The sequence below is a fragment of the Streptomyces sp. NPDC001770 genome (assembly GCF_053596135.1).
Genome location: NZ_JBSFFN010000011.1, coordinates 54,754 through 111,176, shown reverse-complemented (window position 1 = coordinate 111,176; position 56,423 = coordinate 54,754). Strand labels below are relative to the sequence as shown.

Here is a 56,423-nt window from a genome sequence, read left to right as displayed (position 1 = left end):
CGAAGGACCCTGGCGGGAGCACGGGGCCGCGCGGCACACTTGCGGCGACGGCCCCGCGCGACCGCCGGTGCCGCGGCGCCCGGCGCGCGCGGTCATCGAGCACCATCGATCGACGACAGAGGAGAACGACGTGGGGACCGTAACGCTCGGCGTTTCGATCGCGGTCCCGGAGCCCTTCGGCACCCTGCTCCAGCAGCGACGTGCCGGCTTCGGGGACCCGGCCGCGCACGGCATCCCCACGCACGTGACCCTGCTGCCGCCGACCGAGGCGAAAGCGGACGAGGTGCCGGCCGCCGAGGCGCACCTCGCCAGGATCGCCGCGGACTGCCGGCCCTTTCCGATGCGGCTGAGCGGCACCGGGACCTTCCGCCCGCTCTCGCCCGTCGTCTACGTCCGGGTCGTCGAAGGCGCCTCCTCCTGCGCCTGGCTCCAGAAGCGGGTCCGGGACGCCTCGGGTCCGCTGACCCGTGAGCTCCAGTTCCCGTACCACCCGCACGTCACCGTCGCGCACTCCATCCCCGAGGAGGCGATGGACCGGGCCTACGAGGAGCTCGCGGAGTACGAGGCGGCCTGGACCTGCACCTCCTTCGCGCTGTACGAACAGGGCACCGACAGCGTCTGGCGCAAGATCAACGAGTTCCCGTTCGGCGCGGGCGGCGGGACGCCCGCCGTACCCGTCCAGAGCGGCTTCTCCGCCGACGAGCCCTCGCTCCACGGCCTCGCCTGACCTCCACGGACCGGCCTGACCTGGGGCCTCCGGTGCCGGAGGGACAGTGGGCCGTTCGAGTGGGAAAATTTTTCCACAGGGAGGAGCGACGGCCCGGCCGTCGTCCCGTCATCCGTCACTGTCGCGGAGGTGGTCCGCGTGGTCCCGCTCTCCAGCCGTGAACGCCAGATCCTGGCGCAACTGGAAGCCTCGCTCGCGCGGGACTTCCCCGACGATCCCGCCGTCCAGTTCGGGCGCGACGTCGAGGGCGAGCGCGACGTGGGAGGCGAGCGCGGCCTCCTGGAGAGGCCACCGAGGAAGGGCTCCGGCACAGGGGCGCCCAGGGGCCACGGCGCGGACTCCCACCCGAAACCCCTGGCCGGAGCACCACCGGGGCCGCCGGCCGGGCCACCGGCCGCCCCGCACCGCCCCGCACCGGACCCGCGCGCCGAGATCCCGGGAACCCCGCACCGCCCCGGCCGTTTCGGCCGGCTGATCAGGTCCCGCCGCACGTTCGTGCTGCTGGCCGTCGTCTCGTTCGTCCTGCTGGGCGCCGGCATGATCACCGGGAACCTCTGGGTGGTGGTCGCCTTCGTGGTGACCTGGTCGGCGACCTTCGTCATCGGCGCGGCCCGGATGCTCTCCTGGTCCCGCAGACAGGGGTACTGACCACCGGCCGGCCCCTCGGAGCCGCAGCCCTTCAGAGCCGCAGCCCTTCAGAGCCCCGCGGGGAGCCTGCGGAAGAGCGGGCGCGGCACATGGCGCAGCGCCGCCATCACCACCCGCAGCCCGCCCGGCACCCAGACCGTCTCCGAGCCCCGCCGCACCCCCGTGACGATCGCCTCGGCGACCTCCTCCGGGGTGGTCGCCAGCGGCGGCTCCTGCTGCCCGGCCGTACGGGCGGTACGCACGAACCCGGGCCGCACCACCAGCACCTGGACCCCGCTGCCGTACAGCGCGTCACCGAGCCCCTGCGCGAAGACGTCCAGGCCCGCCTTGCTGGAGCCGTAGATGAAGTCCTCGCGCCGGGCGCGTTCGGCGGCGACCGAGGAGAGAACCACCAGCGACCCGTGGCCCTGCGCCTGGAGCGCGCCCGCGCAGACCAGACCGGCGGAGACCGCTCCCGCGTAGTTGGTACGCGCGACCAGCGCGGCGGCGGCCGGGTCCTCCTCGTCGCGCGCCTGGTCGCCCGCGATGCCGAAGGCCAGCAGCACCATGTCCACGTCCCCCTCCGCGAACACCTTGCCGAGCGCCGGGGCGTGCGACTCCGGGTCCAGCGCGTCGAACTCCACCGTGGAGACCTGGGCGCCCAGCCCGCGCAGCTCGTCCGCCGCCGCCTCCAGCGCGGCCGACGGGCGTCCGGCCAGCCGGACCGTACGGGTGCGCAGGGCGATCAGCCGGCGGGCGGTGGCCAGCCCGATCTCCGAGGTACCGCCGAGGACGAGCAGGGACTGCGGGGCACCGAAGGCGTCCTTCACGGGAACACTCCTGGCTGACGGGTCTGGAAGGGGCGGGGCGGGCGGGAAGTCTCAGAGCCCGAGCCGGCGCGCGAGGTCGGAGCGGAACGCGCCGGTCGGGTCGGTCTCGGCCCGCAGCGCGCGGAACTCCGCCACCCGCGGGTACATCGCGGCCAGCAGCTCCGGCCGCAGCCGGGAGTCCCGGGCCAGGCTGACCCGCCCCCCGGCGGCGGCGACCTCGTCGTCCAGCCCGTCCAGGAAGCGGCCGATGCCCGGCAGCCCGGCCGGTACGTCCACGGCGAGGGACCAGCCGGGTGCCGGGAACGACAGCCAGCCGGGGCCGCCCGCCCCGAACCGTTCCAGCACCGCGACCGAGGACGGGCAGGCCCGGGTGGACAGCCGGCGCACCACCCGGTGCAGGGTCTCCTCCCGGCCGGGGCCGACCGCGAACTGGTAGCGCACGAAGCCGCCCCGCCCGGCGGGCACGGGCGTCCGGGGCAGTGCCTCGGGGGAGCGGAAGAAGGCGTCGAAGCTCCGCAGCACCCCGGTGCGGGCGCGGGGCGCCGCGCGGTGGCGCACCTCGTTGACCAGACCCATCGCGGTGCGGCCGAGGAGACCGGTCGGCGCGAAGGCGGGCACGGGCGGCAGCGGCGGCAACAGCGCGGGCGCGCCGAGCGGGGCCCGCCGGTCGCGGGCCGGCAGCGCGGCGAGCGGGGCGTGCGCGCCCCTGACCAGTACCGAGCGTCCGGTGGCCCGCCCGCGCGCCATCAGGTCGATCCAGGCGCTCTCGTACGTCGGGCGGGTGGCGTTCCCCGCCATCCGGGCGAGCAGGTCGTCGAGGTCCGCCGCCCGCTCGGTGTCCACGGCCATCAGCGAGGTGGCGATCCGGCGGCAGCGCAGGGTGGCGGCGAGGACGATGCCGGTCAGCCCGAGGCCGCCCGCCGTCGCGTCGAAGAGAGGGGTGCCCGGGAGCAGCGTGACGACCGAGCCGTCCGCCGTCAGCAGCTCCATCGCGGTCACGTGCCGGGTGAAGGACCCGGCCGTGCGGTGGTCGTGACCGTGCACGTCGGAGCCGATGGCCCCGCCCACCGTGATCCGGCGGTCGCCGGGCACCACGGGGAGGTACCAGCCGGACGGCCGCAGCGTTTCGGCCAGCCGGTCCAGCCGCGTACCGGCGTCGCAGACCACGGTGCCGGTGGCCGCGTCGAAGGAGCGGACCCGGTCCAGCGCCCCCATGTCGAGGACGGAGCCGCCGGCGTTCTGCGCCGCGTCCCCCGGCGCACGCCCGAGCCCCCGGGCGATCGCACCCCGGGGCCCGCGCCCGCGCACGGCGTCGGCCGCTTCCTCGTACGTACGCGGAGAGAACCGTACGGCGGTGGTCGGGGCGGTGCGGCCGGAGCCGCTCAAGGACACCGTGTCGACGGACATGCGGATGACCGTATCGCCCGAGAAAACCTCTTTGGGGCATTTGTTACAGGACTCACCGGAACGGGTGGTGGAGCGAGTGTCAGCACCCGGGGCCCTCGAACTTCCGCCGCCGCACGGAAGTGTGCGTACCATCCACAGGTTTTCGGGGTCCCGGAGGGTACGCGTACGTCATGGACTGGCTGAAGAGACTCCCCGTGGTCGGCCCGCTGCTCGCCCGGCTCATGGAGACGCACGCCTGGCGCTCCTACGAGACCCTCGAACGGGTCCACTGGGCGAGGCTCGCGGCGGCCATCACCTTCATCAGCTTCCTCGCGCTCTTCCCGCTGATCGCCGTCGGCGCCGCCGTCGGCGCCGCGCTCCTGAGCGACGACCAGCTCGACACGATCGAGCGGAAGACCGCCGAGCAGGTACCCGGCATCTCCGACCAGCTCGGCATCGACAACCTCGTCGCGCACGCCGGGACGGTCGGGGTCGTCGCCGGTGCGCTGCTCCTCTTCACCGGCGTCGGCTGGGTCGGCTCGCTCCGCGACTGCCTGCGCGCGGTCTGGGGCATCGACGACCAGGACGACGGCAACCCGTTCGTCCGCAAGCTCAAGGACGCCGGACTGCTGGTGGGCCTCGGCGGCGCCGCGCTGGTGACCCTCGTCCTCTCCACCGTCGGCTCCACCGCGGTCGGCTGGACCGCCGACCGGATCGGCATCCCCGAGGACGGAGCGGGCGGCGTACTGCTCCAGGCCGCCGCCATCGCGGTCGCGGTGGTGGCCAACTTCCTGCTGCTGCTCTACCTGCTGACCCTGCTGCCCGGGGTGGAGCCGCCGAGGCGCCGGCTGGTGGTGGCCTGCCTGGTCGGCGCGGTCGGATTCGAACTCCTCAAACTGCTGCTCGGCAGCTACATGAGCGGCGTCGCGTCCAAGAGCATGTACGGCGCCTTCGGCGTGCCCATCGCCCTGCTCCTGTGGATCAACTTCACCGCCAAGCTGCTGCTGGTCTGCGCCGCCTGGACCGCCACCGGCAGCAAGGAGGAGGCCATCGGCAGCAGGGAGCAGAAGGAGGACGAGCAGGAGCCCGCTACGGACGGGGGCGACGCCGGACCAGGTCCGGCAGCGGCCAGCGCCGGTTGACCAGGAGCACGCCCGCCGCGAGCACCACCAGCACCCCGCCGGCCACGGCCAGCGCGATGCCGATGCCACCGGACGGCGCGTCGTCGGAGGCGGCCGTCTTCGCCGCCGTCTGCTGCGGCTTCGCCCCGGCGGCGGCCTGGGGCCCCTTGCCCGCACCGGTGCCGGTGTCCGAGCCGGAGTCCGTACCGCTGCCGGTGTCCGCCGACTTCGGCGCCACCAGCTCGCCGACCGGGGTCACCTTGCCGCTCGCCGAGAAGCCCCAGTCCAGCAGTGAGGCCGCCTCCTTGTAGACCGCGTGGCCCACGTCGGACGACGGGTTCATGACGGTCACCAGCAGTACCCGGCCGTCGCGCTCGGCGATTCCGGTGAAGGTGTTGCCCGCGTGGCTGGTGTAGCCGTTCTTGACCCCCGCGATGCCCTTGTACGGGTCGATGCCGACGTCCCCGGTGAGCAGCCGGTTGGTGTTCTGGATCTCGAAGGACTCGCGCTTGCCGTCCTTCTCCTCGCCCGGGAATTCGGCCGTGGCGGTCGCCGCGTACTCGCGGAAGTCCTTCTTCTGCATCCCGCTGCGGGCGAAGAGCGTGAGGTCGTACGCGCTGGACACCTGGTTCGGGGCGTCGTAGCCGTCCGGCGTGACCACGGTGGTGTCGAGGGCCTGGAGCTCGTCGGCGTGCTGCTGCATCGCGGCCACGGTCTTCGCGACGGCGGCCTCCTCGCCGCCGGGCTCCTCCGCGCCGCTCTCCCCGCCGGTCGTACCGCTGCCGTCCCGCAGGCCGCCGTACATCGAGGCGAGGACGTGCACCGCGTCGTTGCCCGACCGCAGGAATACGCCGAGCCAGAGGTCGTGGACCGTGTAGGTCTGGTCCTCCTTGACACCCACCAGGCTGCTGCCGTCGCCGAGGTCGGCCAGTTCGGCGTCGGTCACCTTGTGGGTCAGCGTCGAGGGCTGGAGTGCCGGGAGCACGGTGTCCGCGAAGAGCATCTTCAGCGTGGACGCGGGCGGCAGCCGCCAGTGGGCGTTGTGCGCGGCGAGGACGTCCCCGCTCTCGGCGTCCGCCACGATCCAGGAGCGCCCGGTCAGCTCCCCGGGCAGCGCCGGGGCGCCCGGCCCCAGGTTCACCTGGGTGCCCTCCTTCGCGAGCTGCGGCCCGCCGATGCTCGACATCGGCAGGGTCGGCCTCGGCTGCTTGTCGTCGTCCTTGTCCTTGTCCGCGGCGAAGGCCACCGGACCCAGGGCAAAAGTGGACATCAAGGTGGCGCAGATGACCGTCAGCACGGTCTTTTTCAGAGCAGGCACGGTCGGAAACGTACAGGGCGTTGGTGTGAATGGGGACCCGGAACCCCTGACCCGCCGTGCGTACCGCCAGGACAGCCCACCCCCGCCGCCGGTGCGGCGGGGACCGCCGATCCTGACGAATCGCCAGGAACGAGACGTCCCCCGGTCTGCCGTCCGGTCCGGCGGGGGCGGGGCACCCCCGGCGGGGGAAGGGACGCCGGGCGGCGATACTGGGTCCATGAAGCTCAGCCGTCCCGTCTCCTGGTTCCTGCTCGCGTTCGGTGCGTGGTCGTGGGTGATCTGGGTGACCTTCGCCAAAAACCTGTGGAAGGACGGCAGCGGACTCGCGTTCGACGACGCCGGCGATCCGACCGCCTACTTCTGGGTCCACCTGCTCCTCGCGATCACCTCGTTCCTGTTGGGGACGGCCGTGGGCGTCATCGGGTTCCGCGGAATCAAGGCGCTCCGCACCGAGCGCGCGTAACGGACGTACGGCGGGCGGCCCTCAGCCGTTCGCCGCCCCCGGGTCCAGGCGGCGCAGCGCCTCCCTCCGGGTGAGCGGGGCGACCCGCGGACCGTGCCGGTCCAGCCACTCCAGGACGAGCCTCGGGTCGCGGAGCGAGGTCTCGCGCAGCACCCAGCCCAGCGCCTTGCGCAGGAAGAACTCCCGCTCGTCCACGAGGGTGTCCGCGTACCGCAGGAGCCGGGCGGTGTCCGGGCGCCCGGCGCGGATCGCGGGGAGCAGCGCCAGCACCGCCGAGCGGCGGAGCCAGAAGCCGGGGTCCCCGATCCACCGGTCCAGCACCGCACCCGCCGCCGGATCGCGCAGGGCGACCCGCCCCGCGCAGTGCACGGCGAGCGGATCGACCAGCGCCCAGGTGCCGCACTCCCCGAGCAGCTCCCCGACCTCCCCCAGATCGGCCGCGTCCAGCGCCCCCGCGTACTGCACCAGCACCTCCACGGCCGCCCTGCGGTACTCGTACACGGGGACGGGGCCTGCCGTTTCCGATTCAGTTTCCGTCTCCCCGGACCCGCCCGGCGCGGACCAGAGGTCCCGGGCCAGCGCCCGTACCTCCGTACCCGACAGGGCGCCCAGCCGCCGGCGGGTCGCGGTGACCCGGGCGCGCAGGTCCGGTACCCGCACCCCGAGGTGGCGCAGCTCACTGTGCAGGTACGCGCGCTCCCGCCCGGCCCGGACCGGGTCCGCCGACGCGCGCAGCGCGTCCCGGAGCTCCTCGGCCGCGCCGCCGGGAGTCGGGGTGCCGTCCGCCGGCATGCGTTCCTCCTTGTGCTCACGACAGCCTTAGCATGCGGTGCAACGAGCCGTACGGGCACGCGTGCGGCGGCATCGGGCGGGGGAGTGACAGTGGCCGTGGTGTTCGCGGTGGTTCTGATCGCGGTGGTGGCGCTGCTCGTCGGCGTGCACCGCTATCTGTGGCGCCGCTTCGTCGGTGACACCACCGCTCCGGGGTCCGTGATCCGGCGCCTGGGCACGGTCGCGGCCTTCGTGCTGCCGGTGCTCAGCGTCGGCGCGCTCGCCTCCGGCCAGGCCGGCGCTCCCTTCTGGCTGCAACGGGTGCTCGCCTGGCCCGGGTACCTCTGGCTCGCCTGCCTGCTCTATCTCACGCTCGCGCTGCTCGTCGGCGAGGCGGTCCGGCCGGTGCTCCGCCGGGCCCTCGACCGCCGCCGGCCGGAGGGCGCCGACGAGGGTGCCGGCGGCACCGCCCGGGAGAGCGCCGACGCACTCGTGCCGTCCGGCGCCCCCGCCCGTACGGCCCCCGAGCCGCCCGCCCCGGCGGTGGCCGCCCCGCCTTCCGACGCCCCGCCTTCCGACGCCCCGCCTTCCGACGCCCCGCCTTCCGACGCCCCGCCTTCCGACGCCCCGCCTTCCGACGCCCCGGCGGTGGCCGCCCCGGCTCCCACCGCCCCGGTTCCCACCGCCCTCGCCCCGTCCCGGCGCCTCTTCGTCGCGCGGGCGGTCGGCGGTGCGGCGGCCGTCGCGGGGTTCGGGACGGTCGGGTACGGCACCTACGGCGTGCTGCGCGGCCCCCGCACCAAGCGGATCACCGTGCCGCTGGCCAAGCTGCCGCGCTCCGCGCACGGCTTCCGGATCGCGGTCGTCAGCGACATCCACCTCGGCCCGATCCTCGGCCGGGCCCACACCCGGCGCGTGGTCGACGCGGTCAACGCGACCCGGCCCGACCTGATCGCGGTCGTCGGCGACCTGGTGGACGGTTCGGTCGCGGACCTCGGCCCCGCCGCCGAACCGCTGGCGGAGCTGGAAGCCCGTCACGGCAGCTTCTTCGTCACCGGCAACCACGAGTACTTCTCCGGCGCCGCCGAGTGGGTCGCCCACGTACGCGAACTGGGGCTGCACCCGTTGGAGAACGCGCGGGTGGAGATCGACGGCTTCGACCTGGCCGGGGTCAACGACGTCGCCGGGGAGAGCGAGGGGCAGGGGCCCGACTTCGACCGCGCGCTCGGCGACCGGGACCCGGCCCGGGCCGCGGTACTCCTTGCCCACCAGCCGGTCGTCATCGACGACGCCGTCGCGCACGGCGTGGACCTCCAGCTCTCCGGCCACACCCACGGGGGCCAGCTCTGGCCCGGCAACCTCGTCGCCGAGCTCGCCAACCCGACCGTCGCCGGGCTCGAACGGTACGGCGACACCCAGCTCTACGTCTCGCGCGGCGCGGGCGCCTGGGGCCCGCCGGTCCGTGTCGGAGCGCCCTCCGACATCACCGTGGTGGAACTGGCCTCCCGGCAGGCATGATCCGTCCACTTTTCGCGCCGTAACTCCCGTATGCACCTTCGGTGCAGGTTTCCTACCGTCGAAGCCCGGTGCGCGTAAGTCGACATGGTGATACGTCAGTTCAGCGACCACGCACCCCGGTCGACCCGATTTCGTCACCCCGAGTGACGGCTGTCCCACTCAATGGACAGGTGAAATGGGCCTCTTGACGGCTTCGGTTTCAAGTGTCAGTCAAAAGCCCGTCGGTCACCCGTTTGGGCTTCCAGATGCGAAAATCGTGTGATTAGGTGAGCGCGAACATGCGGTGATGTGCGTGTATGCGTGCGTCGACCGCGGCGGGGCTGGTAAGGGAGAGCACGGCAATGCGTTCGATCCGGGTACGGATTCTTGCGATATGCGCGGTACTGATCATCGCAGGGGTCGGGGCCTGGCAGCTTCTCCCCTCCGATGAGGCGGGTGGCAAGCCGATTACTGTGGGTACTGTCGACGAGGTCACCTCGCTCGACCCGGCAGGTGCGTACGACGCGGGATCCTGGTCCCTCTTCAGCAACCTGTACCAGACTCTGATGACGTTCAAGTCCGGAGCCATCGTCCCCGAGCCGGATGCCGCGGAGAGCTGCGAGTTCATCGGCCAGAAGCTCACGACGTACCGCTGCAAGCTGCGGGACGACCTGACCTTCTCCAACGGCCACAAGGTCACGGCGAAGGCCGTCAAGTACTCCTTCGACCGGCTGCTGAAGATCAACTCGGACGTCGGCCCGGCGGTGCTCTTCCCGAGCCTGCGGAACGTGGTCACCGAGGGCCGGGACATCACCTTCAACCTGTCCGCCCGCGACGCGACCTTCCCCGCGAAGCTCGCCACCGGCGCCGGCGCGATCGTCGACCCGGCGGCGTACCCGAAGGACAAGCTCCGTACGGACAACAAGGTGGACGGCTCCGGGCCGTACGTCCTCAAGTCCTACGAGGACGGCGTCAAGACCTCGCTGACGCCCAACTCCAGCTACCGGGGTTCGATCAAGAACGTCAACGCGGCGATCGACATCCGGTACTACGAGACCTCCGACAAGCTCCTCGCCGCCTGGAAGTCGGGCGGCCTCGACGTGACCCACCGCCAGCTGCCCCCGGCCGAGATCAGCAAGATCAACCCGGCCGACCCCGACGTCCAGGTCACGGAGACGGACAGCGCCGAGATCCGCAACATGGTCTTCAACGTCCGCCCGGGCGCGACGCTTTCGGACAAGCGCATCCGGCAGGCCATCGCCTGGACCATCGACCGCGGTCCGCTGGTGAGCGACGTCTACGACTCCACGGTCGAGCCGCTCTACTCGCTGATCCCGCAGGGCTCCATCGGCCACTCGACGCCGTTCTTCGACGACTACCCGCAGCCCGAGGTGGACAAGGCCAAGGAGCTGCTGCAGGAGGCCGGGGTCCAGACCCCGGTGCACATCGACTTCGCGTACCGCGCGGACGGCGCGAGCACCGCGGAGACCGCCGAGATCAAGCGCCAGCTGGAGAAGGACGGACTCTTCGAGGTCAACGCGAAGGCCGTGAAGTGGGAGGACTTCCAGAAGGGTTACGCGTCCGGCAAGTACGACGCGTACACCGTCGGCTGGCTCCCCGACTACCCGGACCCCGACACCTTCGGCGGGCCGCTCGTCGGCACCGACAGCAGCCTTCACAACGGCTACTCCAACCCCAAGCTGGACGCACTCGTCTCCGACACCCAGGGGTACGAGGACCGCAGCCGCACCGCGAACGACTTCCAGAAGATCCAGGACATCGTCGGCGACGACGTGCCGCTCGTCCCGCTGTGGCAGAAGAAGGACTACGTCGTCGCCAAGACCGGGATCTCCGGTTCGCAGTACCTCTCCGACGCCACCGGCGTCTGGCGCCTCTGGGAGCTGAAGCGCATCTGATCCGGAAGCGCGTCTGCTCCGGAAGCACGTCTGATCCGGCGGCGCTCCGCACACCACTCGCACGACGGCCCGCCCGCGGATTCCCTTCCGCGGGCGGGCCGTCGTCGTACGTACGCACCAGAGGACGGGCTCCGTCAGTGCGCGGCGGGCCCGCGGCGCAGGCCCACCGCCGCGACGGCCGCGCCGAACAGGCAGAGCACGCCGGTGACGGTCACGGCGGTGTGCACGCCGTTCATGAACGCCTGCCCGCTGCCCTCCACCACGGCCGCGCGCAGCGGGGCTGACATCGCGCCGGAGACCGGGGCGACGCCCATGGCCACCGCGTCCCCGGCCCCGGCCATGCCCTCCGCGACCTGGGCGGGCACCCCCGCACCGGTCAGCTCACCGACGAGGGTGCTGCCGACCCGGCCACTGATCAGCGAGACCAGCACCGAGGTACCCAGCGCCCCGCCGATCTGCAGCGCGGTGGCCTGGAGGCCGCCCGCCACACCGCCGTCCCTGACCGGCGCCTGCCCCACGATCGCGTCCGAGGAAGCGGCGAGGACCATGCCGACCCCCAGGCCGAGCGCGACGAACGGCGGCCACATCGTCGCGTACGACGAACCGGTGTCCCAGGTCAGCATGGTGAAGGTCGCGGCGGCCTGCAGCACCATGCCCAGCGGCATGGTCAGCCGCGCTCCGAAACGGCCCGTCAGCGCGGCGCCCAGCGGGGAGGCCACCAGCGAGGCGAGGCTCAGCGGCAGGGTGCGCACCCCGGCCTCCACCGGCGAGAAGCCCCGCACGTTCTGGAGGTAGAGCATCACGAAGAAGATCACGCCGAGCAGCACGAAGAAGTTCAGCGCGGTGATGACCGTGCCGACCGTCAGGGACCGGATGCGGAACAGCCGCATCGGCAGCAGCGGATGCTCCTGCCGCGTCTCGTGGAACCCGAAGCCCACCAGGACCAGGACGCCCGCGAGGACCGTGGAGAGCGTCGCGGCCGAAGTCCATCCCCAGGTCTCGGCCTTGACCACGCCGAACACCACACAGATCAGCCCGGCCGCGAGAAGCACCACCCCGGCGACGTCGAAGCGGTGGTGTCCGGTGGAGTCCTTGCTCTGCGGCAGTACGAACGCGCTGACCAGCACCGCGAGCAGGCCGATAGGCGCGTTGATCCAGAAGACCGACTCCCAGCTCACGTGCTCGACCAGCAGACCGCCGACGATCGGGCCGAGCGCCGTGGAGACGGCCGAGACCATCGCCCACAGGCCGACCGCCATGCCGAACTTCCGCGGCGGGAAGACCGCGCGGAGCAGGCCCAGGGTGTTCGGCATCAGCAGACCGCCGAAGAAGCCCTGGAGTGCCCGGAACGCGATGACCCCCTCGATCGAGCCGGACAGTCCGATGGCGACCGAGGCGAGCGTGAACCCGACGACCCCCACCAGGTAGTAGGTGCGCCGGCCGAACCGGTCGCCGAGCTTGCCGCCCAGGATCAGCGAGGCGGCGAGAGCCAGCAGATACGCGTTGGTCACCCACTGGAGGCCCGCCGTGGACGCCTTGAGCGCGCGGCCGATCTCGGGGTTGGCGATGGCCACGACCGACGCGTCGAGCTGGACCATGAACAGGCCGAAGGCGACGGCTATGAGCGTCAGCCACGGATTCGCGCGGCGCCCCGCGGACGTGGCCGCCGACGGCGGGGCGGAAGCGGGCAGGGAGGAGGAATCCACGGTGGTGGAGGGCATGGGTGTGCCGTGTCCTTCGCAGGGAGAGAGGGAGAGGGGTACAGGGGGAGCCCGGCGCACGCTGTCCGCCCCCGGGGTGTCCGGGGGTACGGAGGAGATGCGGCCGGGAACGCAGGAGAGGCCCGCGGCGCCACGAGGGGTGCGCGGACGGGAGGCCCGGAGATGTCCCGGGCGGGAGGGTTACCCGGCCGCGGGCGCCGGGTGGAGCGCGTCCGTCAGCGAGTTCAGCGCGCCGAGCGCGGACCCCAGCGCGTCCTGCTCCCCATCGGTGAGGGACTCCAGCGCACGGGCGAGGTGGACCCCCTGGAGGCGCCGGACCTCGGCGAGCTCACGACGGGCCCGGGGCGTCGGGTACAGGTGCGCGACCCGCTTGTCCGCGGGGTCGGGGCGGCGCTCCAGCAGCCCGGACCCGGTGAGCCGGGAGACCAGGGCGCTCACGTTGTTCGGCCGCATCAGCAGCGCGTCGGCCGCCTCACGCACGGTGGAACCCTCGTACTGCGACACGAAGCGCAGCAGCGCGAGCTGCCCCTCCGGTGGCTTGGGGCCCGGGAAGTCCTGGGCGATCCGCCGGTCGAGAGCCCGGTTCAGCGCAGGCAGGACCGACGCGAGCGCGGAGGCTGCGGAGTCGTCGTCCTGCGTGGACGCACCGGGGACGGGCATGGTCCGGACTTTAGGTCTGACGTCATAGATATGTCAAAGGAGGTGATGGCCCGCGCGCCTTCGCCCTTCCCGGCCCGCACGCCTTCGCCCTTCTCGGCCGGGGCCTTCCGGCCAGGACCCGTACGCGCTTCCCGGACGTGCGGCCGTCAGTTCTTCCTGTGCGCCACCGCCGCCGAGGCCATCCCCGGCAGGAAGTCCGTGAACAGCTCGTGTACCTCGCGCACCAGCGGACGCAGCACCCGGAATCGCGCCAGTGCCACGCCCCGGGTGGTCAGCCGGGCGCCCCGGAGGGCGAGCCTGCGGGTGCGCTCGCGGTCCGGCGTACGGTCGAACACCCAGTAGAGGACCAGGCCCATCTGGGAGAGCCACATCAGCTCCGGCAGAGCGTCCGCCAATTCCTCCGGGACCTTCGCCTTCGAGCCCGCCAGCACCTCGCGGTGGAGGGCGATGGCCGCGTCGCGGGCCGGTTCCGACTCCGCAGAGAAGGGGCTGAGCGGACTGTCCGGGTCCGCCGCGTTCTTGAAGAACTGCGCCGCGAACTCGTGGTACGGCGTGGCCACGTCCAGCCAGGCCGTCAGCACGCCCGCGAGGCGGGCCTCCAGATCGGTCTCGCGGTCCAGGACGAGCCGGGCGGCGGCCCGGTGTTCCGCGCCGATGCGGTCGTAGAACCCCTGGACGAGGTGCTCCTTGCCCGCGAAGTAGTAGTACGCGTTGCCGACCGAGACGCCCGCCTCCTGGGCGATGGCCCGCATGGTGGTCTTGTCGTAACCGCGCTCCTGGAAGAGGCGCAGAGCCGTCTCCAGGATGACCGTGCGGGTCTGCTCGCTCTTCGCGGGGGACCGGCCGCCCTTCTCGCCGGTGCCCCCGGCCTCGGCGGCCGGCGGCACGGCGGGGTCGGCGGGGTCGGCGGGGGAGCCGGCGGCGGTCGTCCCGGTCTCCCGGGGCGCCGCCGTCTTCCGTACCGCACGTCCGCCGGTCACCCGGCCGCCCGGGGTCCGGCTGTCCGCCGCGCCCCGCCCGTCCCTCGCGTCTGCCTCGTCCTTCTCGTCCTTCGCCACGGCCCCAAGGCTATCCGCCCGTCTCCGGCACCGGGACCGCGCAGGCGCGGCCCGGACCACAGGATTCGGCCGTCATCGACCGGTACTTCGCGGCGGCCAGCACCGCCCCCCGGGCGAACGGCGCGGCCGCCGGGCTGCTGAGCCAGTGCGCCTTCGGCCGGTGCTCGGCGAGCGCCCAGAGGCAGACGACCCACGCTGCCGCCCCCAGGTACACCTGCCCCTGGTCGCCGACGACCGTGATCTCCTCCAGCGTCGCCGCGTGGTCCAGCTCCGGGAAGCGCCGACGGGCCTCCTCGGACGCGGCGGGCACCAGCTCCAGCGGCACGAGCTGCCGCTGCCCCCTCAGCCAGTGGCGCACGTGGACGCAGAGCGAGCACTGCGCGTCGTACAGCACGGTGAGCCGGTGGACCGCGAGCCGCGCGGGCGGGGTGCCCGCCCCCGTGGCGGGCACCCCCTCGCCCGGTGCCCCCGAGGCCACTGCCGCTTCCTCGCCGGGCATCCCGGTCACCTCCCCGCGGTGGGTGCCGCCCACGGGCCCTGCGGTCCGGTCCAGCCCTGCGGAGCCACCGGCGGGGTCTGTTCGCGCTCCATCAGGCCCCGGCGGCGCATCCTGTTCAGGACGAAGACGTTGCCCAGGTGCATGGCGCCGAGCACCAGCAGGACGACGCCGATCTTCGGCGAAAGCGCGTCGAAGAGCTCGCGGGCGTCCGCGATGTCGTCGGTGTTGCGCAGATACAGCGTCACGAAGCCCAGGTTCACCAGGTAGAACCCGACCACCAGCAGGTGGTTCACGGCGTCGGCGAGCTTCTCGTTCCCCCGCAGGACGTCCGCGATGAAGATGCGGCCGTTGCGGCTCAGTGTGCGCGCCACCCAGACGGTGAGCGCCACGCTGACGATCAGATAGATGACGTAAGCGACCACGGTGAGGTCCATGCCCCAGCCCCCTTGAACGTGTTCAAAACCCGTTGTGATGGACTGTAGACCTCTTCTTGAACATGTTCAAGAAGAGGTCGGGGCCGCCCGCTCGCCCGGTGGTGGCACGCGTGGTGCCGCTCGATCCGGTCACCGCCCGGACGGCGGGGGTGAGGGTGACCGGTGCGGTCGCGTCGCCGGCGGGCGAGAGGGTCTGTCCGGTGAAGAGCGGTGCGAAGGGGCGTGTGCGTGAGGGGTGCGACGACATGGACGCAACCTGGTTCGGAACCGAACGATTCGTCGCCGAAATACGGTTTCTCGTAAGAACTGGGCGGCTCGGGTGGCCGGTTCCCGCGGGCGTACCATTCCGCCATGCAGCCACGCGACCGGGTCGACAGTCACATAGAGCGGTGGAAGCCGGTGCTTCCCGGACTCGATCCTCACGTCGAGGGTGCGGTGACCCGGATGCAGAAGATCACGGCGCATCTGCGCCGGGTGCGGGAGCAGTCGCTCACCGACGCCGACCTGGACCGCCCGGAGTTCGAGACCCTCCACGAACTGGCCGGGCGCGGGGGTGCCGCCGCCCCGTCCGAGCTGGCCGCCGCGCTCGATCTGGCGCCCGCCTCGGTCACCGGGCGGCTCGACGTGCTGGAGGGCCGCGGCTATGTGCGCCGCACCCCCTCCACCACCGACCGGCGCCGCGTCGTCGTGGAGCTCACCCCGGCCGGCCGGGCCACCTGGAGGGGCACCATGGACTACCTCGGCCACGAGGAGACCCGGCTGATCGACGCCCTGGACGCGGACGAACGCGTCCTGCTCAACTCCCTGCTGCGGCGCGTCCTGCTGGCCGCCGAGGGCGGCCCGGCGCCGCGTACGCCCCGCCCCTGAGCGGAGGGCCGGGGCGGGGCGGGGCGGGGCGGGGCGGCCCGATAACGGGGCGCCCGGGGGCAGGAGTTGTTCAGACGCTCATCGAACGCGCGGTGTTGACCTGCGACATGATCATGGGGAACGTGTTCGGGTTCATCGCCGGGATCATCGTCGAGTGGTGACGTCCCCCGCTCGTCACCGTCACCTGGACGAACCCGGTGGTCTTCTTCTCCTTCATCAGGAGGAAGAGCAGGCCCACCAGGCAGAACAGCGCGAACACGATCGCCAGCACGATCGCCACCGCCGGGATCTTCTCCTCGGTGCGCGACATGTCCGTCGCCGTCCACACCGCGCCCTTGAGCGGCATCGTCCCGGACGGGGTGACGACCGAGTCGTTCACGACGGTGATGTCACCGATGCTGAGCATCGGCGCGCCCGGGTAACCCTGGTGCGGCACGGGGAAGTTGCCGCCCTGCGGCGGCTGCTGCCCCGGCCCCGGGTAGCCGTACCCCTGACCCTGCTGCGGATAGCCGTACGCGGGCGTGCCGTACGCCGGCGGCCCGCCCGCCGGGTAGCCGTACCCCTGGCCGTCCGCCACCGTGGGCGGACCGGCCGGCTGCTGGGGCGGACCCCACTTGTAGGCGTCGTCCGCGTACGGATTCGGCTCGCTCACCACGTTCCCCGTTCCACTCGGCCGGCCCGGTGCGGTACCGGGGGCACCCGACCGTACCGTTCCGCCCCGGCGGGCGCAGCAAGAGGCCCCGCCCACCCACGCTTTCGCGTGCGGTGGACGGGGCCTCCCGTCGGACCGGCCGGATCAGAAGCGACGCGTGATCAGCGCGCGCTTCACTTCCTGGATGGCCTTGGTGACCTCGATGCCACGCGGGCAGGCGTCCGTGCAGTTGAAGGTCGTACGGCAACGCCACACGCCGTCACGGTCGTTGAGGATCTCCAGCCGCTGCTCGCCGGCCTCGTCGCGCGAGTCGAAGATGAAGCGGTGCGCGTTGACGATCGCCGCCGGGCCGAAGTACTGGCCGTCGTTCCAGAACACCGGGCACGAGGACGTGCACGCGGCGCAGAGGATGCACTTGGTGGTGTCGTCGAAGCGCGCGCGGTCCTCGGCGGACTGCAGGCGCTCGCGGGTCGGCTCGTTCCCCTTGGTGACCAGGAACGGCATGACGTCGCGGTACGCCTGGAAGAACGGGTCCATGTCGACCACGAGGTCCTTGAGGACCGTGAGGCCCTTGATGGCCTCGACCGTGATCGGCTTCTCCGGGTTGATGTCCTTGATCAGCGTCTTGCAGGCGAGCCTGTTCTTGCCGTTGATCCGCATCGCGTCGGAGCCGCAGATGCCGTGCGCGCAGGAACGGCGAAACGTCAGAGTGCCGTCCAGCTCCCACTTGATCTTGTGAAGGGCGTCGAGGACACGCTCCTTCGGGTCGATCTCGATCTGGAAGTCCTGCCAGATCGCCTCGTCGGAGACCTCCGGGTTGAAGCGGCGGATCCGGATCGTGGCCGTGATGTACGGGGAGTCGGCGAAGCCCGGCTCGGGGGCGCTCGTCTTCTCCAGGGTCGGGGTAGCCATCAGTACTTACGCTCCATCGGCTGGTAGCGGGTCTGGACGACCGGCTTGTAGTCGAGCCGGATCGACTCGGTGCCGTCGGCCGCGACCTCGCGGTACGCCATGGTGTGGCGCATGAAGTTGACGTCGTCGCGGTTCGGGAAGTCCTCGCGGTAGTGACCGCCGCGGGACTCCTTGCGGGCCAGCGCGGACGTCGCCATGACCTCGGCCAGTTCGAGCAGGTTGCCCAGCTCGACGGCCTCCAGCAGGTCCGTGTTGAACCGCTTGCCCTTGTCCTGGATCGACACGTTCAGGTAGCGCTTGCGCAGCTCGGCGATCTTGTCGACGGCCGTCTTGATCGTCTGCTCGGTGCGGAACACCATCACGTTGGCGTCCATGCACTCCTGGAGCTCCAGGCGGATCGCCGAGACGCGCTCGGTACCCGTGGAGTTCCGCAGGCGCTCGACCTGGTCCACGACCATCTGCGCCGGGTTCTCGGGAAGCGCGACGAAGTCGTTCTCCGCGGAGTACTCGGCGGCGGCGATGCCCGACCGGCGTCCGAAGACGTTGATGTCGAGCAGCGAGTTGGTGCCCAGACGGTTGGCGCCGTGCACGGACACGCACGCGACCTCGCCGGCGGCGTAGAGGCCCGGGACGACGGTGGTGTTGTCCGCGAGCACCTCGCCCATGACGTTGGTCGGGATGCCGCCCATGGCGTAGTGCGCGGTCGGCTGGATCGGGATCGGGTCCGTGTAGGGCTCGATGCCGAGGTACGTACGCGCGAACTCCGTGATGTCCGGGAGCTTCGCGTCCAGCTGCTCCGGCGGGAGGTGCGTGAGGTCGAGGTAGACGTGGTCGCCCTCGGGACCGCAGCCGCGGCCCTCACGGATCTCCGTGTAGATGGAGCGGGACACGACGTCACGGGACGCGAGGTCCTTCATGACCGGCGCGTACTTCTCCATGAAGCGCTCGCCGTCCTTGTTGCGGAGGATGCCGCCCTCACCGCGGGCGCCCTCCGTCAGCAGGATGCCCATGCGCCAGATGCCCGTCGGGTGGAACTGGAAGAACTCCATGTCCTCCAGCGGCAGCCCGCGGCGCCACGCGGCGGCCTGGCCGTCACCGGTCAGGGTGTGCGCGTTCGACGTCACCTTGAAGAACTTGCCGGTGCCGCCGGAGGCGAAGATGATCGCCTTCGCCTGGAAGACGTGGATCTCGCCCGTGGAGAGCTCGTACGCCACGACACCGGCGGACTTCTTCACACCGGTCTCGGGGTCCTCCTGGAGCAGGAGGTCCAGGACGTAGAACTCGTTGAAGAACTCCACACCCTCCTTGACGCAGTTCTGGTACAGCGTCTGGAGGATCATGTGGCCCGTACGGTCCGAGGCGTAGCAGGACCGGCGGACGGGGGCCTCACCGTGGCTGCGGGTGTGCCCGCCGAAGCGGCGCTGGTCGATACGGCCCTCGGGCGTGCGGTTGAACGGCAGGCCCATCTTCTCCAGGTCGAGGACCGCGTCGATGGCCTCCTTCGCCAGGATCTCGGCGGCGTCCTGGTCGACCAGGTAGTCGCCGCCCTTGATCGTGTCGAAGGTGTGCCACTCCCAGTTGTCCTCCTCCACGTTCGCCAGCGCGGCGGCCATGCCGCCCTGCGCGGCGCCCGTGTGGGAGCGGGTGGGGTAGAGCTTCGTCAGTACCGCGGTGCGGCTGCGCTTCGTGGACTCGATGGCCGCGCGCATACCGGCGCCGCCGGCACCGACGATGACGGTGTCGTACTTGTGGATCTGCATGATTTCCTCTGGTCCCTCTGGCCCGGCGCCTAGCGGATGTTCGGGTCGAAGGTGAAGATCACCAGCGTGCCCAGCAGGACGGTGAAGACCGTGGCGGTGTACAGGAGCATCTTGAGCCAGAAGCGGGTGTTCGCCCGTTCGGCGTAGTCATTGATGACCGTACGGAGGCCGTTGGAGCCGTGGAGCATGGCGAGCCAGAGCATCGCCAGGTCCCAGACCTGCCAGAACGGCGAAGCCCAGCGGCCCGCCACGAAGGCGAAACCGATCTTGGAGACGCCGCCGTCGAGCACCAGCTGGATCAGCAGGTGGCCGATGACGAGGACGACCAGGACGATGCCCGACAGGCGCATGAAGAGCCAGGCGTACATCTCGAAGTTGCCACGCGTCGACTTCGGGGTCTTGCCGGTCCGCTTGCGCGGGGGCTCGATCACCGGGGCCGGGTGGTCGACGTCGTACAGGCTCACGCCTTCGACGTCACCGATCGCGGAGGAGGTCTCGGTCGACATTGGCCTCAGCTCCCGAAGATTTCACGTACGGCGTGACCGAGGACGGGGTACAGGGCCCCCACCATCAGCACGATCCAGATGCCCAGCACGGTCCAGAGCATCTGCTTCTGGAAGCGCGGGCCCTTGGACCAGAAGTCCACGGCGACGATCCGCAGACCGTTCAGCGCGTGGAACAGGATGGCGGCGACCAGGCCGTACTCGAGGAGCGCGACGATCGGGGTCTTGTAGGTGTTGACGACGTCGTCGTACGCCTCGGGGGAGACACGGACGAGAGCGGTGTCCAGGACGTGTACGAACAGGAAGAAGAAAATGAGGACACCGGTGACTCGATGAGCCACCCAGGACCACATGCCTTCCCGGCCGCGGTACAGCGTTCCAGCCGGCACGGAAGAACCCTCCGGGAGCGGGGATTGGGGTCGGCCGGCTTGACTGTCGGTCTGACCCGGCCGGGTACGGTCCACCGGCCCCGGCCATGGTAGCGACGCTTTGTCGGTTCGTTCGCGCCGGGGCCCTTGCTGTGATCAAAGAGGCAATCGATCAGCCACGGACGGGCTAGGGGTTTCCGGGCCCGGGACCGTGTCCGGGGAGGGCCCCGTCACCAGCTCGATGATGCGTCCCCGGGCGAGCCGCCGCATCTCATCCGCCGTGACCGAGCGCTCCTCGTCCGGGTCGTGGGCCAGCCGGGCCCTGATGCCGGCGAGCACCTGGTCCACCTGACGGGAGGGCCGGTGGCCGTCCAGGCAGATCACGAAGGCGTGACCGAACCTGGTCACGTACGCGGCGTGCGCCGCCTGCAACGCCAGACGCGCCGCACGGGGCGCGTCCTCGCGCAGCGAGGGGCCCGCCTCGCCGGCGAGCGCCTCGGCGACATCCGTGGGAGACAGGTCGTAACCCGCCTCGTCGGAGGCGGCGAGCAAGGAGTCCAGATCGGGATACGGGCGGTACGAGGCCACGCGGTGCGCCCAGCGGGTGCTGCCGCAGCACTCCAGCAGGACGGCCTCCGCCACCAGGAACGGAGCCGCGTTGAACCGGGCGAGTCCGGGCGGGGCCGCCGGGGCCTTCGTGGCCCTCGTGGCCCTCGTGGTCTGGAGGGGCGGGGTCTGATCCCCCGGGGTCTGGTCCCCTGGGGCCTGGTCCCCAGGGGCCTGGTCCACGGGGTCCTGGAGGTACGGGTCCTGGAGGTACGGGTCCTGGTGCGGCGGGGCGGACGCGGGGCCGTGGTCGCGGACGGGACGGGCCGTCCGGCGGCCGGTCTGCCGCACCTGCTCCGGCATGCCGCCGGTGGTGGGCTCGCTGGACCTGGACAGCGTGAACTCCTCGGACGAATGAACATCAGGACCCTGGAGAGGGGTCGGAAAGGCCGGAAAGGCCGGAAGGCAGCGACGTCGCACGGGGGACGAAAGTGAAGGGAGTGGCGTATGTGCCGCAACGGTAGCGAGATCAGAGGACACCCGTCCGGCGGAAACCAGAAAACCACCCGAAGGAGAGAGTTTCGGAACGTTTGACTGACATCCCGTCCGATCGTTGCATCCCTCGATCGGGCTAAGCGAGCGCCAGTGGCCGGTGCTCGCGCGTCAGTGCGCGTATCTCTGCGGCGTGCGCCTTTGCCTTGGATCCCGCCGGCCCCTCAGGCCCCTCAGGCTCCCAAGGCATCTCGGGTCCTGTGCGTCCCTCACATCCCTCACGTCCCCCACATCCCTCATGTCTCTTGTGCCCCTTCTGTCCCGCCCTCCACGCCCCCCACGCCCCGGAGGTCTTCACTCCATGTCCCCCTCACGCGGTGCCCTCGCCGGAGCGGCCCTCATCACCGCCGCCGCGCTCGCCCTCGTCTCCTGCGGTTCGGGTGACGACGGCGGCTCCGAGCCCACCGGGGACGCCGCCTCGTCGGCGTCCTCCATATCCCCCTCGTCCCCCGACGCGTCCACGCCCGCCGCCGGTTCCTCCTCGCCCTCCCCGTCACCCACCCGCAGCTACGCCCTCTCCGCGGCACCCCGCACCATTCCGGCCGTGCGCGAGCACACTGCCGCGCGCGGCCCCGGCTGGAAGCCCACCTCCTCCGGTGCGGTGGTCGTCGCCGACGGCAGCGGCGCCCTCGCCGACGAGGCCAGGCTGCTCGCCAAGGAGCTGCGACTGAGTTACAAGGGGGAGGCCGCCGCCCGTTCGGGTGACGTCGAGCTCTCCCTGGACAAGGGAGCGAAGACCGGCGCCGAGTCGTACACCCTCACCGCACGGGACGGCCGGGTGACCATCAGCGGCCCCGACGAGGCCGGCGTCTTCTGGGGCACCCGCACCCTCAAGCAGTCGGTCGCCGCCGACGGCACCTTCCCCGAGGGCGTCGTCAACGACCGGCCCGACCGCCCGCAGCGCGGCTTCAACCTGGACATCGCGCGCAAGCCGTACAGCGTCGACTGGATCGAGGACCGGCTCCGCGAGATGGCGGACCTCAAGATGAACCAGTTCGGCCTGCACTTCTCGGACGACCAGGCGTTCCGCATCGAGTCCCGCTCGCATCCCGAGGTGGTCTCCCAGGACCACCTGAGCCAGGCCCAGGTGAAGCAGATCCTCGCGCTGGCGAAGAGCCTGCACATCGAGGTGGTCCCCGAGATCGACTCGCCCGGACACCTCGGCGCCGTACTCGGGGCCCACCCCGACCTCCAGCTCCACAGCGTCTCCGGGGCGGTGTCCAAGGGCTCCCTCGACATCTCGAAGCCGGGGGCGGCGAAGCTGATCGACGAACTGCTCGACGAGTTCACCGGCCTCTTCGGCGGGAAGTTCTGGCACCTGGGCGCCGACGAATACCAGGCGCTCACGGTCCCGGACCCCGGCGCCTCGTACCCGCAACTCCTCGCCGCCGCCCAGCAGAAGTACGGCGACGGAGCCACCATCGAGGACCTCGCCACCGGCTGGCTCAACGACCGCGCCGCCGTGGTGCGCCCGCAGGGGATGACCGCGAAGGCCTGGAACGACGGCCTCTTCAGCGGCGGCACCGTGCAGGCCGACAAGCGGATCGAGATCGAGTACTGGACCGGCAAGGAGATCGGCGCCCGCGAACCGGAGGCGTACCTGAGCGAGGGACGCCCGGTGGTGAACCTCAACGACGAGTTCCTCTACTACGTGCTCGGCGAACCCAACGAGTTCGTCTACCCGACCGGGAAGCGGATCTACGAGCAGTGGACCCCGCTCGTGCTGCGCGGCACCCAGCCTGTCCCGGCGAAGTACTCCGACCAGATCCTGGGCGGCCGGTTCGCCGTCTGGGGCGACTTCCCCAACGCCCAGACCCAGGCGCAGGTGGCCGAGGGCATCCGGATGCCGCTGAAGGCCACCGCGCAGAAGCTCTGGACGCCGGGGAAGCCCGCGCTGAGCTGGGCGGCGTTCACCGGCCTGGCGGGGGAGATCGACGGGCGGGGGTGAGGCGGCGGGGGAGGCGGCGAGGTGAGGCGGCGGGGGGAGGCCGCCCGCCTCCGGGGGACATACGGAATCAAGCCATCCGGTGGCCGGGGAGCGGGACGGCCACCGGGAGCCCCTTCCGGGTTCCTTCATCAAAATCACGCCGAACAGGAGTCATTTTTCCGGATTTCTGGGATTGTTGTGGCTGGTGGGGTGCTCCGGCGGCGCCCTGGCGCGCGTTTTCCGGCCGGGGCGCGGTGACGTATTCACGCCACCCGGCGCTGTACGCGACACAGAAGACCTGGGGGTACGTCATGAACCTGTGGGACCTCATCGCCCGCGCCGACGCGCGTGCACTGGCCGCGAGCGGCCTGGCCTGCCTCGACCGCTGCCTGCCCCCGGCCCCGGAGGGCGACGGTCCGGAACCGTTGCGCCCGCTCTGGGCGAGCTGCGAGGACGGCACCGCGTGGGCGGCCCGCCTCGCCGCCGCACGCGAAACCGTCGCGGCCCTGGACCCGCCGACGGCTCCGGTGATCCCCGCCCAGACCGCCTCGGCGGCTCCGGGCGCCCCGGACCGCCCGGACGGCTCGCTCCCGCTGTCGGGCGGCGTCTCCGGCCCGGGTTCCGGTTTCGGCCCCGGCGAACCGCTCGCCCGCATCAGGGCGGTGCTGGACGCCGCCCCGGAGACCTTCGAGGCCGCGCCCCTGCGCGTCTGGGCCGACGCCTGCTCCCTGCTCTCCCTGGAGATCCACCGGCGGGCCGACCAGCCGCCCGCCTCGGACGCGGACGCCGCTGCGGCGGTCGCGGTGGGCGAGTCGGGTCCGGACGAGGCACCGGAGAGCGGCGAACGGGAGACCCTGGAGCTGCTGAGGATCGGCTCCGCCGGAGCCGAGGCCGACGCGGGCCCGCTCGTCGCGGGCGAACTGCGGCGCCAGCGCGAGCTGCTGGAGATCCTCGCCGAGACCGCCGGCTCGCCCGGCAGCGGCGCGGGACTGCGGCGGGCACTCGACCACTCGACGGAGGGCCGCCGGGTGCTGCGCGCGGTCATGTCCCGCCGGGCACGCAACCAGGCGTGAGAGGGGGCGGGGGTGCGCCGACGCGGGTGATGCCGTCGACGCGTCCTGGGCCTCCGTGCGACGTACGTACTGGCATCCGGTGAAAAGGGGCCTCGCGGCAGCGTAAGTTCGGGATGCTCGACGCGGTGCGCAGCCGCCGGTCGGCGCGGGCGGAGCGGAAGAACGGCCGAGGCCGCCACCCCTGGCTTGATAGTGCTCAAGTAGGCCTCTGAACAGGCGTTTTGCAGGGCGGCTCGGTGTTCTCGTCTTCTGTGTGGAGCCGTCCTTGTGCAGGTGTTTCTGGCTGTCCTGCCCGCCGTTGGTCACGCGTTGGTCATGTGACCAACGCGTGACCCTGTCGTGGCCGTAGCGTGCGCACCTGGGCGTCAGGTGCGGATACCGGCACCTCGCCAGCATGGCCCGTCTCTCCTTGGGTTCTCACGGTCCTCGCAACACCTACATCTGTGGGAGTTGCGGGGATCGTGGGCGTTGAGCGGGTTGAGGGCCGGCGTGCGCGGCGAAGCCAATGGTTCGCTCCAGCCGTCGGTCGCCGGGTGGCCGCCTCCGTCTGGGGCTTCACCGACCGCGGCACTGAGCTCCAGCGCCAGGCACTGTGCCGGATCCGCGACCGCCTGGCGCACACAATCGGCGAGCTCGCCAGTCTCCAGGTGCCCGCACATGGTGGCGAGGAGGCCGCAGTTCCTTCCACCACTGGCCCAACTTTCACCGACGGAGAGGTATGACGAGTGTTATCGGACCCGCGTGTCCACACGCGTAAATGGGCCGCAAGGCATCCAATCCGTACAGGGTTGATCATGGGAGTGCTCTTCTATCTCGTGGAGATCCTCGCCACCACCGACGCTCTCGGTTCCCTGCCGTTCGCCGTCGCGATCGCAGCGATCTTCACTCTGACCGCCTTGAGCGAGAGGCGACGACGGAAGAAGCGCAGGTTGCCACTCTGACGTAGAACTGGGTGATGCGGGGCCGCTCCCGGCCTCGCATCACCCATCGCTCTTTCGGGTCGACCGCTCATCGCCACGGGCCGCGCGGTCGACTCCATGTGTGTCGAGTGGCGCCGCCTTCACGAGGGCGGCATGCGGATGTGAGAGCGGGAGGGACGGGCGGTGGTGCCCTGGTCACCACCGCCCGTCCCCTTCGCCGCTCGTCGGCACGTGTCGCACTCAGCTGTGGGCGGATGTTCGGAGCCGAGGATGCGGATCACCGCGGCCCCGGCCAGGTGCGTACGGCTGGCACCACCTGACCGGGGCCCCGAGCGCCTCAGCCCTGCAAAGCCAGGGACCTACTTGCTGTAGTCGCCCATGTGGCCCTCGTGGCCGTTCTGCTTCTCGTCGTGGCCGCCGTAACCGCGTTCGTAGCCACCGCCGTTGACGCAGGTGTTCCCGAAGGCCGGGTTCAACAGGCCGATGATGTTGAGGGAGTTCCCGCACACGTTGATGGGGATGTGGATCGGGATCTGGACGACGTTGCCGGACAGCACCCCCGGCGAGCCGAAGGCAGCGCCCTGCGCTCCGGCGTCCGCGCCGGCCGTGCCCGCACCGGCGAACATCAGGGCGCCAGCGGCTGCGGCCAGAACCACCGTGCTTCTCAGCTTCAACATTGAGATCTCCGCACTTCCGGTGCCGCCGCTCGGTCGCGGCAGTCCCTTCCACGATGCGGGCCCGCCTGCCTCCAGCGTGCCGACACGCCTGGCCACCGCCCAGGGCCCCCTGTACGGCGGCCCTCCCGTACGCCGTTGGCCGCACCCGGTAACCCGCGGACCGCTGTTCGGTCGCGGACCGGGTCAGGCGGTGCGGGCTGCTCCGAGTGTGGGGTAGAGGTGGAGGAAGGTGTCTGCGCCGACGATCTGGAACAGTCGTTGCACGGTGGGGGAGGGGTTCGCGATCCGTAGATGGTCATCGAGCGCGGGTGAGCCGTCGGGGCGCTGTGTCCTTGCGGTCGGGGCGGGGTATCGAGGGAGAGTGCGCGGGCCCGTGCGATGATCGTGCGCCTGTTCGTTCCGGCGGCTTTCGTTCACTCCTCTGGAGTCCCTGTGCGTCAGACTCTCCTCGCTCCGCTCTCGCTCATCGTCGGCCTGGTCACGATCGCGGGAGCGAGCCCGGCGCTCGCCGACACCACCGGCACCGTGTTGCCCGTCATAGCCTCGATCGTCAACGACCCTGACGACGCGGGCTTCCTGGAGTTCCACGCCACGTCCGACACGGCTATCGACCCCGCATCGATCACCGCGCAGCTCACCTTGCGTGTCTCGGGCGACCGGCCGGTGAGGACGGTTACCGGATTCACCCTGGTCTCCGGTACGGCGGAGGACGGCACGTGGCGCTCCGGCCGGATGGTGCTGGGCGCCCACGGCGTCTGGGACACGGTCCTGGACTTTTCCGACGCCGACGGCGATCACCCCGCCTACCTCGGCCAGACCACCGTCCGGTACGAGAACCTGCCCGTCTTCACTGACGCGGCCCTGGACCGGACCACGGTGGACTTCGAGCACCAGACGGTCACCGCCACAGGGAAACTGGCGACGTTCGACCCCGCCACCGGAGCCACCACACCCGGCTGGACCGAGAGCAAGGTCTTTCTCGCCGGGACACGGGGAGTGCATCCCTACGAGGTCGCGGCCGATGTCCAGGCCGACGGGAGCTACCGGGCCACAGCTCCCCTCCATAGCTCCGTATACGCGTACGCGGTGCAGCAGGACGCGCAGACGGTCAGCACCGACCCCGTCCAGGTGGCCACGACGGTGAGCCCGACCCGGGTTCTCTTCGACAAGGCCGCCGGTACGGCCGTGCGCGGCAGCTCCTACACGGTTGGCGGAACCGCGCAGTACCTGAGCCCCACGACGAACACCTGGACACCGCTGACAGCCGGTGACCCCGATACCGAAGTGCTCCTGATGGGCCCGAACGGCATCCACGCCCACGAGCTCAGTGCCGGAGGCCGGTTCAGCGAGACGCTCGACACGGTGACCGGTGACACCAGCTGGACCGCGCTCGTCGGAGGCTTCGGTTTCCTTCAGGAGGGCACTGCGCAAGCCGGCCTGCACGCCCTCTCGCGCTCGGTCCTCACCTGGGCCGACTACACCTTCACCGGCGCCGGGACCATCAGGGTCAAGGGCACCCTGCGCGCCTCGGCGGGCGCGCTCCCCACCGGGCGGGTCCAGCTCCAGCAGTCGGCCGACGGCCGCACCGGCTGGAAGACGGTGGCGAGGGTGACCCCGGACGCCAAGGGCGCCTTCGACGCCTCGTACGCGCTGCGAACGCCCACCGGCTACCTGCGCCTGTACTACCCCGGCAGCGCGAACGCCACCGCGGCGACGATCGGCACCGTGCACCTGACCCGGGCCGTCACCCGCATTACCGGCTTCAACGCCTCGCCCGAGCCGGTACGCAAGGGCCGCATCCTGACCGCGACGGGGATCCTGCAACGCCCGAACGGCTCCTCATGGACCGCCGTAGCCGGCCAGCGCGTCACCATCCGGTTCCGCCGTGCCGGAACTGCGGCCAACACCACCATGGCGACCGTGACGACGGACAAGAACGGCAAGTTCACCGCCAAGTTCACCGCCAAGCAGGACGGCACCTGGAGCACTGCGTACACCGCGACCAGCGCGTACCTCAACACCACATCCGCCGGCGACTACGTCGACGTCCGCTGATCACATCCGGCACGAGCGGGGCGTCACCACCGAAGAGGGCCCCGCAGGTCCGCTGCAAACGTACTTCAGGCCCGGGGCGACCCGGGCCCCGGTCGTCCGCCCGGCAGACCCGCCCCCAGCAGCCCCGACGTGACGGTGAGACAGGTCACGGTGAGGAGCCGGCCGCCGGCCACGTCGGTGAACCAGTGCGCGCCGAGGTAGACCCGGGTGAGGCCGACCGCGACGGCCCGGGAGGCGGGCAGGTACCAGCAGGTCCGGGCGGGGGCCGGGGTGGCGGCCCTCGACGAGACCCGCCGCTGCGGCACCCAGTACCGGGCGGGTCCGCTGCCGGTCGCGGTGATCCCCCGGGCGAGGGTCGTGACGACCGATGGCCGGTGCACCGCCGACCACCGGCGCAGACTCTCGTCCAGGGAACATGGGGCCCGTGCCGGAGGGCGGCCAGCCGGGCGAACACAGCCGCGCCCAGTTCTGCTTGTGGCCCTACACCACCAACACCGAGCGAACCCAGGCCCTGACAGACTTCCCCCACAACTGCAACCACTACCGCTGCCACGCCGCACTCGACGGACACTCGCCCATCCACCGTGTGAACGACGCTGCGGGTCAATACAGTGGAATTGGCGCTACACGCTGTTTTCCCTCGTGCACCGGGGCGAAAGCGGGTGATGATTGGCCGCGTTGGTCACGCGTCGGCCGTCCGAGGGGTGTTTGGCCTGCATATTGCCAGGTCAGAGTGGGTTCTAAGGAAGACGGCCAAAGCCGCCACCCCCCACAGGAGAGGCCTCGGCCGTCTTCCACGAAGCCGCAGCGCGGCCCCGTACTCCACTCAGCGCCGCGGTCGCGTTTTCTGTCACACCCGGGGCCTGCCGACGGTTTGTTGCGACTTGTACAAGCCATGGACGCGACACCCGCAGAGCACGTAGCGTGCTGATCGCGCAGGGTGGCGCAGCGGCGGTGACCAGCCGCGATTCGGGACAGCAGGGCGGTTGAGGAGTGCTGGGGGACGACGCGGGGCTGACCGCCGCGGTGCTCGCGGCGCAGGGCGGGAGCGAGGAAGCCTTCCGCGTTGTGTACCGCGCTGTGCAGCCACGGCTGTTGGGGTACATACGAACGCTGGTGGGGGAGGCGGACGCGGAGGACGTGGCGTCCGAGACGTGGTTCCAGATCGCCCGCGATCTGGGCCGGTTCAGCGGGGACGCCGACCGGTTCCGGGGGTGGGCGGCCCGGATCGCGCGCAACCGTTCCCTGGACCATCTGCGGATGCGCGGGCGCAGGCCCGCGATCGGGGGCGACGAGACCGAGTTGACGGGGCGTCCGGCGGAGTCGGACACCGCGGGGGAGGCCATCGAGTCCATCGGCACCGAGCGGGCCATGGCGCTCATAGCACGGCTCCCGCAGGACCAGGCCGAGGCGGTCGTGCTGCGGGTGGTCGTCGGGCTCGATGCGAAGAGCGCCGCACAGACGCTGGGCAAGCGGCCCGGTGCCGTACGCACCGCCGCGCACCGTGGCCTGAAACGGCTGGCGGAGATGCTGGGAGGGGAGCAGCGGGAAGCGGAATGGGCCGGTACGGTCCCTGGGGGGCCGATGAACGACGGGCCGGAGCGCGGTGCGGGGAGCCGGGACGGACCCGGGCCGGAACTCGGCGCCGTACCGGCGCAGCGCCTCGGGCGAGGTGGTGTGGCGGCGCCCGCGGGAGCGGTTCCCGGAGTGACGCATTCGCGTCCGTGGACGCAGAAGGACATGTGATGGCCGACGATCGGGACGAGTGGCTCGACAGGGACGCGGCGGAGAAACTGCTCCGCGGCGAGCCGGTCGTGCCTCCCGGGGCCGAGGCGCGCTCCGCCGCACGGAGTCTCTCCGATGCGCTCGGTGCGGCCCGCTCGGGATCGTCGGCCGATGATGAACTGCCGGGTGAGGAAGCGGCATTGGCCGCCTTCCGGCAAGTGGGTCCGGTGCGCGGGACGCCCGGTCCTGGGCGCCACCGGCGGCCCGTCGGGCCGATCCCGGAGGCCGGTACGGCCCCGGGCGCGGGCATGCTCGACCCGGTGCGGCTCGGTACGCCGCCCTCCCCGCCCCGCCGCCGGGAGCGGCCCCGCTTCGGCCGGCCGGTACGCATCGGCCTGGCGGCCTCGCTCGCGGGCTGCGCGCTCGGCGGCGTCGCGGTGGCGGCCGGTACGGGCGCGCTGACCGGGGCGTTCGGCGGTGCGGAGCACGGCCCGGCGAGCACCGTGTCGGTGGCCGCCTCGCCGGACGGACCCACGCCGGAGGCGTCGGGTACGGATGCCCCTTCCGGCGCCCCGACGGGTACCGGCGGTACCTCCGGCGCAGGCCCCGGCGGAAGCGTCCCGGGGACGGGCGGCGGTGGCGCCACCTCGGGCACCGGCGGGACGGAAAGTCCCAACATCACCGGAGGCGGCGGGAGTTCGGGTGTCCACGCCAACGGTGACGGCGACGGGCACGGGTCCCCGGACCGGGGCACGTACGGCCGCTCGGGAGGCTCCGGCTCCGACTGGTACGCCGAGGCCGTGGAGGACTGCCGCGACTACCGGGCCGGAGACCTGGACGAGCGGGAGCACCGCGGCCTCGCCGAACTGGCCCGGGGCGAGAAGAACATCCCGGAGTACTGCGCGGGGATCACGGCCGCGTACGCCGGTGGCTCCGGCGCGGGCGACGGCCCGGACGGGGCGGCCCCGGACGGGGCGGGACGCGGCTCCGGCGGCCACGCCGGTGACGGCAAGGACGAGTGGGGCCAGGGCGCTTACCAGCAGGGCCAGTCGTCCGCCTACTCGCTGCGGAACGCCCCCGCGGGCGGACCGGCAGCCGCCACCCTTGCCGCGGCTCCGGACGCACCGGCTCCGAAGGCGGGCGCACGGCCGGGCACCGGCACGGAGGCAGCCACGAAGACGGGTGCGGAGAGCGCTCCGGCGCAGGCGCCGCCCACGGGCAGTACGTCCGGTGGGACGGGGGCCACGGACCCGGGTGCGAACGGCTCCGGCCGCGGCCACGGCCCCGAGGCTGCCGGGCAGCCCGGCAGGACGGAGCCGGCCGGGCGGGACGCGCGGACCTCGCAGGACGGGTACGGCGGGCAGGGCGCCGGACGCGGATCCGACGGGTACGCCGAGCCCGGCTCCGGGACCCCCGACCGCGCCGCCTACGGGCGGATCTGACCGCTCGTCCGCCGTGCCACCGTTGTGGGACCAGTCACATCCGGCCGACAGCTGTGACGTTTTCCGGATGGGTGACGCAGTAGGAAGTGAGCCGACTGGTCATCGGCGGCGCATCGAGCCGGGGTTCCCCCCGTACCTTCGGCTCCGCGCATCGGCGCGGGCGGGACACGTTCCCCCGGTCCCGTCCGCGCCCCTTCTCCTCCTCTCCTCCTTCGCGCTTTCTCCTTCCTCGGTCCCGTGGCCTGAAGCAGGGGCCGAGTGTGCTGCCGAGCACGGTGGTGCCTGACGTCGCGTCAGTGATAGATCACGACCTTGTCGCCCTTCTCCACCTGCGCGTAGAGAGCGGAGATCTTCTTCTCGTCGCGGACGTTGACGCAGCCGTGGGACGCCCCGCTGTAGCCGCGCGCCGCGAAGTCGGCGGAGTAGTGCACCGCTTGGCCGCCGCTGAAGAACATCGCGTACGGCATCGCGGAGCCGTACAGCGTGGAGACGTGGTGGCGGGACTTCCAGTAGACGGAGAAGACGCCCTCACGCGTCGGCGTGTACTCCGAGCCGAAGCGCACGTCCATCACCGAGACCACCCGGCCGTCGATCATCCAGGCCAGGGTCCGGCTCTCCTTGCTGACGCAGAGCACCCTCCCCTTGAGGCAGCGCGGGTCCGGAGCCGCCACGGGAAGCTCGGTCGGCGGGTCGAGCTCGGTCGCGGTGGGCGTACGCGTGGCGGCCAGCAGCCGCTGCCAGGTGCCGGAGTCCGTCCGGCCGGTCACCGCGAGGCCGCGCTTGCGCTGGAAGGCCTCCACCGCCTGGGCGGTGAGGGTCCCGTAGTAGCCGGTGGGGTTGCGGGTGAAGTGCCCGGCCTGCCGCAGCCGGGCCTGGAGTTCACGCACCCGCGCACCCTCCGAGCCGATGCCCATCAGGACCGGGGCGGACGCCGAGGGCGCGGGGGCGGCCGGGGTGGACGGTACGGAGGGAGCGGACGGCTTGTCGTCGGAGGTCCGGGACGCCGCCGGAGTCCGTGCCGGAGTCCGTGCCGGAGTCCGTGCCGGAGTTTGTGGCGACGAGGCCGGCTGCGCGGTGGCGGTCCCGGTGGCCGCCCGGGGTACGGGTACGGGCGAGGCACTCGTACCGCCCGTCACCTCCACCGGTGTGCACCCCGTCGCCAGGACCGCCCCGGCGAGCAGCACGACCGCGGTCGCGGCGGCCCTCCGCGCGGGCCGGCCGCCGAGCCCGTACGTACGGAGCGGCGGTGGAGCCGGGGCCGGTGGTGGTGTCGATGTCGAGGGTGGACGTGTCGCTCGTGTGCGTGTCACTTCGGCCTCCCCATGGCCCGCAACGCCCCGCATACCGGTGTTACGGGGGACGCGTTCCCACCCCGCACGGTTGCCGAACCTCGTACGACGGCGACACGAGGAACCCCGCCTCCCGCGAATGCGCTCGTCCGGGTGGATTGGAATCCGGCCCCCGCCGGGCCCGGCGGCCCGGGTGGACCATGGCACGGGGACGGCCCGACCGGCCGGACACCCGACCGGCCAAGAGCCCACAGGAGCATCCGACATGGCAGTACCGGACCCGGACCTGACCGAAGCCGCCGACGAACCAGCAGCCGCCCTCGACGGAGCCACGACCGCCGATGCCGCCGCCCTCGAAGCGACCGCACCTGCCGACGAGCCGGCCGCCGAGGAACCACCTGCCGACGAGCCGCCCGCCGACGAACCACTGGATCTCGCCGACCGGGACCTGGTGCGCGATCCGTTCACCGCCTACGCACCCGTCCGCGCACGCGAGCGGATGGTGCGCGGACGCACGCGGGGGGTCGATCCGATGTGGGTGGCCACTCGTTTCGACGACATCCGCACGATCATGAGCGACCCCCGCTTCACCATGGACGCCACGGCCGTGCCCGGCGCTCCGGTCGCCCACCGCACGGAGCAGACCTGGCAGGCCCGCGGGATGCGGCCGGACCACGAGAAGTACCTGCGCGCCGGGATCTTCGACGCGGACGGCGCCGACCACCGCCGGCTGCGCGGACTGGTGACCGCCGCGTTCTCCCCGATGCGGGTGGCCGCGCTGCGCCCGAGGATCGAGGCCATCGCCCACCAGCTGATCGACCGCCTGCCGGAGCACGCCGAGAACGGCGTGGTGGACCTGGTGGAGCACTTCGCCCGGCCTCTGCCCATCACCGTCATCTGTGAACTCATCGCCGTCCCCGAGGCCGACCGCGACCGCTGGCGGGCCCGGAGCGCCACCTTGACCGCCGGGGTCTGCGGCGAGGAACTCGGGGACGCGCTCGCCGGCATGGTCGACGACGCTCACGCCCTGGTGGAGCACCACATCCACCACCCCGGCGCCGACCTCGTCTCCGATCTCCTCGGCCCCGAGCGCCGCGACCGGCTGAGCACCGACGAACTCGTCGCGCTCGTCGTCAATCTCGTCGTCGCCGGGCACATCACCACCGTCAACCTCGTCGCCAACGGCACCGAGGCGCTCCTCACCCACCCCGAGCAGCTCGCCCGGCTCCGGGCGGACCCCTCCCTGATGCCGCACGCCGTCGACGAACTCATGCGCTACTGCGGCCCCGTCGTACGCGCGCTGCCCCGTTATGCGGTCTGCGACACCACCGTCGGCACCACCCCGGTGCGCGCCGGAGAGGCCGTACTGCCCATCGTGTCCGCGGCCAACCGCGATCCGGCCGCCTTCACGGACCCCGACCGCCTCGACATCACCCGCACCCGCCGGAGCAGGGAGCACCACATCGGATTCGGCTACGGAGCCCACCGCTGTCTCGGCGCCCACCTCGCCCAGGAGGAGACCGCCGTCGCCCTCACGGCACTGCTCGGCCGGTTCCCCGGACTCGGCCTCGCCACCGCGCCCGAGCACCTGGAGCGCGGCACCAATCCGGTCAACTGGCACCTGACCGCCCTCCCTGTCCGGCTCTGACCAGGGAAGTTCCGTGGCGCCGGACCCCGGCCCCTGGACAGTGCGGGCGCCCCGCGTGCGAAACTCCGTCCCATGCTGGGTGTCACTGATCTGCCGACCTACCTCGTCGGCCTCGTCCTCATCGTTCTCCTGCCGGGACCGAACTCGCTCTACGTGCTGTCCGTCGCCGCCCGGCGCGGCATACGCACCGGATACGTCGCGGCGGCCGGGGTCTGGACCGGTGACACGGTCCTGATGACCCTGTCCGCCCTCGGCGCCGCCTCCCTGCTCCAGACCACGCCGCTGCTCTTCGCGGTGGTCAAGTACGCGGGCGCCGGCTACCTGACCTGGCTGGCCTTCGGGATGCTCCGCGCAGCCCGGCAGCTGTGGCGGGAACGCACCCTCCGGGTCGCCGAACTCACCGAGGACACCCCGGCCGCCGGGGAGACGGGCACCGGGGAGGACGGCGTACGGGAGCGGCCGTACCGCCGGGCGCTGGTGGTCAGCATCTTCAACCCGAAGGCCATCCTCTTCCTGATCTCCTTCTTCGTGCAGTTCGTCGACCCCGACTACGCGTACCCGGCGGTGTCGTTCGTCGTCCTGGGCGGGCTGCTCCAGCTGGCGAGCTTCCTCTACCTCTCCGCGCTGATCTTCGGCGGCACCCGCCTCGCCGCCGCCTTCCGCCGCCGCAAGCGGCTGTCGGCGACGGCCACCTCGGCGGCGGGCCTGCTCTTCCTCGGCTTCGCCGCGAAGCTCTCGCTCAGCGGCATCTGAGTCCCCCGGCGTCAACGGGCGGCCGGTTCCGACAGGGCGAGGCCCAGCCGTGCGGCGTACGCGCCCAGGCCCTCGGCGGTGGTGCCCGCCCAGCCGACGTACCCGTCCGGGCGGACCAGGAACAGCCCGGAACCGTACGCCTCCGAGAGCGGCGCGCGGTGAACCAGGACCATGCCGCCGCCCGGAACCCGCAGCGGGGGCGAGCAGGGCGTCCAGCCCATGCCCGGCGAACGCCACGGCGGGTACGACGTTTCCGAGCGGGCCGCGCGAATGGCGGACTTCCCGCCGGCCGCCGAGGCCGGCGCCGAACTCCGCACCCAGTACGACGAGTTGTGCGCCGAGGGGCTCCGGATTCCCGTCGCGGGGATCGGTGCGCGGTACGGCGTGGAGTGACGGCGGCACAGGCGGCGGTGCCACACGCGACATCGGAACACGGGGCGGTGGTACACGCGGCACGGGGACAACGCGCACGGGGACAACCCGAGAAGTGCCGTTCCGCGCCCGGAGACCGGGTGCGGAACGGCACGCGTCGTGTTGCCCCGCCGTCGCGATCAGGCGGGGCGGTGCCCCCTCACCCTGACTTCCCCCGGGCGCCCACCATGAGCGCCTGCGCCGCCATCGTGCGCTTGAGGCGCGGGCCGATCGGCTTCTCGACGAAGCGGTGGAGGAGATAGGCCAGGGTGAGCATCGCCAGCACCGTCGCGGGCAGCGTGACGTACGGGGACAGGCCCAGGCCGCGGTTCAGGAGCCGGATCACGAACCACCCCAGGTGCTCGTGAACCAGGTAGAACGGGTACGTCAGCGTCCCCGCGAAGGTGAGCCAGCGCCAGTTCGCCCACCGGAGCCAGCCGAGCGCCACCGCCGCCACCGCGAGGAACGCCAGCAGCACGATCAGCTCGATGACGTACGGGGACCGCTGGAAGTCGCCGGTCATGCCCGGGTGCCAGTTCGCCGTGACCGAGTACCGCTGTCCCAGCAGCACGCTGACCAGGACGATGCCCCACAGCAGGAGGTCGCTGCCGTAGCGGTGGATGAGGTAGAGGGCCAGGCCGCCGATGAAGTACGGGGCGTGGTCCCGCATGACCAGTGCGTCGGTGAGCGGGTTGTCGGCGATCCTGGCGAAGGCCCCGGCCAGGGTCCAGGCGCAGCAGAAGACGACCACGCGGCGGTAGGTCACTCCCTTCCACACCACGAACACCGCGAACAGCACGTAGAAGCGCAGCTCAACCCAGAGCGTCCAGCAGACGCCCAGCACCCGGTGCACCCCCATGGGCTGCTGCAGCATGGTCAGGTTGACCAGCAGCTCGTCCGGCCGCACCGGCTCCACCACCACAGGAAGCGCCAGGGCCGCCGTGGTGACGAGGACGATCGCCACCCAGTACGCCGGGTAGAGCCGGGCGACCCGGGAGCGGAAGAAGTCACCGACCGAACGGCCCCAGCTGCTCATGCAGATGACGAAGCCGCTGATGATGAAGAAGAGCTGGACCCCCATGCTGCCGTAGGTGGCGAACGAGGACAGCGTCGGGAACTTCAGACCGGGCGACTGCCCCCAGGACTCCGCGACATTGCCGTTCTTCCCGGCGTAGTGGTACATGCAGACCATGAGGGCGGCCAGAATGCGCAGGCCGTCCAGGGCGCGCATCCGGTCGCTGCGGGGCCGGGCGGAACTGCCCGGCGCCGGCTTCTCGGCGGCCTTCCCGGCGGTCTGCTCCGGAAGTGCCGTGACGGTTGTCATGGTGTCGGTCCCTTGGGTGAGTGTCAGCGGCCCCGCTGGACACGCCGGCCGGCCGCCCGCTTCCAGGCGACCGCCTGCCGGGCGAACTTGCGGACCGTCGCGTTGCGGGGGATGAAGTCGAGTTGGGAGGGCAGCGCGCCCGGAAGGGCCAGGGCGGTCAGACGGCGGCGGCGGAAGTACCGCGACAAGGTGGCGGGCGTCATGCCGGCGAGGTGGCGTTCGGCCGCCGGCCGCAGCTCCGGGTAGATCTGCGCCTGCATCGCGAAGCCGACCGCCGTCACCAGGCCCGAGAGGTCCTCGCGCACCCACTCCTCGCCCGGCATCGTCCAGGCACCGACCGCCGCGGTGTCCTCCAGCGGAGGCAGCAGCGCGTCGACGATGGTGACCGGGATCCGGTTGCTGTTCTGGTACGGCGTCAGGCCGGCCAGCAGTTCCTCCGTACCGACCCGGGCGACCGGGATCCCGTAGAACGCGGCCGCGGTCAGCAGGGCGGTGGAGAACGCGCCGACGACGAGTGCCGGGCGCAGCCGTTCGTAGACGACCTCGGCGATGACGGGGCTGTCGAGCACCGACAGTTCCGCGCCGAGCCGTGTCGCCTCCTGCTCCAAGTCCTGCGACCAGCCCATCGGGGCCGAGGGGTGCGGCTTGAACACCACCCGGCGGTGGCCGAGCGCGACGGCGCCCCGCAGCATCCGCAGGTGCAGTTCGCGCTCCTCCTCCGCCGTCAGGATCTCGATCGCCGAGAGGTACTGGCCGAGGAGCAGGGCCGGTGCGCCGCTCTGCGGGCCCAGGTCGTCCGCGGCGTCGGCCAGCGCTCCCAGCGCCTTCAGGAACTCGGGCGTGGGAATGACCTCGGGCTCTACGCCGAACTCGGTCAGCAGCAGCGGCCGCAGCCCCGGCACCAGATCCAGGTGGAGCAGCCGCTGGATCCGGGTGCCGATCAACGGGTCGATCTTGCTGCGGGTCGGGCCGTAGCTCATCAGGCCGTCGGCGTAGATGTGCAGGGGGGCGTCGCCGAAGATCCTGGCCACCGCCTGGGACGGATTGGCCTGGATCGATTCGCAGGCGACCTCCAGCGGTCCGTCCCCCAGTTCCCAGGCGATCCGCAGATACCGCTCCCACAACAGCGTGTCCTGCTCGCGCGGGGACCAGCCGACCGGGTGGAAGGGCCGCAGGAACGCGTTCCAGGACCGCACGTCGTCGAACTCGGGGCGCAGCGACGCGAAGCCCGCCATCCGGTCGAGCGGCGTGCCGACCTCGGGTGCGGGCGAGGTGTCGCTGACGACCAGGATGCGCCGGTGTTCGTGGCGGGGGCCGAACAGGCCGGCCCGGATCGCGGCGGTCACCGTGACGGCGGCGTACTGCGAGGAGGCGAAGAAGAGCTGGGTGGTGCGGATGCCGGACATCAGACGGTGGCTCCATGGGCGGCGGCAGGGGCGGGGGCTTCGGAGGCGGCGACACGGCGGCGCGCCCGGCGCAGCAGCGCGGCGCGGTGGTCACCCAGTGAGGCCAGCGTCTCGTCGAGGATGTCCTGAGGCAGCCGTCGCAGGGCCGCCGAGCTCATCGAGCGCAGCTGCTTCGCCACCGAGGGCTCGAACCGTTCGATGGAGCCGAGGTGGTGGGCCATGACGGCGCAGTAGGTACGGACCGCCTTGGGCAGCAGCGCGTCGGCCTCCGGGTCCTGCGACGTCTCCTCGATGACCTGGTCGAACGACCGGATGAAGTCCAGTTGGCGCACGTCCCCGATCTGGGTGAGCGAGGACGCCACCCCTCGCCGGTAGAAGACACCGAGAAGCCCCACCGAGGCGAAGCTCTCGGCCTGGCGGTGGAGCCGCCAGATCCACGGGCGGTCCTCGGCGGTGCGCAGCCCGTCGGTGAAGTGCAGCAGGCCCCGGTCCAGGAGCCGCCGGTGGTAGATGCCGGCCCAGGCGTACGGGTAGTCGACGGGGGTGGAGCGGTGGGCGGGGAGGATCACCGCTCGCGGGTCCAGTACGTGGTTGCGCATCCCGTGCGGCACCCGGTGCACGGTCCTGACCCGGCCGGTGACCTGCACGTGGTCGGACCGTACGAAGTCGCAGCCCAGCCGCTCGATCGACTCCAGAAGCGAGGCGAAGTACCCGGGGGCCAGCCAGTCGTCGCCGTCCAGGAAAGTCAGATACTCCCCGGTCGCGGCGTCGAGGCCGGTGTTGCGGGCGGTCGCCAGGCCGCCGTTTCTCTCGTGCCGTACGACCGACACCCCCGGAATTTCCTCCCGGGCGCGGGAAAGAATGTCCCCTGTTCCGTCGGTCGAGCAATCGTCGACGAGAATGAATTCGAAATCCTCGCGAGCGTTGGTTCTCAGACTTCGGAGGGTGTCGGGCGCGTATGTCTGCACGTTGTAGAACGGCACGATGACGGAGAGCTTGACCACACGCATCACGCTAGTTGCGTGTCCGTCCTTTTCCTTATCCGTCACACGTATACGAGGTGAACACCGCATGGCGGGATCATGAAGCGGCATGGTTCCGGGCGGATTTCACCTCCTCCGGGAGGCGGACCCCAAGCGTCGATCTTTTGTTAACCCTTTGTTGCCGTCGTGTTGGGCCGCTCAACGAAATGGATTCCTACCTTCTAGGACGTGCCCCCACGTACCAATGACCAGGCCGAACCCGCGGAAGCCGCCGCGCACCCCGCGGCGCTCCGGGTGGCCGTCCTCGCAGACTCCGACACCCGGTGGAAATGGGGCGCGCTCACCGCGCGCCGCCTGACCGCCGCGGGCGGCACCTCCGTCACGGAGCGCCCGGTCGAGATCAGCGGACTGCTGCTGCGCGGCCGGGCCACCCCCACCGCACGCCAGCTCGCCGAGGTCGGCGACGTCGGCGTCGACGCCGGACGGGTCCGCGAGGTCACCGCCGTCGAGTTCCTGCACACCGTGCGCGAGGAGGAGTACGACGTCGTCGTGCTCGCCCTCGTCGGCGGCGGCGTCCAGGCGATGCTGCACGGCCTCGCCGCCCTCGGCCTGCCCCGCAGGCCCGTGGTCGTCACCGGCTACGTCGGGGTCGTGTACGAGAAGCTCGCCGACGGGCTCCTGCTCCGCCACGGCGCCGACGTCGTCCTCGCCAACTCGGCCCACGACGCGGAGCGTTTCCGCGCCGTGTACGAAGGGGTCGGCGCCGACGCGAGCGCCGTCACCGAGGCGGCCCTGCCGTTCCTCGGCGGGGAGCCGCACCGGGCGCAGGACGGCCGCGACACCGTGGTGTTCGCCGCGCAGCCCTCCGTACCGGCGTCCCGCGCCGACCGTACGTACCTGCTGCGCCGGCTCGTCGAGCACGCCCGCAAGCACCCCGACCGCGAGGTGCTGCTCAAGCTCCGCTCCAAGCCGGGCGAGCACACCACGCACATCGAGGAGCTGCCCTACCAGCGGCTCGCCGAGCGGCTGCCCGGCGGACTGCCCCCCAACTTCCAGCTGGTGTACGGGCACATGGGCGAGGTACTCGACCGCACCGACCTGCTCGTCACCGTCTCCTCCACCGCCGCCCTGGAATCGCTGCACCGGTCGATCCCGACCGCGATCCTCAGCGACCTCGGCGTCCGCGAGACCCTCGGCAACCACCACTTCGTCGGCTCCGGGCTCATCACCTCCTGGGACCGGCTCGACGACGGCCTGCACCCCGTCCCGGACCCCGAGTGGCTCGCGGGCCAGGGCGTCGCCGCCGACGGCACGTACGCCACCGCCTACGACGGCGCCCGCGACCGCGTCGGTGCCCTGCTCGCCGCCGGTGAACTGCCGCCGCTCGCCCCCTACTACACCCCCGCCACCGCGCCGGGATACCTCCCCGGCATCCTCGCCCGCCACCACCTCGGCCCCGACGGCCGGCCGCTGCCCGGTGCGGCGGCCCCCGTCGCCACCGGCCGCATCAGGGGCGCGGTGCGCGAGACCGTCCGCAACGCGGCACGCGGCGCCTACCGGCAGGGCGTCCAGCGCGTCGCCCCCGTGATCCGGCGGATGGGCGAACTGTGACCACCACTTCAGGAGCATCCATGACGACACCCACCGTCCTCGCGGTGATCCCCGCCCGGGGCGGATCCAAGGGCGTCCCCGCCAAGAACCTCGCCCAGGTCGGCGGCATCCCCCTGGTGTCCCGCGCGGTCCGCGCCTGCCTCGGATCCACCGAGGTCACGGACGTCGTCGTCTCCACCGACGACCCCGCCATCGCCGAGGCCGCCCGGATCGCCGGCGAGACCGCGGGCGCACCCGGCCGGGTGCACGTCGTGCGGCGCCCCGAGGACATCTCCGGGGACACCGCGACCAGCGAGGCCGCCGTGCTGCACGCGCTCGACGCCTTCGAGGCGCTCGGCGGCCGCGCCGCCGACGTGGTGCTGCTCGTCCAGTGCACCAGCCCGTTCGTCTCCCGCGAGGACGTCGACGGGGTGGCCCGCGCGGTCGCCCGCGAAGGCGCCGACACCGCCGTCACCGTCGCCCCGTTCCACGGCTTCGTGTGGCGCGACGGCGAAGCGGTCGAGGAGAGCAGCTACGGCGTCAACCACGACAAGTCCGTCCGCCCGCGCCGCCAGGACCGTCCTCAGGACCTCCTGGAGACCGGCGCCGCGTACGCCATGGACGTGGCCGGATTCCGTACCCACCGCCACCGCTTCTTCGGCCACACCGCGCTGGTCCGCACGGACCCGGCGCGGGTGCTGGAGATCGACGACCCGCACGACCTGGCCCGCGCCCGCGCGCTCGCCCCGCTCCTCGACCCCTCCCCGCTGCCGACCCTCGCGGACGTGGACGCCGTCGTGCTCGACTTCGACGGCACCCAGACCGACGACCGGGTCATGGTCGACCAGGACGGCCACGAGACGGTCGCCGTCCACCGCGGCGACGGCCTCGGTATCGCGGCCCTGCGCCGCGCCGGGCTGGACGTCCTCATCCTGTCGACCGAGCAGAACCCGGTCGTCGCCGCCCGCGCCCGCAAGCTCCAGGTCCCCGTGCTGCACGGCATCGACCGCAAGGACCTCGCGCTCAAGCAGTGGTGCGACGAGCGGGGCGTCAGCCCCGACCGGGTCCTCTACGCCGGCAACGACGTCAACGACCTGGCCTGCTTCGCCCTGGCGGGCTGGCCCGTCGCGGTCGCGAGCGCCCACGACTCGGTACGGACCGCGGCACGCGCCGTCACCCGGACCCCCGGCGGCCAGGGGGCGGTGCGCGAGATCGCGGGCTGGCTCCTCGGCCCCGAACTGGCCCGCACCCGGGCCGGTGCACACACAGCCACCACCACCCCCACAGGCACCACCCCCACCGTCAACACCCCCACGATCACCACCAAGTAAGGAACACCCTCACCATGAGCGACTCCCGCCTGCGCAGCTTCGGTACCCGCACCGCCGGCCCCGGCCGGCCCGTGTACATCACCGGCGAGATCGGCATCAACCACAACGGCGAGCTGGACAACGCCCTCGCCCTGATCGACGTGGCCGCCGACGCCGGCTGCGACGCCGTCAAGTTCCAGAAGCGCACCCCGGAGATCTGCACCCCGCGCGACCAGTGGGACATCGAGCGCGACACCCCCTGGGGCCGGATGACGTACATCGACTACCGCCACCGCGTCGAGTTCGGCGAGGACGAGTACCACGCCATCGCCGAGCACTGCGCCAAGCGGGGCATCGACTGGTTCGCCTCCCCGTGGGACACCGAGGCCGTCGCCTTCCTGGAGAAGTTCGACGTCCCGGCCCACAAGGTCGCCTCCGCCTCCCTCACCGACGACGAGCTGCTCCGCGCCCTGCGCGCCACCGGCCGCACCGTCATCCTCTCCACCGGCATGTCGACCCCGAAGCAGATCCGCCACGCGGTCGAGGTCCTCGGCAGCGACAACATCCTGATGTGCCACGCCACGTCGACGTACCCGTCGGTCGCCGAGGAGCTCAACCTCCGCGTCATCAACACGCTGCAGGCCGAGTACCCCAACGTCCCGATCGGGTACAGCGGCCACGAGACCGGCCTCCAGACCACGCTGGCCGCCGTCGCCCTCGGCGCCACCTTCGTCGAGCGCCACATCACCCTGGACCGCGCCATGTGGGGCTCCGACCAGGCCGCGTCCGTCGAGCCGCAGGGCCTCGCCCGCCTCGTCCGCGACATCCGCACCATCGAGGCGTCCCTCGGTGACGGCGTCAAGAAGGTCTACGCGTCGGAGCTCGGCCCGATGAAGAAGCTCCGCCGCGTCGCGGGCGTCGTCGCCGAGGCCGAGAGCGCGACGGCCGCCGAGCCGGCCGCGGTCTGAGACGACCTCCGGTGAATCTCGCCTTCGTCGAGAGCCCGGTCCAGCTCCTGAACGTCCTGGAGTGGACCCATGCCATGGGGGAGGAGGCGCCGGCCGTCACCACGGTCGTCGTCCTCCCCCCGGTCGACCCGATGTCGCGCGGCCAGCTGCGCAGGATGGCTGACCTGGCCCGCGACGAGGGCATCACCGTGCGCTGGCAGGAGGCGCGCGGCGAACAGGGCACCCCGCTCAAGACGCTGCGCGCCCTCGTCGGGCTGGTGCGCAGGGCCGACCACGTCGTGATCGGCGACCCGTTCTCCCGCTACGTACAGCTCCTGCTGAGCATCGTGCGGACGGGCCGGCTCACGGTGGTCGACGACGGCACCGCCACGATGGAGTTCGTGGCGCAGCTCGCCCGCGGCGAGCGGCTGGTGCGCTGGCACCGCAAGGGGAGCAAGGGACCGCGCGAGCTGCTGCTCGCGCCGGTCACCGCCTCCGCGCGCCGCCGGTTCGTCCCCTCGGACCGGCACCGCGTCGAGGTGTTCACCGCGATGCCGGTCGAAGCCCCCGCCGGGGTCGAGGTCACCGCCAACACCTTCTCCTGGACCCGCGCCCGCTTCGGCCCGCCGCGTCTGACCAAGGGCGCGGACATCGTCGGCACCTCCCTGGTGGAGACCGGCGTGGTCGAGGCGGTGCCGTACCAGGAGGCGGTGGCGGCCCTCGCCCGTACCCACGGCGCCACCCGCTACTTCGCCCACCGCCGTGAGGCGACCGGCAAGCTCCACGCCCTGGAAGCCGCCACCGGCCTGGAGATCGTCCGCCCGGACCTCCCGCTGGAGCTCATCGCCCGGCGCGGCCCCATCGGCCGTACCGTGCTGAGCTTCCCCTCCACCGTGGTGCACACGCTGCCCCTCGCGCTGGCGGGCACCGGGGTCAGGGTCGCGGTCTGCGACATCGACCCCCGGTGGCTGCGGGACTCGGCGTCCCCGCGCGCGCAGGGCTTCCTCTCGGGCGTCACCGAGACCGCCCGGGACGTGCACCGGCTGGCCTTCGCCCCGCCGGCGGCCCCCTGACCCCGGCCCACCGACGCTCCCCGGCACGGGAGAACCGGGCACTGGCCCGACCGGCCCTGGCGGAACCGGCCCCGGCGGCGTACGCGGCTCACCGCCCGTACGCCGTTCGTCGTACCGGCCCGGGAGCCCCCGGCCGTACGTACGCCGTACGGGCCCTCGGACCCACCCGTACGGCGCAAACAGGAAAAATGACGGAGTGTACCCATCGGGCGTACGGCCCACACGTTTCCGCGCCGTTTCATATTCATCCGAGGTGCTGAAGTTTTGTTGATCCATGTCCGATCGGAGGGTCCGTAGGCATAACCTTCGATGGGTGAACCAGTTGAAGTCCCGCGCGTCCCTCGTCCACGCCGACGGTGAACCGGCCGGTGGCTCACCGGTCCGGGCAGCCTCTCTGCCCGGCACGCTCTCCGAAGAGCTCCGGGCCGAGCTGATCGCCTTCCGCCGCGATCTCCACATGCACCCCGAGCTCGGCAACCAGGAGTTCCGCACCACCGCCGCCATCAAGGCGCGGCTGGAGCAGGCCGGGCTGGCCCCCCGTGTGCTCACCACCGGGACGGGCCTGATGTGCGACGTGGGGCGGTGGGACGGCGAGACGCCGATGCTGGCCCTGCGCGCGGACATCGACGCGCTGCCCATCCCGGACGCCAAGGCGGGCGTCCCCTACCGCTCGACCGTCCCCGACCGCGCGCACGCCTGCGGCCACGACGTGCACACCACCACCGTCCTCGGCGCCGGTCTGGTCCTCGCCGAACTCGACCGCCGGGGCGAACTCCCGCACGCGGTACGACTGATCTTCCAGCCCGCCGAGGAGGTGCTGCCCGGCGGCGCCCCCGACGCCATCGAGTCCGGGGTCCTGGAGGGCGTCGGCCGGATCATCGGCGTGCACTGCGACCCCAAGGTGGACGTCGGCAAGATCGGGCTGCGGATCGGGGCCATCACCTCCGCCTGCGACCGGCTCGAAGTCACTCTGGACGGCGCGGGCGGCCACACCGCCCGCCCGCACCTCACCACCGACCTGGTCACCGCCGCCGCCCGCGTCGCCGTGGACGTGCCCGCGCTGCTCGCCCGCCGGGTCGACGCCCGCTCCGGTCTCGCCGTCACCTGGGGCCGGCTGCACACCGGGCACACCTGCAACGTGATCCCGCAGCACGCCGAGCTCTCCGGGACGGTCCGCTGCCTCGACCTGAAGGCCTGGCGGGACGCCCCCGACCTGGTGCACGCGGCCGTCGACGAGATCGCGACCACGCACGGCGCCAAGACCGTCATCAACTACGTCCGGGGCGTGCCGCCCGTCGTCAACGACGCCGCCTCCATCGGGCTGCTCGACGCCGCGATGACCGAGCGCCGCGGACCGTACGCGATCGAGGACACCGAGCAGAGCCTCGGCGGCGAGGACTTCTCCTGGTACCTGGAGCACGTGCCGGGGGCCATGGCCCGCCTCGGCGTCCGGGCGCACGGCGACACCCGGGGCCTGGACCTGCACCGGGGCGACTTCGACGTGGACGAGGAGGCGATCACCGTCGGGGTCGAACTGTTCACCGCCGCCGCCCTGCTCAACGGCGCGAGGTAGGGACCCGGAGTACCGGCCGGGGGGACGCGAGGCGGTGGCCCGGGGGGCCCGGCCGGGAGGGCGCGAGGCGGTGCCCCCGGGGGGCCCGGCCGGGAGGCGCGAGCTCCGCGGCCCCTCGCGTCAGGTCCCGCGGCCCCTCGCGTCAGTTCCCGCGTCGTCTCACGCCGGGTCCGCGTCGGGTCCGCGTCATCCCGCGTCCCCTTTCCGGGCGTTCCCGGCATGTTTCCCCCTGATGTCTCCCCGATGTCCACCGATGTCCGTATAGAGGGCCCTCGGTGCCCGTCGGGGTCCGCAGGTGCCCGAAGGAGCCCACGGGGAGGGACATCCGTCCTGAATGTGCCGGTGTGTCAGGTGGTGCGATGTGACCAAAAGTCTTCACGACGATCCGATAACGACCGGTGAACGTGTCTTTAACTGACATCTACGCGCGTTACGATCGCCGCGAACCCAGCGCCGGAGTGGCGCTTTCGGTCAGGTTTTTAAGGAGCCTCCCAGTGCGCCGGATCACCAGGATCGCCACCGTGGGCATTGCGTCCGCGGCTTTCGCGCTGTCCGTCACGGCTTGTGGCGGTAAGACGTCTTCCGAGGGCAGCAGCAGCAACAGCAGCAGCGGCTCGTCCTCCAGCGGCAAGACCGCCCTCGCCTACGACATCGGTGGCCGCGGCGACCAGTCGTTCAACGACGCCGCCTACGCGGGCCTGGAGAAGGCCACGAAGGAGCTCGGCTTCAAGGGCGTCGAGGCCGAGCCCTCCGAGGGCGAGAGCGACGCGGACAAGATCCAGCGCCTGACCGAGCTCGCGCGCGGCGGCAACAACCCGGTCATCGGTGTCGGCTTCGTCTACGCCAACGCCATCGCCGAGGTCGCCGCGAAGTTCCCGAACACCACGTTCGGGATCATCGACGACAGCTCGAAGCCCACCAAGAACACCGCGAACCTGGTCTTCAGCGAGGAGCAGGGCTCCTACCTCGCCGGCGTCGCCGCCGCCAAGGTCACCAAGACGAACACGGTCGGCTTCATCGGTGGCGTCGAGACCCCGCTGATCAAGAAGTTCGAGGCCGGTTACGTCCAGGGCGTCAAGGACACCAAGGCGGGCGTCAACGTCAAGGTCCAGTACCTGACCCAGCCTCCGGACTTCACGGGCTTCTCCAAGCCGGACCTCGGCAAGGCCGCCGCGCAGGGCCAGCTCGACGCCGGCGCCGACGTGATCTACTCCGCCGCCGGCCTCGCCGGTTCCGGCGCGATCGAGGTCACCTCCAAGGCCAAGAAGTGGTCCATCGGCGTCGACTCCGACCAGTACAACCAGGCCGGCCTCGCCGACTACAAGGACTACATCCTGACGTCGGTCACCAAGGACGTCGCGGACTCGGTCTTCAACCTGATCAAGTCGGTCAAGGACGGCAAGCCGGAGACCGGCGAGATCCGCGCCGGCCTGGACACGGACGGCGTGGGCCTCGCGGCCTCCAACCCGGCCTTCACCAAGATGACGGACGTCACCGCCGCGATCGAGAAGGCCAAGGCCGACATCATCGCCGGCAAGATCACGGTCAAGACCACCCCGTGACGGCCGCACCCGTGACGGGCGGCGGCCCCCGCCACCCCGTCACGGGTGAGCCCGCACGTACTCGGGACGTGCCCTCACGGGTGCGCCCGCAAGTGCCCGGGCGCGGAACCCTATGATTCCGGGACCGGGGAGAACGGCGCACGCCGGCCTCCCCGGCCCCGGATCGCGTTCCGCCGTCCGGGATCTTTCTGTTCGGCAACGCTACGCGTGCAGGGCCCGTATCGAGTTCCGGGCCGGGCTCGCGGTGTCGTGCGACTCCGTCTCCGGCGTTGTCGTCGGTCGCGAGGGCTCCGCCCCCGCTCCCTTCTCCGCCGTGGAGACGAAGCCGCACGACGCCGCTCACTGATCCGGCCCAGAACTCGGCACAGACCCCTGAGCACCCTCGGGCGCGGTAGCTTCGCCCCCGGCCCCTGCTCGTACGGCCCCGTCATCCCCGGCAGCCGTGCTCCGCTCCTTCCCCGCCAAGGAGAGTGCGTCATCAACGCGTCCAGCCCTCCTGCCGTAGAAATCCGCGGCATCACCAAGCGTTTCCCCGGCGTCGTCGCCAACCACGACATCGACATCACCGTCGCCAAGGGCACCGTGCACGCGCTCATCGGCGAGAACGGCGCCGGCAAGTCGACCCTGATGAAGATCCTTTACGGCATGCAGAAGCCGGACGAGGGCACCATCGCGATCGACGGAGAGACCGTCAGCTTCAGCAGCCCCGCCGACGCCATCGCGCGCGGGGTCGGCATGGTGCACCAGCACTTCATGCTCGCCGACAACCTCTCCGTCCTGGAGAACGTCGTGCTCGGCGCGGAGAAGCTGCACGGCATCGGGGGCGCGGCCCGGAAGAAGATCCTGGAGATCTCCGACGCCTACGGTCTCAGCGTCCGCCCCGACGTCCTCGTCGAGGACCTCGGCGTCGCCGACCGCCAGCGGGTGGAGATCCTCAAGGTCCTCTACCGCGGCGCCCGCACCCTCATCCTCGACGAGCCCACCGCGGTGCTCGTCCCGCAGGAGGTCGACGCGCTCTTCGCCAACCTGCGCGAGCTCAAGGCCGAGGGCCTGACCGTCATCTTCATCTCGCACAAGCTCGGCGAGGTGCTCTCCGTCGCCGACGAGATCACCGTCATCCGCCGGGGCACCACCGTCGGCACCGCCGACCCGCGCACCGCGACGACCAAGCAGCTCGCCGAGCTGATGGTCGGCAGCGAGCTGCCCTCGCCGGAGACCCGCGAATCGACCGTCACCGACGTGCCCATGCTCACCGTCGACGCCCTGCGGCTCACCGCGACCGACTCCGACGGCGTGATCCGCGAGGTCCTCGACGGCATCGGCTTCACCATCCACAAGGGCGAGGTCCTCGGCATCGCCGGTGTCGAGGGCAACGGCCAGAGCGAGCTGATCGAGGCGCTCACCGGTCTGCGCGACCCGGACGCCGGGACCATCACCCTGGACGGCGCCGACATCTCGCACGTCTCGACCCGCAAGCGCCGCGAGGGCGGCCTCGGCGTCATCCCCGAGGACCGGCACCGCCACGGGCTGCTGCTGGAGTCCCCGCTCTGGGAGAACCGCATCCTCGGCCACGTCACCGAGAAGCCCAACAGCCGGGGCGTGTTCCTCGACCTGAAGGCCGCCCGTACCGACACCGAGCGGATCGTGCGCGAGTACGACGTGCGCACCCCCGGGATCGACGTCACCGCGGCCTCCCTCTCGGGCGGCAACCAGCAGAAGCTGATCGTCGGCCGTGAGATGAGCCACCGGCCGAAGCTGCTCATCGCCGCCCACCCCACCCGCGGTGTGGACGTCGGCGCGCAGGCGCAGATCTGGGACCAGATCCGCGAAGCGCGCCGGGAGGGCCTCGCCGTGCTGCTCATCTCGGCCGACCTGGACGAGCTGATCGGCCTGTCCGACACGCTGCGCGTCATGTACCGGGGCCGGCTGGTCGCGGACGCCGACCCCGCGAGCATCACGCCGGAGGAGCTGGGCACCGCCATGACCGGCGCGGCCTCCGGCCACATCGCGCACGACGAGAACGGTGAGAGCCGATGAAGAAGTTCGACAGGGACCGGCTGCTCCTGGGCGTCGCCGGCCCGGCGCTCGCCCTGGTGGTGGCGTTCCTGCTCACCGCGCTGGTGCTGCTGCTCTCCGGCAACAGCCCCTTCGAGCCGTTCCGGCTGATGTTCGACAACGCCCAGTACGTCGACGTACAGGTGCTGATCGTCAACCAGACCGGCACCTACTACCTCGCCGCGCTCGCCGTCGCCGTCGGGTTCCGGATGAACCTCTTCAACATCGGCGTCGACGGCCAGTACCGGCTCGCCGCGATGGTCGCGGCCGTGGTCGGTGCCTCGGTGACCCTGCCGGGTCCGCTGCACATCCTGCTGATCCTCGTCACCGCGATGGCGGTCGGCGCGTTCTGGTCCGGCATCGCCGGCCTCCTCAAGACCCTGCGGGGCGTGAGCGAGGTCGTCTCCACGATCATGCTGAACGCCATCGCGACGAGCCTGATCGCCTGGCTGATCCTGACGGACAACTTCGGTGTGCAGGCGGCCGGCTCCAACGACCTCAACACCGGCGAGATCGCTTCCTCCGGCTGGTTCCCCGGCCTGGACGCGGGCGACGGCGGCACGATCTACGGCTTCACCTTCGTCGCCTTCGCGCTCGGCGTCGTCTACTGGTTCGTCCTCGGCCGCACCCGCTTCGGCTTCGACCTGCGCGCCACCGGCGCCAGCGAGAGCGCCGCCCGGGCCAGCGGTGTCGACGCCAAGCGGATGGTGCTGACGGCCATGCTGATCTCCGGCGCGGTCGCCGGCCTGGTCGGCATGCCGATCCTGCTCGGCCAGAGCCACACGTACAACCTGAGCTTCCCCGCCGGCGTCGGCTTCATGGGCATCACCGTCGCCCTGCTCGGCCGCAACAACCCGGTCGGCATGTTCTTCGCCGCCCTGCTGATGTCCTTCCTGGAGAAGACCTCCGCGTCCCTGGACCAGTACGGGTACCCGCAGGAGATCGCCATGATCATGCAGGGGCTGATCGTGATCTCCGTCGTCGTCTCCTACGAACTTGTCCGCCAGTACGGGCTCCGCCGACAGCAGCAGAAGGTCGGCGAGGAACTCGCCGCCCAGGCCCGCGAGAACCGTGAGGGAGCAGCGGCATGAGCACCGTCCCGACGACGTCCACCGCCACCACCGCGCCCGGCAAGAGCGGCGGCAGGCGCAGGCTGAGCCTGCCGGTCGTCCTCCTGATCGCCGCGGCCGGTCTGGCGCTCTTCTCCCTGACCCGCGTCATCAGCGGCGCGGACGACCTGACCTCGATCGGCCAGGTGTCCGGCGCGCTCCAGCTCGCCGTGCCGATCGGCCTCGCCGGGCTCGGCGGCCTGTGGGCCGAACGCGCCGGTGTCGTCAACATCGGCCTCGAAGGCATGATGATCCTCGGCACCTGGTTCGGCGCCTGGGCCGGCTACCAGTGGGGCCCGTGGACCGGCGTCCTGATGGGCATCGTGGGCGGCGCCCTCGGCGGCCTGCTGCACGCGGTGATGACCGTGACGTTCAAGGTCAACCACATCGTCTCGGGTGTGGCGATCAACATCCTCGCGGTGGGCGTCACCCGCTACCTGTCGAACTACACCTTCGCCGAGGCGGAGGGCGGCTCGTCGAAGCAGTCCCCGCGCATCGACGAGATCACCGACATCACGATCCCCGGGCTCTCCGACTGGATGGCCGACATCCAGGCCCACCACTGGTTCTTCGTCTCCGACCTCGCCGGGATCATCGGCGGTGTGGTCACCCACCTGTCGCTGCTGACCGTGGTGGCGCTGCTGCTGGTCCCGGCCACCTGGTGGGTGCTCTGGCGCACCGCCTTCGGCCTGCGGCTCCGCTCCTGCGGCGAGAACCCGGTGGCCGCCGAGTCGCTCGGCGTCAACGTCTACACGTACAAGTACATCGCCGTCGCCGTCTCCGGCGGACTCGCGGGCCTGGCGGGCGCGTTCCTCGCGATCGTCTCCACCGGCATCTACCAGGAGGGCCAGACCGGCGGGCGCGGCTACATCGGTCTCGCCGCGATGATCTTCGGCAACTGGATGCCCGGCGGCATGGCGCTCGGCGCCGGACTCTTCGGCTTCACCGACAGCCTCAAGCTGCGCGGCGGCGCCGAGAACGTCCACGCGGTGCTGCTCTTCCTGGCGATCCTGCTGGTCGCCGCGGTGATCTGGCAGCTGGTGCGGCGCAAGTACATCGGCGCGGCGGTCTCGGCGGTCTTCTCCGCCGGGCTCTTCGTCTGGTACGCGCTCACCGACGAGGTGCCCAGCCAGTTCGTGGACGCCGCCCCGTACGTGGCGACGCTGCTGGTCCTCGCGCTCTCCGCGCAGCGGCTGCGGATGCCCAAGGCGGACGGCATGCCGTACTTCAAGGGCCAGGGCAAGTGACGACCCCGGCGGCCGCGGCCGACTGGGAAGGGCTGCGGAAGGCGGCCCGGGACGCGATGTCCCGGGCGTACGCCCCGTACTCCGGCTACCCGGTCGGTGCCGCCGCCCTGGTCGACGACGGCCGCACCGTCGCCGGCTGCAACGTCGAGAACGCCTCGTACGGCATCGGCCTCTGCGCCGAGTGCGGGCTGGTCTCCGAGCTCGTCGCCACCGGCGGCGGCCGGCTGACCCACTTCACCTGCGTGGACGGCTCGGGCGAGATCCTGGTGCCGTGCGGCCGGTGCCGACAGCTGCTGTACGAGTTCGGGGGCCCGGACCTCGTCCTGGAGACCCCGGACGGGCTGCGCACCCTCGACGAGATGCTGCCCCAGGCCTTCGGTCCGCAGAACCTGGCCTGAGAGTCCGCCGGGCGGCCTCCGAGGCCGCACCCCTCAACTCCGGTGGCCCTCCCGCGCGTCGGGAGGGCCACCTCCGTGTCCCGCCTCTATGCGCGTAGAGTCGGGCGGGTCCGTCCTCTTGCCCCGCGCGACCCGCGCCCTCATGATCGAGCTTCCCTGCCGGAAGGAATCCCATGGACGTCATCTCCGTCATCCGCACCAAGCGGGACCGCGGCGAACTGACCCCCGAACAGATCGACTGGGTCATCGACGCGTACACCCGCGGCGAGGTCGCGGACGAGCAGATGTCCGCCCTGGCCATGGCGATCCTGCTGAACGGCATGAACCGTACGGAGATCGCCCGCTGGACCGCCGCGATGATCGCCTCCGGCGAGCGGATGGACTTCTCCGCGCTCTCCCGCCCCACCACCGACAAGCACTCCACCGGCGGAGTCGGCGACAAGATCACCCTGCCGCTCGCCCCGCTGGTCGCCGCCTGCGGCGCTGCCGTCCCGCAGCTCAGCGGCCGGGGCCTCGGCCACACCGGCGGCACCCTCGACAAGCTGGAGTCCATTCCCGGCTGGCGCGCCCACCTCTCCAACGAGGAGATGCTGAGCGTCCTCGGTATCACCGGCGCCGTCATCTGCGCGGCGGGCGACGGCCTCGCCCCCGCCGACAAGAAGCTCTACGCGCTCCGCGACGTCACCGGCACCGTCGAGGCGATCCCGCTGATCGCCAGCTCGATCATGTCGAAGAAGATCGCCGAGGGCACCGGCGCGCTCGTCCTCGACGTGAAGGTCGGCAGCGGCGCCTTCATGAAGACCATCGAGGACGCCCGCGAACTCGCCTCCACCATGGTTGCCCTCGGCACCGACAGCGGCGTCCGCACGGTCGCCCTGCTCACCGACATGTCCACCCCCCTCGGCCTCACGGCGGGCAACGCCCTGGAGGTCCGCGAGTCCGTCGAGGTACTGGCCGGCGGCGGCCCCAGGGACGTCGTCGCCCTCACCCTGGCGCTCGCCCGCGAGATGCTCGACGCGGCGGGCCTCAAGGACGCCGACCCCGAGAAGGCGCTCGCCGACGGCTCCGCGATGGACGTCTGGCGCCGCATGATCTCCGCCCAGGGCGGCGACCCCGACGCGGCCCTCCCGGTCGCCCGCGAGCGCCACGTCGTCACCGCCCCCGCCTCCGGCGTGCTGACGCGGCTCGACGCCTACGACATCGGCATCGCCGCCTGGCGCCTCGGCGCCGGCCGCGCCCGCAAGGAGGACGCGGTGCAGGCGGGCGCCGGGGTCGAGCTGCACGCCAAGCCCGGCGACACCGTCACCGCCGGCCAGCCGCTGCTGACCCTGCACACGGACACCCCGGAGAAGTTCTCCTACGCCCTCGACGCGCTGCCGGGCGCGTACGACATCGCCCCGGCCGGTACGGACTTCACCGCGCCCCCCGTGGTGCGCGAGCGCATCGCGTAACCACCGGGCCGGAGCACGCGACGGCGGCCCGCCGACACGGACCTCCCCGTGCCGGCGGGCCACCGTTTCCGCCCTGTGCGGGCCCTGGCGTTGGAACCGGTCCGCCGGCACCGATGAGTTGTGGCGGCGGGGACGGTCTCATGGGTGTGGAAGCCACACCCCCGGTCACCCTCGTCGTCGCGGGCCGGATCGCCCGCGCCGACGTACCCGAGCTCTGTGCCGCACTCGACCGGCTCCTGGCCGCCCCCGAGCAGGCCGCCGCCCCGGTGGAGTGCGACCTGACGGGGGTGGTCCGCCCCGGCCTCACCGTCGTGGAGGCGCTCGCCCGGCTCTCCCTCACCGTCCGCCGGGCGGGCCGGGGCCCGCTGCGGCTGCGCGGCACACCGCCCGAACTGCGCACCCTGCTGGACCTGGTGGGGCTGGCCGACCTGGCGGGCATCACCGACGCGCCCTGAGACGCGCGGTCACTCCCCGGCGGCTGCCTTCCCGGCGGTTGCCTTCCCGTCGGCGTCCAGCGCGTCCGGCAGCCCGAACAGCGGGAACCAGCGCGGGGTGTCCAGGAAGCAGTGCATCCCCGTGATCGCACCGTCCTGGATGTCGATGATCTGCACCGCCCACGGCACGAACCCGGGCCCGTCCGGGTTCGGCTTGTAGTGGGCGAAGGCCGGAGTGCCGTTGGCGACGGTCGCCACCAGCCGGGAGCCCGCGCAGCTCGCACCGATGGAGAGCATGAAGCCGGTGATGTCGTCGTGCCCCTGGAGCCAGAGGTCGAACGGCGGCATGGTCATCACGGCGTCCTCGTGGAGGAGCGCGGTGAGCGCCTTCATGTCGTACCCCTCGAACGCGGCGACGTACCGCTCCAGCAGCTTGCGCTGCTCCTCGTCGAGCGGGTCGGCGGTGTCCGGGCCGCGCTCCCCGGCCTCGGCCAGGGTGGCGCGGGCCCGCTGGAGTGCGCTGTTCACCGAGGCGACGGAGGTGTCGAGGAGCTCGGCGACCTCGGACGCCTTCCACGCGAGCACCTCGCGCAGGATGAGCACCACCCGCTGCTTCGGGGGCAGGTGCTGGAGCGCCGCGACGAAGGCGAGCCGCACGGACTCGCGCGCCACGGCCGCCTCCGCCGGGTCGGCGGGCGACGGCAGGACCCGGCCGTCCGGCATCGGCTCCAGCCAGGTGTTCTCCGGCAGCGGGTTGAGCGCGGCCTGCGCGAGCGGGGTCGGGCCGGACAGATCGACCGGCCGGGCACGCTTGTTGCCCGCCGTCAGCATGTCCAGGCAGACATTGGTCGCGATCCGGTACAGCCACGAGCGCAGCGACGAACGCCCCTCGAACTTCTCGAAGTTGCGCCAGGCGCGCACCATCGTGTCCTGGACCGCGTCCTCGGCCTCGAACGCCGAACCGAGCATCCGGTAGCAGTACCCGGTCAGCTCGACCCGGTGCCCCTCCAGCCGGCTCTCGACGCTCCGAGCCTCCGCGTCCGCCACCCCCTCCACGCCGTGCACCGCCGCTTCCTCCGCGGCCGCCGTCGTGAGATCACCCATCGCTCTACCCCTGTCGCGCTGTGACACCGCCCCCCGCAGTCAGGAAGCTACCGCAGCGCACGCACACGCGGGCGGGAAGCGCACAACCGCTCAGGCTCCGGGCCGCGCGCCGCCCGTGGACCCCGCGCGCCCCGTGGACGCGGACGTCGTCGCCGTTCGTGAGCAGCTTCCAGTATGCCTTCGTGCCGGTGGGGCGCATGTCGGCGCGATCGCCCGGGCCGGCGCCGGCGGGCGGGGCGGGCGCGGGTCCCGGCGCCCCCGGTTCCCTCCCGATACGCCGACTCCCCTCCACCTGCGGCAGGTCGGGCACCTGCGGCACGGGCGGAGGGGAGTGCGGGAACGGGCCCTGTTCCGGGACCGGTTCGGCGGGGCCGGGGCCGGGGCCGGGGCCAACGGCTCAGCGGGCGACGGCCATCGCCGCGTGCTGCGGGTGGGCCTTCCGCTCGGCCCGCGCGCACCGCGACCCGTACAGCGTCACGGAGGCGACACCGAGCACCGCGAGCAGTCCGAGCCCGACCGTGCCGGTCCAGCCGCCCGCGTGGAAGGCCACCGCGCCGAGCGTGCCGCCCGCGCTGGAGCCGAGGTAGTACGAGGACTGGTAGAGCGCCGACGCCTGGGCGCGGCCCGTGGTGGCCGTACGGCTCACCGAGGAGGAGGCGACCGCGTGGCCGGCGAAGAACCCGGCGGTGATCAGGACCAGGCCCAGCAGCACCGCGGCCAGCTGGTCGGCGAGCGAGAGCAGCAGCCCGGCGGCGGTGGTGGAGACCGCGAGGTAGAGCGCGCCCCGGCGGCCGAGCCGGCCGACCAGACGGCCCGCCGCGGCGGAGGAGACCGTACCGACCAGGTAGACGAGGAAGATCGAACCGACCACACCCTGGGGGAGGTCGAACGGCGCCTCCACCAGCCGGTAGCCGATGACCGTGTAGACGGCGCCGAACACCGTCATGAAGAGCCCGCCGATGAGGAAGAGCCGGCGCAGCAGCGGATCGGCCAGGTGCCCGCCGACGGTCCGTACCAGCGCCTTCGGGTTGAGCGAGCCGGGGACGAAGTGCCGTGCCCGGGGCATCAGCAGGTGGAACGCGACCGCGCACCCCACTGCCAGCAGACCGACCGCGCCGAGCGCGACCCGCCAGCCCCAGAGCTGGGCGATCCAGCCGGTCAGGATGCGGCCGCTCATGCCGCCGATGCTGTTGCCCGCCACGAACAGCCCGATCGCGGCGACCAGCGCCTTGGGCCGGACCTCCTCCGCGAGAAAGGCCATCGCGGAGGCGGGCAGCCCGGCCAGCGCCGCGCCCTGCACCGCGCGCAGGGCGATCAGCCAGCCGAGCGAGGGGGCGAACGGCACCAGCATGCCGACCGTGACCGCGATGGTCAGCGAGGCGGTCATCATCTGGCGGCGGCCGAAGCGCTCGGAGAGCGCGCTCAGCGGCAGCACGGCGAGCGCCAGCGCCCCCGTCGCGGCGGAGACCGTCCAGCTCGCCTGCCCGGCCGAGGCGCCGAACGACGCGGAGACCGAGGGCAGCAGGGCCTGGGTGGAGTAGAGGAGGGCGAACGTCGCGACGCCGGCGGCGAAGAGCCCGAAGCTCATACGGCGGTAGCCGGGACGGCCGGGGTCGAGTCGCGTGTCGCCCGGGGCGGCGGCCGGTTCGGCCGCGGCCGGAGCGGAGGCCTGCGGAGCGGAGGTGTGCGGAGCGGGCTGTGCGGAGGCACCCACCACGACGGTGGATGCCCCGGTATCGGCAGGAGGCA

Annotated in this window: 52 protein-coding genes and 1 pseudogene (1 of these 53 running past the window's edge); 29 read left to right on the top strand and 24 right to left on the bottom strand. The window is 72.0% G+C overall.

The features are described from left to right. Positions 1 to 130: 130 nt before the first annotated feature. Complete coding sequence (locus tag ACWCSV_RS12735) at positions 131 to 727, top strand: 2'-5' RNA ligase family protein (protein ID WP_451141367.1); 597 nt, start codon at positions 131 to 133, stop codon at positions 725 to 727. 138 nt (positions 728 to 865) lie between these two features. Next, complete coding sequence (locus tag ACWCSV_RS12730) at positions 866 to 1,375, top strand: hypothetical protein (RefSeq protein WP_451141365.1); 510 nt, start codon at positions 866 to 868, stop codon at positions 1,373 to 1,375. Positions 1,376 to 1,422: 47 nt separating this feature from the next. On the opposite strand, the gene ACWCSV_RS12725 is transcribed toward ACWCSV_RS12730, so the two are convergent. Next, positions 1,423 to 2,184, bottom strand: a complete 762-nt coding sequence (locus ACWCSV_RS12725; RefSeq protein ID WP_451141363.1) for a decaprenylphospho-beta-D-erythro-pentofuranosid-2-ulose 2-reductase — start codon at positions 2,182 to 2,184, stop codon at positions 1,423 to 1,425. Positions 2,185 to 2,235: 51 nt separating this feature from the next. Continuing rightward, entirely contained in the window at positions 2,236 to 3,591 is a 1,356-nt protein-coding gene (locus ACWCSV_RS12720) for an FAD-binding protein (RefSeq protein WP_451141361.1), read from the bottom strand. 170 nt (positions 3,592 to 3,761) lie between these two features. Here ACWCSV_RS12720 and ACWCSV_RS12715 point away from each other — a divergent pair, with 170 nt between their 5' ends. Continuing rightward, complete coding sequence (locus tag ACWCSV_RS12715) at positions 3,762 to 4,712, top strand: YihY/virulence factor BrkB family protein (protein WP_451141359.1); 951 nt, start codon at positions 3,762 to 3,764, stop codon at positions 4,710 to 4,712. On the opposite strand, the gene ACWCSV_RS12710 is transcribed toward ACWCSV_RS12715, so the two are convergent. Next, the gene (locus ACWCSV_RS12710; RefSeq protein ID WP_451141357.1) at positions 4,660 to 6,009 is read right to left on the bottom strand and encodes a D-alanyl-D-alanine carboxypeptidase family protein; all 1,350 of its coding nucleotides are present in this window, start codon (positions 6,007 to 6,009) and stop codon (positions 4,660 to 4,662) included. The two genes, ACWCSV_RS12715 and ACWCSV_RS12710, sit on opposite strands and share 53 nt — an antisense overlap. Before the next feature lie 217 nt (positions 6,010 to 6,226). Between ACWCSV_RS12710 and ACWCSV_RS12705 the strand changes: the two genes are divergently transcribed. Beyond that, entirely contained in the window at positions 6,227 to 6,472 is a 246-nt protein-coding gene (locus ACWCSV_RS12705) for an SCO4848 family membrane protein (RefSeq protein WP_451141355.1), read from the top strand. Positions 6,473 to 6,493: 21 nt separating this feature from the next. Here ACWCSV_RS12705 and ACWCSV_RS12700 read toward each other — a convergent pair whose 3' ends face one another. After that, positions 6,494 to 7,264, bottom strand: coding sequence for a DNA alkylation repair protein (locus ACWCSV_RS12700; RefSeq protein WP_451141353.1), 771 nt, complete (start codon positions 7,262 to 7,264; stop codon positions 6,494 to 6,496). Between the two features lie 96 nt (positions 7,265 to 7,360). Between ACWCSV_RS12700 and ACWCSV_RS12695 the strand changes: the two genes are divergently transcribed. Further along, the gene (locus tag ACWCSV_RS12695; RefSeq protein ID WP_451141518.1) at positions 7,361 to 8,761 is read left to right on the top strand and encodes a metallophosphoesterase; all 1,401 of its coding nucleotides are present in this window, start codon (positions 7,361 to 7,363) and stop codon (positions 8,759 to 8,761) included. A gap of 341 nt (positions 8,762 to 9,102) precedes the next feature. After that, on the top strand, positions 9,103 to 10,656 hold the full coding sequence (locus ACWCSV_RS12690; RefSeq protein ID WP_451141351.1) for an ABC transporter substrate-binding protein: 1,554 nt from the start codon (positions 9,103 to 9,105) through the stop codon (positions 10,654 to 10,656). 134 nt (positions 10,657 to 10,790) lie between these two features. On the opposite strand, the gene ACWCSV_RS12685 is transcribed toward ACWCSV_RS12690, so the two are convergent. The 5 genes from ACWCSV_RS12685 to ACWCSV_RS12665 all read right to left on the bottom strand — a co-directional run bounded on the left by ACWCSV_RS12685 (position 10,791) and on the right by ACWCSV_RS12665 (position 15,028). Then, a complete protein-coding gene (locus ACWCSV_RS12685; protein WP_451141349.1) occupies positions 10,791 to 12,377 on the bottom strand; it encodes a DHA2 family efflux MFS transporter permease subunit in 1,587 nt (528 codons plus the stop codon). Positions 12,378 to 12,557: 180 nt separating this feature from the next. Continuing rightward, complete coding sequence (locus tag ACWCSV_RS12680; protein WP_451141347.1) at positions 12,558 to 13,037, bottom strand: MarR family winged helix-turn-helix transcriptional regulator; 480 nt, start codon at positions 13,035 to 13,037, stop codon at positions 12,558 to 12,560. Between the two features lie 146 nt (positions 13,038 to 13,183). Further along, a complete protein-coding gene (locus ACWCSV_RS12675) occupies positions 13,184 to 13,924 on the bottom strand; it encodes a TetR family transcriptional regulator (protein WP_451141516.1) in 741 nt (246 codons plus the stop codon). Between the two features lie 181 nt (positions 13,925 to 14,105). After that, complete coding sequence (locus ACWCSV_RS12670; protein ID WP_451141345.1) at positions 14,106 to 14,594, bottom strand: thiol-disulfide oxidoreductase DCC family protein; 489 nt, start codon at positions 14,592 to 14,594, stop codon at positions 14,106 to 14,108. Positions 14,595 to 14,599: 5 nt separating this feature from the next. Then, a complete protein-coding gene (locus ACWCSV_RS12665) occupies positions 14,600 to 15,028 on the bottom strand; it encodes a hypothetical protein (RefSeq protein ID WP_451141343.1) in 429 nt (142 codons plus the stop codon). 351 nt (positions 15,029 to 15,379) lie between these two features. On the opposite strand from ACWCSV_RS12665, the gene ACWCSV_RS12660 reads away from it, so the two are divergent. Continuing rightward, the gene (locus ACWCSV_RS12660) at positions 15,380 to 15,895 is read left to right on the top strand and encodes a MarR family winged helix-turn-helix transcriptional regulator (protein WP_451141341.1); all 516 of its coding nucleotides are present in this window, start codon (positions 15,380 to 15,382) and stop codon (positions 15,893 to 15,895) included. Between the two features lie 70 nt (positions 15,896 to 15,965). On the opposite strand, the gene ACWCSV_RS12655 is transcribed toward ACWCSV_RS12660, so the two are convergent. From ACWCSV_RS12655 to ACWCSV_RS12630, 6 genes are all read right to left on the bottom strand, one after another. Beyond that, complete coding sequence (locus ACWCSV_RS12655; protein ID WP_451141339.1) at positions 15,966 to 16,547, bottom strand: hypothetical protein; 582 nt, start codon at positions 16,545 to 16,547, stop codon at positions 15,966 to 15,968. A gap of 144 nt (positions 16,548 to 16,691) precedes the next feature. After that, positions 16,692 to 17,459 carry a succinate dehydrogenase iron-sulfur subunit gene (locus ACWCSV_RS12650; protein WP_451141337.1) on the bottom strand — a complete coding sequence of 256 codons (768 nt, stop codon included), beginning with the start codon at positions 17,457 to 17,459 and terminating at the stop codon, positions 16,692 to 16,694. Continuing rightward, positions 17,459 to 19,219, bottom strand: coding sequence for a succinate dehydrogenase flavoprotein subunit (gene sdhA, locus ACWCSV_RS12645; protein ID WP_451141336.1), 1,761 nt, complete (start codon positions 19,217 to 19,219; stop codon positions 17,459 to 17,461). Before sdhA ends, ACWCSV_RS12650 begins: the two co-directional genes overlap by 1 nt. A 29-nt stretch (positions 19,220 to 19,248) precedes the next feature. Then, positions 19,249 to 19,725 carry a succinate dehydrogenase hydrophobic membrane anchor subunit gene (locus ACWCSV_RS12640; RefSeq protein ID WP_327177609.1) on the bottom strand — a complete coding sequence of 159 codons (477 nt, stop codon included), beginning with the start codon at positions 19,723 to 19,725 and terminating at the stop codon, positions 19,249 to 19,251. A 5-nt stretch (positions 19,726 to 19,730) separates the two neighbouring features. Beyond that, a complete protein-coding gene (gene sdhC / locus ACWCSV_RS12635) occupies positions 19,731 to 20,111 on the bottom strand; it encodes a succinate dehydrogenase, cytochrome b556 subunit (protein ID WP_327177610.1) in 381 nt (126 codons plus the stop codon). Between the two features lie 135 nt (positions 20,112 to 20,246). After that, positions 20,247 to 20,735, bottom strand: coding sequence for a 2-oxo-4-hydroxy-4-carboxy-5-ureidoimidazoline decarboxylase (locus tag ACWCSV_RS12630; protein ID WP_451141514.1), 489 nt, complete (start codon positions 20,733 to 20,735; stop codon positions 20,247 to 20,249). A gap of 754 nt (positions 20,736 to 21,489) precedes the next feature. Between ACWCSV_RS12630 and ACWCSV_RS12625 the strand changes: the two genes are divergently transcribed. The 3 genes from ACWCSV_RS12625 to ACWCSV_RS12615 all read left to right on the top strand — a co-directional run bounded on the left by ACWCSV_RS12625 (position 21,490) and on the right by ACWCSV_RS12615 (position 25,129). Continuing rightward, the gene (locus ACWCSV_RS12625; RefSeq protein ID WP_451141334.1) at positions 21,490 to 23,136 is read left to right on the top strand and encodes a family 20 glycosylhydrolase; all 1,647 of its coding nucleotides are present in this window, start codon (positions 21,490 to 21,492) and stop codon (positions 23,134 to 23,136) included. A gap of 233 nt (positions 23,137 to 23,369) precedes the next feature. Beyond that, entirely contained in the window at positions 23,370 to 24,188 is an 819-nt protein-coding gene (locus ACWCSV_RS12620; RefSeq protein ID WP_451141332.1) for a hypothetical protein, read from the top strand. Positions 24,189 to 24,982: 794 nt separating this feature from the next. Further along, a complete protein-coding gene (locus ACWCSV_RS12615; RefSeq protein ID WP_451141330.1) occupies positions 24,983 to 25,129 on the top strand; it encodes a hypothetical protein in 147 nt (48 codons plus the stop codon). Positions 25,130 to 25,467: 338 nt separating this feature from the next. On the opposite strand, the gene ACWCSV_RS12610 is transcribed toward ACWCSV_RS12615, so the two are convergent. Then, positions 25,468 to 25,785 (bottom strand): chaplin, encoded by a 318-nt coding sequence (locus tag ACWCSV_RS12610; RefSeq protein ID WP_451141328.1) that lies wholly within the window; start codon positions 25,783 to 25,785, stop codon positions 25,468 to 25,470. 432 nt (positions 25,786 to 26,217) lie between these two features. Here ACWCSV_RS12610 and ACWCSV_RS12605 point away from each other — a divergent pair, with 432 nt between their 5' ends. Next, positions 26,218 to 27,840 (top strand): hypothetical protein, encoded by a 1,623-nt coding sequence (locus ACWCSV_RS12605; protein ID WP_451141326.1) that lies wholly within the window; start codon positions 26,218 to 26,220, stop codon positions 27,838 to 27,840. 65 nt (positions 27,841 to 27,905) lie between these two features. Here ACWCSV_RS12605 and ACWCSV_RS12600 read toward each other — a convergent pair whose 3' ends face one another. Continuing rightward, positions 27,906 to 28,220, bottom strand: a complete 315-nt coding sequence (locus tag ACWCSV_RS12600; protein ID WP_451141324.1) for a phosphatase PAP2 family protein — start codon at positions 28,218 to 28,220, stop codon at positions 27,906 to 27,908. 98 nt (positions 28,221 to 28,318) lie between these two features. On the opposite strand from ACWCSV_RS12600, the pseudogene ACWCSV_RS12595 reads away from it, so the two are divergent. The 3 genes and pseudogenes from ACWCSV_RS12595 to ACWCSV_RS12585 form a co-directional block, all read left to right on the top strand. Continuing rightward, positions 28,319 to 28,450: pseudogene (locus ACWCSV_RS12595) on the top strand (IS481 family transposase); the annotation flags it as partial. Between the two features lie 383 nt (positions 28,451 to 28,833). Continuing rightward, positions 28,834 to 29,586 (top strand): RNA polymerase sigma factor, encoded by a 753-nt coding sequence (locus tag ACWCSV_RS12590; RefSeq protein WP_451141322.1) that lies wholly within the window; start codon positions 28,834 to 28,836, stop codon positions 29,584 to 29,586. Further along, positions 29,586 to 31,007: a hypothetical protein gene (locus ACWCSV_RS12585; protein WP_451141320.1), complete on the top strand. Its 1,422-nt coding sequence runs from the start codon at positions 29,586 to 29,588 to the stop codon at positions 31,005 to 31,007. The genes ACWCSV_RS12590 and ACWCSV_RS12585 overlap by 1 nt, the downstream gene beginning before the upstream one ends. Before the next feature lie 293 nt (positions 31,008 to 31,300). On the opposite strand, the gene ACWCSV_RS12580 is transcribed toward ACWCSV_RS12585, so the two are convergent. Then, positions 31,301 to 32,350 carry a L,D-transpeptidase family protein gene (locus tag ACWCSV_RS12580; protein ID WP_451141318.1) on the bottom strand — a complete coding sequence of 350 codons (1,050 nt, stop codon included), beginning with the start codon at positions 32,348 to 32,350 and terminating at the stop codon, positions 31,301 to 31,303. 211 nt (positions 32,351 to 32,561) lie between these two features. Between ACWCSV_RS12580 and ACWCSV_RS12575 the strand changes: the two genes are divergently transcribed. Both ACWCSV_RS12575 and leuE read left to right on the top strand, forming a co-directional pair. Then, positions 32,562 to 33,944: a cytochrome P450 family protein gene (locus ACWCSV_RS12575; RefSeq protein WP_451141316.1), complete on the top strand. Its 1,383-nt coding sequence runs from the start codon at positions 32,562 to 32,564 to the stop codon at positions 33,942 to 33,944. A 72-nt stretch (positions 33,945 to 34,016) separates the two neighbouring features. Then, entirely contained in the window at positions 34,017 to 34,697 is a 681-nt protein-coding gene (gene leuE, locus ACWCSV_RS12570; RefSeq protein ID WP_451141314.1) for a leucine efflux protein LeuE, read from the top strand. Positions 34,698 to 34,708: 11 nt separating this feature from the next. On the opposite strand, the gene ACWCSV_RS12565 is transcribed toward leuE, so the two are convergent. Beyond that, the gene (locus ACWCSV_RS12565) at positions 34,709 to 34,870 is read right to left on the bottom strand and encodes an aromatic-ring hydroxylase C-terminal domain-containing protein (RefSeq protein WP_451141312.1); all 162 of its coding nucleotides are present in this window, start codon (positions 34,868 to 34,870) and stop codon (positions 34,709 to 34,711) included. On the opposite strand from ACWCSV_RS12565, the gene ACWCSV_RS12560 reads away from it, so the two are divergent. Continuing rightward, positions 34,869 to 35,090 (top strand): hypothetical protein, encoded by a 222-nt coding sequence (locus ACWCSV_RS12560; RefSeq protein ID WP_451141310.1) that lies wholly within the window; start codon positions 34,869 to 34,871, stop codon positions 35,088 to 35,090. The genes ACWCSV_RS12565 and ACWCSV_RS12560 overlap by 2 nt on opposite strands. 178 nt (positions 35,091 to 35,268) lie before the next feature. On the opposite strand, the gene ACWCSV_RS12555 is transcribed toward ACWCSV_RS12560, so the two are convergent. From ACWCSV_RS12555 to ACWCSV_RS12545, 3 genes are read right to left on the bottom strand one after another with little or no spacing between them, the layout of a single operon-like run. Further along, on the bottom strand, positions 35,269 to 36,432 hold the full coding sequence (locus tag ACWCSV_RS12555) for an acyltransferase family protein (protein WP_451141308.1): 1,164 nt from the start codon (positions 36,430 to 36,432) through the stop codon (positions 35,269 to 35,271). A gap of 23 nt (positions 36,433 to 36,455) precedes the next feature. Continuing rightward, the gene (locus ACWCSV_RS12550; protein WP_451141306.1) at positions 36,456 to 37,838 is read right to left on the bottom strand and encodes a polysialyltransferase family glycosyltransferase; all 1,383 of its coding nucleotides are present in this window, start codon (positions 37,836 to 37,838) and stop codon (positions 36,456 to 36,458) included. Continuing rightward, complete coding sequence (locus tag ACWCSV_RS12545; protein ID WP_451141304.1) at positions 37,838 to 38,842, bottom strand: glycosyltransferase family 2 protein; 1,005 nt, start codon at positions 38,840 to 38,842, stop codon at positions 37,838 to 37,840. Before ACWCSV_RS12545 ends, ACWCSV_RS12550 begins: the two co-directional genes overlap by 1 nt. 207 nt (positions 38,843 to 39,049) lie before the next feature. On the opposite strand from ACWCSV_RS12545, the gene ACWCSV_RS12540 reads away from it, so the two are divergent. From ACWCSV_RS12540 to ACWCSV_RS12485, 12 genes are all read left to right on the top strand, one after another. Further along, entirely contained in the window at positions 39,050 to 40,432 is a 1,383-nt protein-coding gene (locus ACWCSV_RS12540; RefSeq protein WP_451141302.1) for a DUF6716 putative glycosyltransferase, read from the top strand. A 20-nt stretch (positions 40,433 to 40,452) separates the two neighbouring features. Continuing rightward, positions 40,453 to 41,742, top strand: a complete 1,290-nt coding sequence (locus ACWCSV_RS12535; RefSeq protein ID WP_451141300.1) for a cytidylyltransferase domain-containing protein — start codon at positions 40,453 to 40,455, stop codon at positions 41,740 to 41,742. A gap of 14 nt (positions 41,743 to 41,756) precedes the next feature. Further along, positions 41,757 to 42,689, top strand: a complete 933-nt coding sequence (locus ACWCSV_RS12530; protein WP_451141298.1) for an N-acetylneuraminate synthase family protein — start codon at positions 41,757 to 41,759, stop codon at positions 42,687 to 42,689. Positions 42,690 to 42,700: 11 nt separating this feature from the next. Beyond that, the gene (locus ACWCSV_RS12525) at positions 42,701 to 43,741 is read left to right on the top strand and encodes a hypothetical protein (RefSeq protein ID WP_451141296.1); all 1,041 of its coding nucleotides are present in this window, start codon (positions 42,701 to 42,703) and stop codon (positions 43,739 to 43,741) included. Between the two features lie 322 nt (positions 43,742 to 44,063). Continuing rightward, positions 44,064 to 45,314 (top strand): amidohydrolase, encoded by a 1,251-nt coding sequence (locus ACWCSV_RS12520; protein ID WP_451141512.1) that lies wholly within the window; start codon positions 44,064 to 44,066, stop codon positions 45,312 to 45,314. Positions 45,315 to 45,808: 494 nt separating this feature from the next. After that, entirely contained in the window at positions 45,809 to 46,876 is a 1,068-nt protein-coding gene (locus ACWCSV_RS12515; RefSeq protein WP_451141294.1) for a BMP family lipoprotein, read from the top strand. A 477-nt stretch (positions 46,877 to 47,353) separates the two neighbouring features. Then, entirely contained in the window at positions 47,354 to 48,913 is a 1,560-nt protein-coding gene (locus tag ACWCSV_RS12510) for an ABC transporter ATP-binding protein (RefSeq protein ID WP_451141510.1), read from the top strand. Further along, complete coding sequence (locus tag ACWCSV_RS12505; RefSeq protein WP_451141292.1) at positions 48,910 to 50,022, top strand: ABC transporter permease; 1,113 nt, start codon at positions 48,910 to 48,912, stop codon at positions 50,020 to 50,022. The genes ACWCSV_RS12510 and ACWCSV_RS12505 overlap by 4 nt, the downstream gene beginning before the upstream one ends. Then, entirely contained in the window at positions 50,019 to 51,287 is a 1,269-nt protein-coding gene (locus tag ACWCSV_RS12500; protein WP_451141290.1) for an ABC transporter permease, read from the top strand. The genes ACWCSV_RS12505 and ACWCSV_RS12500 overlap by 4 nt, the downstream gene beginning before the upstream one ends. Continuing rightward, complete coding sequence (locus tag ACWCSV_RS12495; RefSeq protein WP_451141288.1) at positions 51,284 to 51,685, top strand: cytidine deaminase; 402 nt, start codon at positions 51,284 to 51,286, stop codon at positions 51,683 to 51,685. The genes ACWCSV_RS12500 and ACWCSV_RS12495 overlap by 4 nt, the downstream gene beginning before the upstream one ends. A 173-nt stretch (positions 51,686 to 51,858) precedes the next feature. Then, positions 51,859 to 53,136 (top strand): thymidine phosphorylase, encoded by a 1,278-nt coding sequence (locus ACWCSV_RS12490; protein ID WP_451141286.1) that lies wholly within the window; start codon positions 51,859 to 51,861, stop codon positions 53,134 to 53,136. Between the two features lie 140 nt (positions 53,137 to 53,276). Then, the gene (locus ACWCSV_RS12485; protein ID WP_451141284.1) at positions 53,277 to 53,591 is read left to right on the top strand and encodes an STAS domain-containing protein; all 315 of its coding nucleotides are present in this window, start codon (positions 53,277 to 53,279) and stop codon (positions 53,589 to 53,591) included. 9 nt (positions 53,592 to 53,600) lie between these two features. Here the strand turns inward: ACWCSV_RS12485 and ACWCSV_RS12480 are convergent, their stop codons facing one another. Both ACWCSV_RS12480 and ACWCSV_RS12475 read right to left on the bottom strand, forming a co-directional pair. Beyond that, positions 53,601 to 54,674, bottom strand: a complete 1,074-nt coding sequence (locus ACWCSV_RS12480; RefSeq protein WP_451141282.1) for a sigma-70 family RNA polymerase sigma factor — start codon at positions 54,672 to 54,674, stop codon at positions 53,601 to 53,603. A gap of 397 nt (positions 54,675 to 55,071) precedes the next feature. Further along, a protein-coding gene (locus ACWCSV_RS12475) for an MFS transporter (RefSeq protein ID WP_451141280.1) crosses the window boundary here: on the bottom strand, positions 55,072 to 56,423 show its 3' portion. It continues 1 nt past the right edge of the window; 1,352 of the gene's 1,353 nt are visible here — the last part of the coding sequence; its start codon straddles the right edge of the window (only 2 of its three bases are visible, at positions 56,422 to 56,423); the stop codon is at positions 55,072 to 55,074.

Bases quoted from the DNA above. Each gene is read 5' to 3' on its own strand.
- ACWCSV_RS12720 (WP_451141361.1), bottom strand. From the start codon at position 3,591: ATGTCCGTCGACACGGTGTCCTTGAGCGGCTCCGGCCGCACCGCCCCG.
- ACWCSV_RS12705 (WP_451141355.1), top strand. From the start codon at position 6,227: ATGAAGCTCAGCCGTCCCGTCTCCTGGTTCCTGCTCGCGTTCGGTGCG.
- ACWCSV_RS12560 (WP_451141310.1), top strand. From the start codon at position 34,869: ATGCCGCCGCCCGGAACCCGCAGCGGGGGCGAGCAGGGCGTCCAGCCC.
- ACWCSV_RS12690 (WP_451141351.1), top strand. From the start codon at position 9,103: ATGCGTTCGATCCGGGTACGGATTCTTGCGATATGCGCGGTACTGATC.
- ACWCSV_RS12685 (WP_451141349.1), bottom strand. From the start codon at position 12,377: ATGCCCTCCACCACCGTGGATTCCTCCTCCCTGCCCGCTTCCGCCCCG.
- ACWCSV_RS12555 (WP_451141308.1), bottom strand. From the start codon at position 36,432: ATGACAACCGTCACGGCACTTCCGGAGCAGACCGCCGGGAAGGCCGCC.
- ACWCSV_RS12585 (WP_451141320.1), top strand. From the start codon at position 29,586: ATGGCCGACGATCGGGACGAGTGGCTCGACAGGGACGCGGCGGAGAAA.
- leuE (WP_451141314.1), top strand. From the start codon at position 34,017: ATGCTGGGTGTCACTGATCTGCCGACCTACCTCGTCGGCCTCGTCCTC.
- ACWCSV_RS12640 (WP_327177609.1), bottom strand. From the start codon at position 19,725: ATGTCGACCGAGACCTCCTCCGCGATCGGTGACGTCGAAGGCGTGAGC.
- ACWCSV_RS12575 (WP_451141316.1), top strand. From the start codon at position 32,562: ATGGCAGTACCGGACCCGGACCTGACCGAAGCCGCCGACGAACCAGCA.
- ACWCSV_RS12485 (WP_451141284.1), top strand. From the start codon at position 53,277: ATGGGTGTGGAAGCCACACCCCCGGTCACCCTCGTCGTCGCGGGCCGG.
- ACWCSV_RS12650 (WP_451141337.1), bottom strand. From the start codon at position 17,459: ATGGCTACCCCGACCCTGGAGAAGACGAGCGCCCCCGAGCCGGGCTTC.
- ACWCSV_RS12615 (WP_451141330.1), top strand. From the start codon at position 24,983: ATGGGAGTGCTCTTCTATCTCGTGGAGATCCTCGCCACCACCGACGCT.
- ACWCSV_RS12580 (WP_451141318.1), bottom strand. From the start codon at position 32,350: ATGCGGGGCGTTGCGGGCCATGGGGAGGCCGAAGTGACACGCACACGA.
- sdhA (WP_451141336.1), bottom strand. From the start codon at position 19,219: ATGCAGATCCACAAGTACGACACCGTCATCGTCGGTGCCGGCGGCGCC.
- ACWCSV_RS12505 (WP_451141292.1), top strand. From the start codon at position 48,910: ATGAAGAAGTTCGACAGGGACCGGCTGCTCCTGGGCGTCGCCGGCCCG.
- ACWCSV_RS12700 (WP_451141353.1), bottom strand. From the start codon at position 7,264: ATGCCGGCGGACGGCACCCCGACTCCCGGCGGCGCGGCCGAGGAGCTC.
- ACWCSV_RS12530 (WP_451141298.1), top strand. From the start codon at position 41,757: ATGAGCGACTCCCGCCTGCGCAGCTTCGGTACCCGCACCGCCGGCCCC.
- ACWCSV_RS12550 (WP_451141306.1), bottom strand. From the start codon at position 37,838: ATGTCCGGCATCCGCACCACCCAGCTCTTCTTCGCCTCCTCGCAGTAC.
- ACWCSV_RS12660 (WP_451141341.1), top strand. From the start codon at position 15,380: ATGCAGCCACGCGACCGGGTCGACAGTCACATAGAGCGGTGGAAGCCG.
- ACWCSV_RS12670 (WP_451141345.1), bottom strand. From the start codon at position 14,594: ATGCCCGGCGAGGAAGCGGCAGTGGCCTCGGGGGCACCGGGCGAGGGG.
- ACWCSV_RS12565 (WP_451141312.1), bottom strand. From the start codon at position 34,870: ATGGTCCTGGTTCACCGCGCGCCGCTCTCGGAGGCGTACGGTTCCGGG.
- ACWCSV_RS12500 (WP_451141290.1), top strand. From the start codon at position 50,019: ATGAGCACCGTCCCGACGACGTCCACCGCCACCACCGCGCCCGGCAAG.
- ACWCSV_RS12610 (WP_451141328.1), bottom strand. From the start codon at position 25,785: ATGTTGAAGCTGAGAAGCACGGTGGTTCTGGCCGCAGCCGCTGGCGCC.
- ACWCSV_RS12535 (WP_451141300.1), top strand. From the start codon at position 40,453: ATGACGACACCCACCGTCCTCGCGGTGATCCCCGCCCGGGGCGGATCC.
- ACWCSV_RS12625 (WP_451141334.1), top strand. From the start codon at position 21,490: ATGTCCCCCTCACGCGGTGCCCTCGCCGGAGCGGCCCTCATCACCGCC.
- ACWCSV_RS12480 (WP_451141282.1), bottom strand. From the start codon at position 54,674: ATGGGTGATCTCACGACGGCGGCCGCGGAGGAAGCGGCGGTGCACGGC.
- ACWCSV_RS12490 (WP_451141286.1), top strand. From the start codon at position 51,859: ATGGACGTCATCTCCGTCATCCGCACCAAGCGGGACCGCGGCGAACTG.
- ACWCSV_RS12715 (WP_451141359.1), top strand. From the start codon at position 3,762: ATGGACTGGCTGAAGAGACTCCCCGTGGTCGGCCCGCTGCTCGCCCGG.
- ACWCSV_RS12665 (WP_451141343.1), bottom strand. From the start codon at position 15,028: ATGGACCTCACCGTGGTCGCTTACGTCATCTATCTGATCGTCAGCGTG.
- ACWCSV_RS12680 (WP_451141347.1), bottom strand. From the start codon at position 13,037: ATGCCCGTCCCCGGTGCGTCCACGCAGGACGACGACTCCGCAGCCTCC.